Raw genomic sequence first — 57,671 nt, 5'->3', positions numbered from 1 at the left:
ATCGACCATCGTGCCCTCGCCGACATAGGCGCCGATGTTGACGAAACTCGGCATCAGGATCGCACCCTTGGCGATGAACGACCCGCGCCGCGCGACCGCGCCGGGCACCACGCGGAACCCGCCCGCGCGGAACTCGGCCTCGCCCCAGCCGGCGAATTTGGAGGGCACCTTGTCGAACGCCGGCGCGCCGGCCGCGCCGCTATCGACGAGGCTATTGTCGTTGAGCCGGAACGACAGCAGCACGGCCTTCTTGAGCCACTGGTTGACCACCCAGCCATCGCCCGACGGCTCCGCGACCCGCGCCTTGCCCGCATCGAGCAGCGCCAGCGCGCTTTCCACCGCATCGCGCACCGGCGCGCCTGTATCGAATCCAATGGTGTCACGCGCGTCCCACGCCGCCTCGATGGTCGCTTGCAGGTCGTCGCTCATTGGTCCTCCAGAATGTCGTGCAGCCAGTGCGTTATGTCGTGGGTGGTGAAGTCGATGAAGCCGCGGTCGGCGTCATGCCCCTGTTCGGAGCCGTTATCGACCCACACCGTGGTCATGCCGATCGCCTTGGCCGGCGCGAGGTTGCGCGCCATGTCGTCGGCGAACACCGATGCCGCCGGATCGAGATCGAACGCCGCGCACAGCCCCGCATAGGCCGATGCCTGCGGCTTGGGGATCAGGTCCATCGCGTGGATGTCGTGGATGGCTTCGAAGCTCTGCGACAGCCCGAGCCGTTCGAGCACGCGGCCCGCATACGGCCCGTCGCCGTTGGTGAACACGATCTTGCGCCCCGGTAGCCGCGCGATCGCGGCGGCGAGCGGCGCGTTCTCCTCCAGCACGTCCATCTCGACATCGTGGACGAAGTCGAGAAACTCGTGCGGATCGACATCATGCTCGGCCATCAGCCCGGCGAGCGTGGTGCCGTGGCCGAGGAAATAGCTCTTCTGCAACCGGAACGCCTCCGCCGTATCCACCGCGAAGCGGTTGGCGATATAGGCGGTCATCTTCGCGTCGATCTGGCGGAACAGGTCCGCGCTCGCCGGATACAGCGTGTTGTCGAGATCGAAGATCCAGTTGCTTATGTGTCGCAGCGCGGGGTGCATCGAAAAATCCAGAACGTCCGCCGTTTCCCAACAGCCAAAGGCCGAAAAGACCCGCCCGGGATCGTTTCGACGCGCTTGTGGCGCAAGGTTCGCCGGAAGGCCAGCGGGTTTATGCCGCCCGCGCGCCTTTACAACGGCGTCAGCACGATATCGCGGAACGCCACCGTCATCGCCACCTTGTCGTGCAATTGCAGGCAGATCTTGCCGGTCTGCGCGATGCTCGTGTCCGGCTCGACATAATCGACGGTCTTCACGCCGTTGAAGGTCAGCACGATATGCCGGCCCTTGGCGACGATCGCATAGCGGTTCCACCGGCCGTCGTTGAGGTGCCGCGCGATCTTGCTCTGGTCGAAATCGGCGAGCGTCACCTTGCGGCGGCCCTCGTCATACAGCGTGCCCCAATAGATATGCCCGGCATCGGCCTGATAGCCGATCACCTGCGTCGCCCCCGCATCGACGCGCGCGGTGCGGAACTGGATGCCCGTATTGGCATATTGCCCGCCGTCGATGCGGAAGCGCGCGGTCAGGCGGAAGTCGCCATAGTCGCGCGTCGTGCAAAGGAACGTCTTCTTGGTCAGCACCCGGTCGATCGTGCCGCCGGTGATGCTGCCGTTCTCGACACGGAAGCTGTCCGCCGTGCCCTGTTCCCAGCCCGCCAGCGTCCGCCCGTCGAACAGCCGGACCGGCGCGGGCGCGGCCCCGCCACACGCCAGCGCCGCCAGACACATCGCAAATCTCCGCATGTTCCTCTCCCGTTCAGGTCTATGAGCCTCTCGCGCGGCCCTAGCACTTTTGGTTTTAATTTCGAATGTCTTTCGATTGCCTTCGGATTTGTCTGTCGCTAATCATGACCCGAAGCCACCGCGCAGCGGTCCCTGCGAAAAGGAAATGGTCTTGAGAGGATTGCTCGATCTGGAGCTGTCGCGCCGAACGATGGTGCAATGCGCCGCCTGCGCGACGGCGGGAACCGCGCTCGGCGCCGCGTCGGTCGGCCGCGCGGCGGTCCCGGCATCCGCCACCCAGCCGGGTCGCGAGGCGATGCGCGAGTTTCCATATGGCGCGGTCACGCTCACCGGCGGCCCGCTCAAGGCGCAGTTCGATCGCATCCACGCGCATTATCTCGCGCTCGACAATGATCGCATCCTCAAGGTCTTCCGCGAGAATGCCGGCCTGCCCGCGCCGGGGCCGGATATGGGCGGCTGGTACGACAAGGACGGCTTCGTCCCCGGCCTCACGCTCGGCCAATATATCTCTGGCCTTGCCCGGCTCGGCGCCGCGACTGGCGACAAGGCGTGCCACGCGAAAGTCGCGGCGCTGGTCGATGGCTTCGGCAAGGCGTTCGTCGCCGCCAAGAACCCCTATGTCGGCCCCAAGGCGCAGGCGCAGTGGGCCGCATACGTCATGGACAAATATATCGTCGGCATGATCGACGCCTATCGCCTGAGCGGCGTCGAGCAGGCCAAGACGTTGCTGCCGATCATCGTCGCGAAATGCCTGCCCTATATCTCCCCGGTCTCGCGCGACCGGATCGGCAAGCTCGATCCGCCCTATGACGAAACCTATGTCCTGCCCGAGAACCTGTTCCTCGTCGCCGACATCACCGGTGACGACAAATACCGCCAGCTCGCCAAACATTACATGCTCGATCCCGAGTGGTTCGATCCGCTCGCGGCGGGGCAGGACGTGCTGCCCGGCAAGCACGCCTATAGCCACACGATCGCGCTCAGCTCGGGCGCGCAGGCCTATCTCCACCTCGGCGTCGACAAATACCGCAAGGCGCTGGTCAACGCCTACCGGTTCATGGAGCCGCAACGCTTCGCCAGCGGCGGCTGGGGGCCGGAGGAGCAGTTCGTCCCGCTCCACCAGGGCAAGCTCGCCGCCAGCCTGACCAGCTCGAAGGCGCATTTCGAAACGCCGTGCGGCAGCTTCGCCGATCTCAAGCTCGCGCGCTATCTGATCCGCTTCACCGGCGAGGCGCAATATGGCGACGGGCTGGAGCGCACGCTCTACAACACCATGCTCGCCGCGCGCATGCCCGATAGCGACGGCGGCTATCCCTATTATTCGGATTACGGCCCCGCCGGCGAAAAACGCTATTATCATCAGAAATGGCCATGCTGCTCGGGCACATTGGTGCAGGGCGTCGCGGATTATGGGCTCAATGCCTATTTCCACGACGACGCGACCGTGCTGGTCAACCTCTACACGCCCTCGGAACTACGCTGGGATCGCGCCGGCGGCATGGTCGAACTCGTGCAGGAAACCGCATACCCCGCCGCGGATACGGTTCGACTTACAGTGCGCAAGCCCGGCGACGGCCGCTTCGGCGTCAAGCTGCGCATCCCGGCATGGACCAGGGGCGCGACGCTCACGGTCAACGGCAAGCCCCAGTCGGTCACGCCCGGCACGCTCGCGGCGGTGACGCGCACCTGGAAGGCGGGCGACGTGATCGACCTCAGCATCCCGCAGCCGCTGCGTACGCTTCCGATCGACGACAAGAACCCCAATCTCGCCGCCGTCCTGCGCGGGCCGGTGATGTACGTCGGCATCAACCCCTGGGCGGGAATCGAGACCCAGCCGCTCGCGCTGCCGCAGGCGCTCGAAGCGATGCCCGAGAATCCGCAGGCGTATCGCACCAACGTCGGCGGGCGGAACCTCGTCTTCGTGCCCTATTACACCGTCGATACCGAGCGATCGGCGACCTATTTCAAGGTGGCGTGATGAGCGACGACCGTGTTTACGCGACCTATTGGATCGAAACCGCTTTTCCGCTCGAACAGGCGGCGGCGACGATGGCGGGCGAGCAATCGACCGGCACCTTCGTTCGCGTCCCCGGCGAGACCGATGCGCTGCGCGAGACGCACGCCGCCCGCGTCGAGGCGATCGAAGATCTGGGCGCCGTCGCCGCGCCGTCCTTGCCCGGTAGCGGCCTCCCGAAGTCGGGCGAGACCAGCCGCCGCGCGGCGCGCGTGGTGCTGTCGTGGCCGCTCGTCAATTTCGGCCCGTCGCTGCCCAATCTGCTCGCGACGGTGGCGGGCAATCTCTCCGAGCTGAAGGCGTTCTCCGGCCTCAAGCTGATCGATCTCACCCTCCCGCCGGCCTTCCTGGGTCGCTATCAGGGGCCGCAATTCGGCGTCGCCGGCACACGGCGGCTCGCCGGCGTTTACGACCGCCCGATCATCGGCACGATCATCAAGCCGAGCGTCGGCCTCTCGCCCGAGGCGACCGCCGATCAGGTCCGCGCGCTGGTCGAGGCCGGGGTCGATTTCATCAAGGACGACGAGCTTCAGGCCGACGGTCCGCATTGCCCGTTCGACGCGAGGATTTCAGCGGTGATGCGCGTCATCAACGATCACGCCGACCGCACCGGCAAGAAGGTGATGTACGCCGCCAACCTCACCGGCGACATCGACGAAATGCTCGCGCGCCACGACCATGTGCTCGCGCAAGGCGGCACCTGCATCATGGCGAGCATGAACTCGATCGGCCTGCCCGCGATGAAGGTGCTTCGCGCGCACAGCCAGTTGCCGATCCACGGCCATCGCAACGGCTGGGGGATGCTCGGGCGGTCTCCGGCGATCGGGATGAGCTTCATCGCCTATCAGAAACTGTGGCGGCTCGCCGGGATCGACCACACCCATGTCAACGGCATCGACAACAAATTCTGCGAACCGAATGACAGCGTCATCGCCTCGGCGCGCGAGTGCCTGACGCCGATGTTCGCCGCGCCCCATCCGGGCTGCGAGATCATGCCGGTGTTCTCCTCCGGCCAGTCCGCGCGCCAGGCCGCGCCGACCTATGCCGCGCTTGGCTCGGTCGATTGCATGTTCGCAGCCGGTGGCGGCATCATGGCGCACCCCGGCGGCCCGGCGGCGGGGGTACGCGCGCTGATGCAGGCATGGGAGGCGGCGGTCGCCGGCGTGCCGGTCGAACAGGCAGCGAAGGATTCGCCCGAACTCGCGGCCGCGCTCGGCGCGTTCGGCGGATGAGCTTCGCGTCCGTGCCGTTCGTGCTGAACGAATCCGAGGCCCGTGCCACGCTCGCCTCCCCGTCGTTCGTGCTGAACGAAGCCGCCCGTTCTCCGTTCGTGCTGAGCGAGGTCGAAGCACGTGCTGCATCCGTACCCACTCCGTTCGTGCTGAACGAAGCCGCCCGTTCTCCGTTCGTGCTGCGCGAAGTCGAAGCACGTGCTGCATCGGTACCCACTCCGTTCGTGCTGAACGAAGCCGCCCATTCTCCGTTCGTGCTGAGCGAAGTCGAAGCACGTGCCGCATCCACACCCACTCCGTTCGCCCCGAACGAAGTCGAGGGGCGACACAGGAGCGCAGGTGCCTCGACTTCGCTCGGCACGAACGGACCCGGTTGGGCCGCGTTAACGACACCCACCCCATGACCCTCCGCTACGCCTTCTACGGCGACGATTTCACCGGCTCGACCGACGTGCTCGAACAGCTCGCCGAAGGCGGCGTGCCGGCGGTGCTGTTCCTGCGCGCGCCCGACCCAGCGCTCCGCGCGCGCTTCCCCGACGCACAGGCGATCGGCCTCGCGGGCGACAGCCGCAGCCGCTCGCCCGAATGGATGGCCGAGCATCTCCCCGCCGCCTATCGCGCGCTGGGGGAGGGGGCGTTGGTCCATTACAAGACCTGTTCGACTTTCGACAGCAGCCCGCATACCGGCTCGATCGGCCGCGCGCTCGACCTCGGTGTCGCCGCATTCGGTGGCCCCGCCGCGATCGTCGTCGGCGCGCCGCACCTGCGCCGCTACGTCGCGTTCGGAAACCTGTTCGCGGCGGCCGGCGCGGAGGTGTACCGCATCGACCGCCACCCGACGATGGCGCGCCACCCCGTCACGCCGATGCACGAGGCCGACCTGATCCGCCACCTCGCCGCGCAGACGCAGGCGCGCATCGCCCTCATCCCGCTCGACCGGATCGAGGCGGGCGAGGCCGGCACGGCGTTCGACTCGGCCGATGCCGACGCGGTGCTGTTCGACGGCGTCTCGCTGCGCGATCTCGCCGCCACCGGCGACGTGCTGCTCACGCGCGGCGTGCGCTTCGCGGTCGGCAGCTCGGGGGTGACGCGCGCGCTGGTGCTCGCCTGGCAGGCGGCAGGGCTGATCGAACCGGCGCCGCCACCGCCGCGCGCGCCGCCGGTCGATCGGCTGCTCGTCGTCAGCGGCAGTTGTTCGCCCGTCACCGCCCGCCAGATCGCGCGCGGAATCGCCGACGGCTACGCGCCCGCGCGTGCCGGTGTCGCTGCATTGCTGCGCGGCGAGAGTGCCGAGGAGGAGCGTCTGGTCGCTGCCGCCGTCGCCGCGCTGGGGCAGGGTGGGCGCGGCGTGATCCACTCGGCGGAAGGCCCGCTCGGCGAAACCGCCCCCGCCGCCGGTGACATGCTCGGGACGGCGCTCGGCCGCGTCACCCGCGCGGTGATCGAGCGCACCGGCCTCACGCGCATCCTGTTCGCGGGCGGCGACACGTCGAGCCACGGTGTCGCCCAGCTCGGCATCGACGCGCTCACCTGGGCCGCGCCGATCGAACGCGGCGCCCCGCTGGTGCGCGCGCACGCCGCCGACCCGGCGATCGACGGCTTGGAGCTGGTTCTCAAGGGCGGGCAGATGGGCGGCGAGGGCTTCTTCGAAACCGTGCGGCGCGGCGGATAGCGCCGTGCGTCACTGATAATGCGCGACGTTGCCGAACCCGACGTTGGTCTTGGTCATCTTGGCGAGCTTGCGCAGATAGCTGCGGACATGCCGGTCGAACCGCGTATCGTCATACACGCCGCGCCAGATATAGTCGTCACGCGCCAGCAGCGCGCGCACCTCCTCGGCGAACGCGCTCTGCGCATCGACCGAGGCTTTGTCCTTCAGCGCGGCGCACACCATCTCTTCCGCCGCCGCCTTGTCGCAATCGTCGTGGAATTCATACCCGCCGCGCTCGGCCCGCACCTGCTCGGCGCGTGCGGAGGCGATCCGCCGCGCGAGCCACGTCCGCACCGCCGCGCCGTCCCATTCGGCCGTCACGCTCAGCGACCGCGCCGATATCCGCCGAATCGGCTGCTCTCGAACGATACCACCGCGCCGGCATTGTCGCCGAGCGGGATCGCCGCCACGCCATAGGCGCCGCGCGTCCCGTTCGATCCGATCATCGCGCCGATCTCGCCGTGGATGCCGGGACCGCCCGCGTCGCGCGCTTCACCGCGCGCCGCCGCCGCGCTTTCCACCGTGTTGCTGTCGAGGATCGCGTCGCGCTCGGCGTCGCTCAGCCGGATCGTGTCGCCTGGCGGCGGCGCGGGCGGCTCCGGCGCCTGGGCGATGCCCACAGCGGGCCAGCAGCAAACCCCCGCGACGAGGGCGAACGCAAACGGAATCGCGCCAGCGCGCGATGGCATCGAACGAGTCATGCCGCGCTTGTACCCCGGATCGCCCCGATCGCCAAAGCCGCCCGCGTCCGATTGTGGATCGCGGCGCGATATGCGAACAGCGGGCGCGAGGAGAGCGACATGATCGGCCTGATGATGCTTCTGGCGGCGGAAAGCGCCACCTTCATGAACGGGCAGGATCTGTACGCCTTGTGCAAGGGCGACGAGTCCGAGCGGTTGCAATGCCTGCGCTATGTCGAGGGCGCGGCGGACGGCATCGCCGTCACGCAATGGTCCAACCGGCGCAACGTGCGGCAGGTCTGCATCCCCACCAAGGCGACGATCAAGAAGCTCGCCGCCGTCACCGTCAAATATATGAACAAGCACCCGGAGGATCGCGATCGGCAGGGCAGCATCATCGTCCTGCGCGCGTTCAAGAAGGCCTATCCCTGCCGCAAGTGAGCCGGCTCAAACCTCCCGCACCGGCCCGATCGCGACCGTTCCCGCCAGCAGCAGCGCCGTCGCCGCCACCGCGATCCACAGCGCCGTCAGCCCCAGCGCGGGGTACACCGCCGCGCCGGCGACCGCGCCCGTCACCAGCCCGAGCCACAGCAGCAGATACGGCACCCACGCGAAGCGCGGCCCCCCGGCGAACGCGGCGGCGAGATGCTGCCCGAACTTGACGAGCGTGCCCGTCATATAGGTCACGCCGACGCTGACCTCGCCGTCGCGCTGGAACACCGCGTTGAGCGCCCCCATCGCGCTCGCCATCAGCAGCGGCGCCACCACCGGGCCGCTGTCGAGCGATGCCGCGACGATCAGCTCCAGCAGAACGAACCCCAGCACCGCCTGCTTGCGCCAGCGCCCGGCCAGGCGCCCCACGGTCGCACCCGCCATCACCCCGATCACGAACGCCGCGATCACCGCGCCCACGAACAGGCTGCCGCGCGGATCACCGGCGACGCCGACCGCGAGCCGCGTCGAATTGCCGCTCATGAACGACACGAACATCCCGCCCAGCTTCAGAAAGCCGAGCGCATCGACGAAGCCCGCCAGCGCGGCGAGCCCGATCGCGAGCAGGCGGTGGGGGTGTTCGTAGCGGCGCATCGCCGCGCCATAGCGCGGATGCCCGCGCCGCATCCACCCCGCGCGCGAACCGGCCCGGCCGTTCGGCCCCGCTTCGGCTTTCGCCCGCCGCCCGCGCTGTGGTACAAGCGCCCATCGTGGGTACCGTCTCGCGCCGGCGCTGCCGCGTCCAGCGCGCGCCCGTTCGAGACGCAAGAGGAGCAGGGCCTTGACCGTGACGACACAGACCGGAGTCGAACAGGCGGAGCTGGAACGGGCGCCCGGCGCGCCGGCGGGGCCGCTCTCCGCCGAGTTGCTCCACCGCATGCACGGCTATTGGCGCGCCGCCAATTACCTCTCGGTCGGCCAGATCTATCTGCGCGCCAATCCGCTGCTGGAGCGGCCGCTCACCCGCGCCGACATCAAGCCCCGGCTGCTCGGCCATTGGGGCACCACGCCGGGGCTCAACCTGCTCTACGTCCATCTCAACCGGCTGATCGTCGAGCAGGACGTGAACATGATCGCGATCATCGGCCCCGGCCACGGCGGGCCGGGGCTGGTCGCGCACACCTATCTCGAAGGTTCCTATACCGAACGCTATCCGGCGATCGAGCGCAGCCGGGGCGGGATGGAGCGGCTGTTCCGGCAATTCTCCTGGCCCGGCGGTGTCCCCAGCCATGTCGCGCCCGAAACCCCCGGTTCGATTCATGAGGGCGGCGAACTCGGCTATGCGCTCGCCCACGCCTATGGCGCCGCGTTCGACAATCCCGATCTGGTCGTCGCCTGCGTGATCGGCGACGGCGAGGCCGAGACCGGCGCGCTCGCCGCGAGCTGGCACAGCAACAAGTTCCTCAATCCCGCCAGCGACGGCGCGGTCCTGCCGATCCTGCATCTCAACGGCTTCAAGATCGCCAACCCGACCGTCCTCGCGCGCATCCCCGAGGACGAACTCGCCAGCCTGATGCGCGGCTACGGCCACGAACCGCTGTTCGTCGGCGGCGATGATCCGATGATCGTCCATCAGGAACTGGCGGCGACGCTCGATACCGCGCTCGCCCGCATCCGCGACATCCAGCGGCACGCGCGCTCCGGCGCGGCGGGCGATCGGCCGGCCTGGCCGGTGATCGTGCTGCGCACCCCCAAGGGCTGGACCGGGCCGAAGCGCGTCGATGGCAAGCCGGTCGAAGGAACGTGGCGCGCGCATCAGGTGCCGATCGCCGATTTCAACGATCCCGAGCATCTCGTCCAGCTTGAAACATGGCTGCGCAGCTACCGGCCCGACGAGCTGTTCGACGCCAATGGCAAGTTCCGCGAGGCGTTCGCCGGTCTCGCACCGACCGGCCACCGCCGGATGGGCTCGAACCCGCATGCGAACGGGGGTGAGCTGATGCGCCCGCTCGTCCTGCCCGATTTCCGCGCGCATGCCGTGGCGGTGGCGACGCCCGGTTGCGTCGAAGCGGCGGCCACCGCGACGCTTGGGCGGTATCTCAAGGACGCGATGGCGCTCAATCTCGCCGGCGCCAATCTGCGCCTGTTCGGCCCGGACGAGACCGCCTCGAACCGCCTGCAAGCGGTCTATGACGTCACCGGCAAGCGGTGGATGGCCGAAACGCTCCCCGACGATACCGATCTCAGCACCGATGGCCGCGTGATGGAGGTGCTCAGCGAGCATCTCTGCCAGGGCTGGCTGGAGGGCTATCTGCTCACCGGCCGCCACGGGCTGTTCTCCTGCTATGAGGCGTTCGTCCACATCGTCGATTCGATGGTCAATCAACATGCCAAATGGCTCAAGACCACGCGCGTGATCCCGTGGCGCAAGCCGATCGCGTCGCTCAACTATCTGCTCACCTCGCACGTGTGGCGGCAGGACCATAACGGGTCGTCGCACCAGGATCCCGGCTTCCTCGATCATGTCGCGAACAAGACCGCCGACGTCGCGCGCATCTATCTACCGCCCGATGCCAATTGCCTGCTGTCGGTGGCGGACCATTGCCTGCGCAGCCGCGGCTACATCAACGTCATCGTCGCCGGCAAACAGCCCGAGCTTCAGTGGCTCGATATCGAGGCGGCGGTGCGCCATTGCACCATCGGCGCGGGCGTCTGGGATTGGGCCAGCGACGAGGGCGATCCCGATGTGGTGCTCGCCTGCGCGGGGGACGTGCCGACGCTGGAGACTCTCGCCGCCGCCATGCTGCTGCGGGACTATGTGCCGGACATCCGCGTCCGCGTCGTCAACGTGGTCGATCTGATGGTGTTGCAGCCGCAGAAGGCGCATCCGCACGGGCTCGATGATCGCGCGTTCGATGCGATGTTCACCACCGACAAGCCGGTGATCTTCGCCTTCCACGGCTATGCGTCGCTCATCCACCGGCTCGCCTATGCGCGCGCCGGGCACCACAATTTCCACGTCCGCGGCTACAAAGGCGAGGGCACGACCACGACCCCCTTCGACATGGTGGTGATGAACGATCTCGATCGCTACCGGCTCGCGCTCGATGCGATCGAACGGGTGCCACGCCTCAAGGATCACGTGCCCGCCGCGACGGCGCGCTATTGGGCGATGATGGAGCGGCACAAGCTCCATGTCGCCGAACAGGGGGATGATCTGCCGGAGGTGCGCGACTGGCGATGGGCGCGCTGATCCTCGCGCTCAACGCCGGTTCGTCGTCGTTGAAATACGGCGCTTTCACGATCGACGGGAACCGTTGCGAAGCCGTCGCGGGCGGCACCGTGGCGGGGGCGGACCATGCCGAAGGCTTCGATGCGATCGCCGCCAAGCTCGACGGCGCGACGCCGGACGCGATCGGCCACCGCATCGTCCACGGCGGCCCCGACCTGTTCGATCCGGTCGTGGTCGATGCGGACGTGACTTCGCGGCTGGAGGCGGCGTGCGCGTTCGCGCCGCTGCACGGCCCGGCGGCGCTGTCGCTGATCGGCGCGGCGCGGCGGCGCTTCCCCGATATTCCGCAAGTCGCCTGTTTCGACACCGGCTTCCACCGCGATCTGCCGCCGGTCGCGGCGGTGCTGCCCGTGCCCGCGCGGCTTCGCGCCGAGGGCATCCGCCGGTATGGCTTCCACGGCCTGTCGTGCCGGTCGATCGTCCGGCAGCTCGGCGACGATCTTCCCGAACGCCTCGTAATCGCGCATCTCGGCAGCGGCGCCAGCGTGACCGCGGTTCGCGCCGGCCGTTCCGTCGATACCTCGATGGGGCTGACCCCGTCGGGCGGGGTCGTGATGGCGACGCGCAGCGGCGATATCGATCCCGGCGTCCTGCTGTTCCTGCTGCGCGAGCGGGGCATGACGGCGGCGACGCTCGAGGAACTGGTGGACAAGAAATCGGGTCTGCTCGGCGTTTCGGATCGCTCTGGCGACATGCGGACGCTCCGGGAGGCGCGGGAGGCGGCGCCCGAGGCGCGGCTCGCGATCGACATCTTCTGCCGGTCGGTCGCCAAGCAGATCGCCGCGATGATCGTCAGTCTCGGCGGAATCGACATGCTCGTCTTCAGCGGCGGCATCGGCGAGCATGATGCCGCCACGCGCGACGCGATCTGCGCGGACCTCGCCTGGGCGGGCGTGCCGCGCGCCGGCGAGGCCGGTGCCGTCGGCGTTCGCGTGTGCGCCCCCGACGAGGAGGAACAGATCGCGCGGGAGACGGCGGCGCTGGTCGGCCACGGCGCGACGGTGCGCGCCGACGCGTGAAGCCGCCCGCTTCGGTCGGCACGCGTCCGGCGAACGGGCCGCGCGCATCGCGCCAAGGTTGATCCAAGCAGGCCCATTTCCGTGCCCGATGCCATGCCGAATAGGGCGAGTAGCGGATCGTGATACCGTGGAATACCCGTATCGGCGCTAAAGTCGTGTCATAGTATCGTGGCCCATATCGACGAGCTTGGTCAGTGTGTTACTCTTGATGTGCGACTCGGGGGGATCGGTTCTGCGGGGTGTCATCTGCGTGGCGTTGGCGCTCTGCGGCTGTACGAGCGTGCAGGTGGCCGATCGGGGTGAAAGCCGGGTGTACCTCGGCGTGGTGCGTGTGACGGTGCCGGATCGAGCCGGAGACCTTGTGGCGTATTCCGTGAAGACGGCGGGGGCGGGCTGGCATCGCGGCCCCTGGCTCGGTTGGCGTTCTGACACTTGGGTCGAAGCGGATCCGGCCAAATGTCAGCTTCTCGTCGTGATCCGGTCGGGCGTGGAGGCGCGCAACGCGGCGGAGGTGCTGCGGGCGCTGGAGGGGCGGAACGCATGCGTGGCGGATTATACCGGAAGTTTGCGGCACTGACGGCGGTCGCCCTCGCGGGCGGCTGCGTGCAATCGACGCGTCACAGCAACACCTTGCTGTTCGGGACCAACACGCATTTCGGCATTCGCGCGGGCACCAGCCCGACCAGCGTGCCCGAGGTCAACATCGGCTATTCGCGGCAGGAGGCGGTGGTCATGCCGCTCGTCGCCAACGTCGCGGACGACGGCCACACCCAGAAACCGTGCGATCTGACCACGCCGGTGACGGTCGTCGGCGGGTCCGGCTTTGCGGTCCATCCCTGCTCGCTCGTGGCGATGAAGGGCGAGGCGCAGGACAGCTATTCGGTGCTCGCCAGCTTCGGCGCGACCTTCGATGCCGGGGCGCGCGTGGACGGATCGAGCGGGAAGGGCGGTCTCGCGCAATATTTCGCGACCGGCATGGCGGCGCAGATCCTCGCCTACACCGGCGGGGCCTCGGTCGTCGCGGTGGGAGACGCCGCCAAGGAGGCCGCCAGGAAGGGGCCGCCCGAGCCTGCCACCCTCGCGGCGTTGTTCGGCGGCGAGACCGCTTTCACAAAGGGCGTGGCGATGCGCGACGCCTATTCCGCCTTCCGCGACGGGCTGCTCGCCAAGATCACGCTTACCGACCCGCGCCAGCTCGGCGCCAAGATGAAGGCGTTCGAGGCGGCGGCGGGCGCGACGAGCGTGGGTGTCGCCGACGATTGCACCGCGGTCGATCCGTGCCGGAAGGCCGTGACCGAGAACGATCCCTATCGACCGTTCTACACCGCGAGGAAGGCGGCGTTCGACGCCGCTTTCGCCGCCTGGACCATCCCCTGAACCCCTGCGCAGGAGCCATGTGATGTCCCGAACCGTCATACTCGCTTATGCCGACAAGGCCGCCGCCGACGCGATGGCCGTCAATTACGCCAACGACTATACCGTCATGGTGATCGGCCCGACCGACCAGGTCGTGCTCGCGCGCGAAAGCGAGGACGGCGTCGTGTGGCGAAGCGGTGCGGAGGCCGATTTCTACGTGATGATAGCCACCAAGGATCCGATCGCCGGCCCCAAGGCGCCGGGCTGACGCGCGCGGCATCGGGCCTGTCCTACACGCCCGAAACCTGCCACACTGCCGGTCGCGCGCCGCTCGAATGCCTCTCCCGCCGGCCCAAAAGCCACGCGCCCCGACCGCGCTCGCTCTGCGCGACGTTAGCCATCTTTCACGCCCCGCTATCGGCGCCGAGTCCCTTGGTACAGTCGATGAACGCGAAGATGCCCGCCGCGATCAGCACCATCGCCGCCACGCCCTGCAACGGCAGATCGTAATTCCCCGTCGCCGCGACGACATAGCCGAACGCGACCGAGCAGACGAAGCCGCCGATATTGCCCGCGGTGTTCATCACGCCGCTCGCCGTGCCGCCGCACCGCCCGCCGATCGCCATGCACATCGCCCACGCCGCCGGCAGCATCAGGTCCATCACCATGAACGCCGCCCCCGCAAGGACGATGATGGTGAATTTCCCCGCCGCCAGGCTCATCGCCACCAGCAGCGCAGCGGTGATCGTCAGGCACACCGCCGCGATCAGGCTGTACGCCCGCCGGATGCCGATCCGCTCGGCGAGCCGATCGCACAAGATGCCGCCCGCGAGGTTGCCAACGATGCCGAGCAGGAACGGGATCGATCCGTACACGCCCATCTCGCCGACGGTGAAGCCCGCGCCCTTCACCATCCAAGTCGGGAACCAACCGAAGAAGAACCAGCTCCCGAACGCATAGAAGCCATAGGCCGCCGCGATCAGCCAGAGCTGCGGCAACGCCAGCAGCCGCCGCCACGGCGTCCCCGAATGCGCCGCGCCGGCATCGCCGCCGATCTTGGCGACTTCCTCCGCGGTGATGCCGGGCTGCGCCTCGGGGCGGTCGTGGAACCAGCGCCACCACGCGATCGCCCAGACGAAGCCGAGCGCGCCGAGGATCGCGAACACCGCCCGCCAACCGAACATCGCGTTGGCCGGCACCAGCAGCAACGGTGCCAGCCCGCCGCCGAGCCGGCTCGCGGCCCAGATCACGCCTTGTCCGCGCGCCCGCTCCCGCGCCGGCAACCAGCGATAGAGCACGCCCGACATGTTCGGATACGCGCCGGCCGCGCCAAGCCCGAACAGGAAACGCGCGCTGGCGAGCTGCCAGAAGTTGCGGCACAAGGCGGTCGCCGCCGTGAACACCGACCACCAGACCGTGATCCGCGACAATTCCTTACGATAACCGTGCCGATCGCCGAGCGCGCCCGAGGGCACTTCGAACACCGCATAGGCGATTACATAGGCGCTCAGCACCCAGCCCCATTGCGCGGGGCTGATGTTCAGATCCTTCTGCATCGTCGGCCCCGTCACCGCGATCGCGAGCCGGTCGATGAAGGTGATGACCGATAGCGTCGCGAGGAAGCCCAGTACGATGCGCCGTTTCTTCACTGCGCGAGGCCCGCGAGCAGATCCCTCGCGCGCGCCATGCCGAGTTCGGGGCTGGAGAGCACCGGCGCCGGCAGCGCTCCCTCGGGCAAGGCCGCGACGACCCGCGCCATCGAGGCTTGCGCGAGGATGATGACGTCCATGCCCCGCATCGCGTCGGTCAGCGCCTCGCCGACGATGCGGTCGTGAGTCGCGCCGTCTCCTGCCATCACCGCCGCGAAGGCGCCATCGCAGACGTGCTCGACGATCTCGACCGTCCGGCCCTGCTCTTGCGCCACCAGCCGCACCAGATCGGCGGTCGGCGTGAGCGTGGTCGTCAGCGTCGCGACCACGCCGATCCGGCTACCCATCGCGACGGCCTTCTCCGCCATCGGCCGATCGACGCGCAGCACGGGCTGATCGTACAGCTCAGCCGCCATGTCCACCGCCGGGCCGATCGACGAACAGGTGACGAGCGCCGCGTCGCACCCGGCGTTGAACGCCGAGCCGACCAGACCGATCACCTGCCGCTTGGTCGCCTTCTGGAGATAGCCGGCGGCGATCGTATTCTTGATCGTGCTTTCATCGACGAAGTGCAGGATGCGCACGTCGGGCATGATCCGCGCCGCGATCTCATTGAAAATCGGCGCGAGCACCGGCGAATTGTGGATGAGGCCAAGCGTCGGCACGGAATATCCTCTCAGGCGGGAGTCGTGAAATGATGGTCACCCGAGCCGATCTCGAAGCGGATCATGCGATCGCCGCGAGTCAGCGCGCGGACCTCGGGATGGTTGACGAGCAAGTGGCCGCTCTCGCGCCACTCGCGGTCGGGCAGTTCGACCTCGGCAACGGTGTTGGCGGGGATCGTGAGCCGGAATCGTGCGAGGCCGCTCGCATCGCCGCCAGTTTCGGTGACGATCAGCCCCATGCACGATTCGTAGCGCGCCGACACCCGACCGATCCGCGGATACCACAAAGGCCGGGCCGCGATTCGCGTGAAGCCGGGCGCGGCGGGTGCGATGCCGGCGAGGCGGCGGTAGAAGAAGCCGATCACCGCGCCGAAGGCGTAATGGTTGTAGCTGTTCATCGACAGATCGCCGGTGTCGCCGTTCCAGCGCTCCCACATCGTCGTCGCGCCCTTGGACGCCATATAGCCCCAACTCGGATACCCCGTCTGAAGCAGCAGGCCGGCGACCTCATCGTGCAGCCCGGCGTCGGCGAGCACATCGAGGATGTACGGGGTACCGAGAAAGCCGGTGGAAAGCTTCATTCCGCGTACGCGGATGTCGTCCGCGAGGCGGCGTGCCGCCAATGGACGAAGATCTGGGGGCACGAGATCCATGTAGAGCGCGAGCACCTGGCTTGTCTGACTGCCGTTGCCGGCCGTACCATCCTCCGCGACGAATTCGGCTAGGAAGGCGGCGCCGATCCTCGCGCGCAACTCGCGATAGCGTCGAAACGCGGTGGTCCGTCCGGTCGCCTGGGCCATATCCGCCATCTGTCGCGCTACCCAGGCCCAGAAAGCGGTCGCGCACAGGATGCGCGGCGTGGTCTCGTCATCGGGCTTGATCGCATCGACCGAGAGCCAGTCACCGAGATCGAGTCCGCGGCCGTCGCGCCAGACGTGATCGGGATTGCGGTCGGCGACATACGCCATCCAGCGTTCCATCGCCTTCCAATTCTCGTCGATCACGGCGGTATCGCCATAACGCTGCCACAGCAGCCAGGGCAGCACGATGCCCGCCTCGCTCCATCCCGCGGTCACCACGTCGGGGAAGGATTGCGGTTGCGGCACCACGATCGGATAGGCGCCGTCGGGCCGCTGCGCCGCGCGCGCTTCTTGCAGAAAGCGGCGGATGAACGGATCGACTTCCATGTTGAACGCGGCCGCATCGAGGAAGACGAGGATGTCGCCCATCCAGCCCATCCGCTCGTCACGCTGCGGGCAATCCGTCGGTACCGCGAAGAAGTTCGAACGCTGGCTCCACAGCCCGTTGTTCCAGATCGTCTGAAGCAGCGGCGCATCGTGGAAGGTCATCGTGCCCGTCTCGCGGCAGGCGCTGTGAACGACGATGCCAAGTATGTCTTGGGCGGTCGGTACGCCGGGGAAGCCCTCGACTTCGACATAGCGGAAGCCGTGGTACGTGAAATGTGGTTCGAACACTTCGGCTCGGCCGGTTCCGGCCAGCGTGAAACGGTCGGTCGCTCTGGCGAGCCGCAGGTTCGATAGATCGGCCGTCCCGTCGGGGTAGAGCAATTCGGCGAACTTCGCGGTGATCGTCGTTCCGCTCGAACCCGTCGCGGTGATGCGGACCCAGCCAGAGGTGTTCTGACCGAAATCGAACACGTATCGGCCGGGCGCCGGTACATCTACGCGGACCGCCGTGCGCGTTCCGGTCCGTTCCAGTGCTGGTGCGATCTGCGCGATCAGCCGCGTGCCGGGCGCTTCGCCGATCTTGGCGGACTGCCAGCCCGAGGCGTCGAAGCCGGGCGTGTCCCAGCCCGGCGTTTCCAGCCGCGCGTCATACGTCTCGCCGTCGTAGATTTCGGACGTGACGATCGCCGATGGCGCGATCCGCCAGTCGGGGCCGGTCGTCATCCAATCACTGTCGCCATCGGCATAATCGAGCCGCAAGGCCGCGCGAAGCCGGCGCGGCGCAGGGCCGAAGCCGTAGCGTTCGATGCGCCAGCCGAACGCGCTGGCATACCAGCCATCGCCAACCAGTGCCGCCAGCACGTTCTCGCCCGGCACGATACGATCGGTGACATCATGGACTTGATAGAGCACGTGATCGCGCGCCACGCTGATCTCTGGCGCGAGGATCGCATCCGAGACGGGGGCGCCATTGATTCGCGCATTATAGGCGCCGAGCGCGGTGGCGTAGAGCCGCGCGCTTGTAACTGGCCGATCCACACTGAAGCGCGTTCGCACCTGCATCGCCGGCTCGGGCGGACGTGGATCATTGTGGACGTTTGCACCGCTTCGCTGGGCAGACGCCCAATCGGTGGCATCGAAAGCGGCTTCGATCCAGCCCTCGGGCGGCGAGGGCCTCACGCGCCAGCCGCCGCCACTGACGATCCGGTCCACGCTGCCGTCCGCGCGCCACAGCCGAATCAACGCCGCGAACGCGCCACCATCGACCGGGAAGAAGCCGGTGGTATCGGCCTCGACCAGAGCACAGATGCTGTTGCCGCCCGGCTTCACCTCGCCGCGATACACTCCGAGCGTGCCCCAGAACGGCAGTTCGGTAGTCCAGTCGAAGGGCCAATCGAGCGGCGCTGCGGTGCCGTTGATCCACACGCCGCGCAGATGGTCCTTGCCCGCAAGCAGAACCTCCGCGCGGACAAGGTCGGCCGGTGCGTCGAAGTCGAGCCGGAAGGCGTGTGGCCGATCGTCGAGTGCCGTTTCGCTCCACACCCATGCCAGGGCCGCCTTGCGGTCGGCGGCGGCGACGTCATCCTCGACCTCAATCCAGTCGCCGCGCCAGTCGTTGGGCGAGAGGAGCCCGGTCTCGAGCCATGTCGGCTCCGACCGTGACGTCGCGTCGTTCGTGCAGACCTCCACGTCCCACCAAATGCGTCGCATGGGCGCGAGCGTTGGGCCGTCCCATACGATGTCGACGCTCGCGGCGGAGTCGACGCCGCCGCTGTCCCACAGCAGATCGCCCGTCGCCAGAGCCTCTCGCGTGGCCGCCGCGCGGATACGGTAGCGCGTCTGCACGACCCCGGACACGGTCGCCTCGACGCGCCAGGACAAGCGAGGGCGCGCCGCTTCGATACCAAGCGGGCGTGTGATGTATTCGGTACGGAGATCGACGACGCGCATCAGACGTCCTGATTCAGTAGGAGGAGAACAGCGCCTCGCGCGCCAGTTTGAGCGCACCGACCGCATCCTGTCGGTCTTGTGCGGCCTGCATCGCCTCGAAATCGAGCGTGTCGAGCGCGCGCTCGATCGCCTTGAGGAAGCCGATCGCCGATTGTGCCGCTGCCACCGAATCTTCGCGGAACGGGAATTGGTCGAGCTGCCACACGCCCTCCCAGCGGTTCTTGCGCAGCGTGTAGAAGAATTCGAACAGCTCGATCGGGTGGACCGAACCCGCGATCATATCGTCGTCCCAGCCGCGCAGATTGTCGTTGACGTCCATGCCGAACAACCGGCCATGGTCGATCGCGAGCTGCGCCGCATCGGCCGGGCTTTCGCCGCCGTACAGCGAATGGCCGAAATCGAGCAGGATGCCGACGTTGGGCACGCCCATCTTCTCGATGCCGAGCAAGGTGCGCGCGACGCTGTCGTAGCTCATGTGGTTGCGTGGCTCGCGCGGCTTGTACTCGATCACGAACTTGAGATCGGGGTTCTGCGTGGCGAGTTCGGCGACGCCTTCGACGCTCATCCGCCACAGCTTGCGGTGATCGACCTGGAACGGATAATCCCAGCCGTCCTGGCCCGGCCACAGCTTCACATAATCGGCGCCGAAATGCCGCACGATATCGGCGGCGTCGTTGCACATCTCGTTGGCCAGGCGGCGGACGCCCGGATCGGGATTGGTGAACGCCCCCTTGGCGAACTGGCGCGTGTAGATTTCTGGGGTGATGCCAATCACCGACAGGTTGTTGCGCTCCAGCGCGGTGCCGATCGCCTCCAGCGAGGTCTCGCCGCCTGGGAAGGGATAATTGATATCGACCACCGACAGATCGCCGACCTGGCCTGCCAGATCGATCATCTCGATCAGCGAACGTGGCGCGCCATAGCCGTCGGTCGCATACCGATCGACATAGGTCGCGAAATGCCAGATGCCTGCGCCGTAGCGTTGATTGCTCACTCGTTCGTCCTCTTCCCAATGGTGCCGGAAAGCAGGACGCGCGAAGGCGCCGCTCCGGCGGATTATGCTATGATGACTTCGACGCCCGCCCGTTCGATCACCGCGCGATCGGCATCCCGGATGCCTTCGTCGGTGATGAGGATGTCCACCAGCTCGATCCCGCCAAGCGCGGAGAAGGAGCGCGCGCCGATCTTGCTCGAATCGGCAACGAGGATGGTCTTCTCCGCCGCGTCGATCATCGCGCGCTTCACCGCGATGTCGGACAGCGCAGGGTAGGTGAGGCCGGCGTCGAGATCGAAGCCGGCGGTGGCGAGGAACAGTTTCTGGACGAACATGCCGCGGAACGATTCGGCGGCGCGCTCGCCGCTCAGCGACAAGGTCGGGGCTTTGAATTGGCCGCCGCTGACATGCACTTCGAACCCCGGCTCCGCGCCCAGCATCAGCGCGATGTTGAGCGCATTGGTGATGACTGTCATGTCGCGGTGGCCGAGGATGTTTGCGGCGACTTCCGTCGTGGTCGACCCAGAATCGAGGATGATCGTCTCGCCGTCGCCGATCATCGCGGCGGCGCGGCGACCGATGCGGCGCTTGGCGTCCATATTGTCGAGATGCTGGAGCGCCATCGCACGGACCTGCTGGCGCACCGACTTGAGATAGGCGCCACCATGTTCGCGTACGATGTGACCATCGCTTTCCAGCTTTTCGAGATCCTGCCGAACGGTGACTTCCGAAACCGAAAAGGCGTGCGCCAGTTCGCGGACACGGGCGCTGCCCTGTTCGCGGAGCCATTCCAGGATCTTGTGGCGCCGGGTTTCGCCGAGCGCGCGCGATTGCGAGGCTGCGCTGTTGGGCTGGGTGCTGTCGAGCGGGGTGCGGGAGCGTTGCATTGCACGACTATCCGCGTGGTCGCGCTCGTATAGCAAGTCCGGACCGACCGTTTTTGACATCATCACTCCGAAGGACCGGCAACACCACGCCGGCCATGCCTTGCGACCTGTTAGCTTCTCGTTTCGGTTTCTGTCAAATAGTCTTCTGTAAACTTTTAAAACGTAAAAAATCGAAAGCAAACGGCTTGCGGTTGCGCGAGGGCTGCGGTATTCAGCAGCGCAGGAGAGGGGCACAATGGCATCATCGGAACAGCTTCGGCCAGTTGGCGGCATGGGTGCGGGCACGACGGAGGCGCGCGTGGCGCATGTCCGCGAACGCGCCAACTGGATGCGCCGGCGGCTTCTCGGCATGATCGTCGATGCTGGCCAGGGGCATCCCGGTGGCGACCTCTCGGCGACCGACATCGTTGCCAGCCTCTATTTCGATATTCTTCGGATCGACCCCAGCAACGCTTCCGCGCCGGAGCGTGATCGTTTCGTGATGAGCAAGGGCCATTGTACGGGCGCGCTCTATGCTGCTCTGGCCGGGGCGGGCTTCTTCGCGGAGGCGGAACTCGATACGTATCTGAAGCCGCTGTCGCGCCTGAACGGCCATCCCAACCGCACGTACCTGCCGGGCGTGGAGACCAACACCGGGCCGCTTGGCCACGGTTTTCCGGTCGGTGTCGGCATAGCGGTGGCGGGGCAGATCGACGGATCGGAATACCGCGTCTTCGTGCTGACCGGCGATGGGGAGTTGCAAGAAGGCAGCATGTGGGAGGCGGCGATGTTCGCCGGCCACCGTGGCCTTGGCAAACTCACCGTGATCGTCGATCGGAACCGCTTGCAGCAGGGCGCGGGCACCGAGGATACCAATCAGCTCGAACCGCTCGGCGACAAATGGCGGGCGTTCGGGTGGGATGTGGTCGAGGTCGATGGGCACGATCCCGCCGCGTTGCTCGCCGCGTTCGATGATACCGCTGCGCCGCGCGACAGGCCGCGCTGCATCATCGCCAATACGATCAAGGGCAAAGGCGTTAGCTTCATGGAAAATCAGGCGGGCTGGCACCACGGCGTTCCCAACGCCGCGCAATATGCGCAGGCGCTGGCGGAACTGTCGGCATGAGCGCTTCCAGCTCTGCGCCCGGCCTGTTCGACTGCCGCGACGCCTATGTCCGCGCGGTGCGCGAGCTTGCCGAAGCCGATCCGCGCATCGTTGCGGTGGTCAACGACTCGGTCGGGTCGTCCAAGCTCGGCGCCTTCCGCGAACGCTTCCCCGATCGGCTCATCAACGTCGGCATCGCTGAGCAGAATATGGTGGGAGTCGGCGCCGGCCTCGCCAACGGCGGCAAGATTCCGTTCGTCAGCGGCGCAGGATGCTTCCTCACCGCGCGCGCGATGGAGCAGATCAAGGTCGACTGCGCGTACAGCCAGGCCAATGTGAAGCTCTGCGGCATCTCGAGTGGCGTCGCCTATGGCGAACTCGGCGCGACCCATCACAGTATCGAGGATGTCGCCTGGTTGCGCGCGATCGACAAGCTGACGGTGATCGTTCCCGCCGATCCATGGCAGACCGCCGAGGCGATCAAGGCCGCGGCGGCGTTCGACGGCCCGGTATATATCAAGGTCAGCCGCATGCCGGTGCCCGAGCTTGCGCGGGCAGATTCGACGTTCGCGATCGGACGGGCCGAGACGCTGCGTGAGGGCGGCGACCTCGCGATCATCGCCAACGGGACGCTCGTACATCACGCGCTGGCCGCCGCCGACGCGCTCGCAGCCGAGGGGATCGCGGTGCGCGTCGTCAACATCGCGACGGTCGCACCGATTGACGAGGCCGCGCTCGCTGCCGCCGCTGCCACGGGCGCGATCGTCACCGCCGAGGAGGGGCTGTCGCGGGGTGGTCTCGGCGGCGCGGTCGCGGAATATTGCGCGCGGCACGCGCCCGTACCGATGCGGATGGTCGGCTTTCCCGGTTTCGCGCCGACCGGGTCCGCCCCGTGGCTGATGGAGCATTTCGGCCTCAACGCAGCCGGCATTGCCGGCGCGGCGCGCGAATTGCTGGACGCCAAGGCAGGCCGATGACCCGCCGCGCCATCCTCGCGATCGACCAGGGCACCACCAATACCAAGGCGCTGCTCGTCGCGCCCGATGGGCCGGTACTGCTCTCTCGGTCGCGCGCGATGCGCGTCACCTATCCGCGCGCAGGCTGGGCTGAACAATCCGCCTCCGAAATCTGGGAAGCGGTTGTTGCGCTGATCGGCGAGGTTCACGCCGCCGCGCCGGACACCGAGGTGGCAGCGCTCGCCATCTCGAACCAACGCGAGACGGTCGTGCTATGGGAGGCGGCAACCGGCCGTCCGCTCGCCCCCGCGATCGTCTGGCAATGCCAGCGCTCGGCGGAGCGGCTCGCCACGCTGCGCGGAGCGGGTGCCGAAGCGGCCATTGTCGCGCGCAGCGGCCTCGGCCTCGATCCGCTGTTTCCAGCAGCGAAGATCGCGTGGCTGCTCGATTCGGTCCCAGACGCCCGCGTAAGAGCCGCGCGCGGCGAAATCCGGTGCGGCACGATCGATACGTGGCTGCTGTGGAACCTCACCGGCGGCGCGGTGCATGCGACCGATTTCAGCAACGCCTCGCGTACGCACCTTTTCAATCTCGATACGCTCGGCTGGGATGATGAACTCGCGCGGCTGTTCGACGTCCCGCTTGCGATCCTGCCCGCTATCCGCCCGTCGGACAGCCACTTCGGCGATGTCGCCCCCGGCGCGACCGCGCTGCCGGCGGGAACGCCGATCCACGCCATGCTGGGCGACAGCCATGCCGCCCTGTTCGGCCACGGGGTCGATACGCCCGGGCTCGGCAAGGCGACCATCGGCACCGGCAGCTCGCTGATGGTGCGTACGGCGGGGCGCGTTCATTCGCGCCACGGGCTGTCGAGCACGATCGCCTGGCGCCGCGGCGGCGTGACTCAGCACGCGCTCGAAGGCAACATCTCGGTCTCAGGGCATGCCGCCGCTTTCACCACCGCGCTGCTCGGCCTTGCCGACGAAGCGGCGCTGACCGAACTCGCGTTGAGCGTCGAGACCAGCGATGGCGTGGTGTTCGTGCCAGCGCTTGGCGGGCTAGGTGCGCCGCACTGGTGTACCAGCGCGCGCGGTACCATCTCGGGCATGTCGCTCTCGACGCGGCCAGCGCATATCGCGCGGGCGACGCTCGAGGCGATAGCGCTTCAGATCGGCGACGTGCTCGATGCGATCGACGCCGATCTCGGCACCAGGCTACCCGAACTGCTTGTCGATGGCGGCGCGGCGCGAAACCCGTTGCTGATCCAACTGCTCGCCGATCTGCTCGACCGCCCGATCATCCGCCCGCGCGTGGCGGAGGCGAGTGCGCTCGGCGCGGCGCGCATGGCGGCCGGGGCCCTCGGGTGGAGCGAGCCGCCCACGCGGCGCGACGCCGACACGTTCGCGCCCGCGATGCCAGCCGAGCGGCGCGACGCCGTCCGCCAGCAGTGGCGCAACGCGGTGGCGCGCGCGGTTCATCCGATCACCGACATGGCCGGGGCGGCGCTTCGCTCCGACCGGTCCGAGGCGATGCCAGCATCGCACAGGGAAGGATCCGTTTCCGAAGCGCAATAACAATCAAAAAGGGGATGAGGGACATGAAAGGCACTATCAGACGAACCGGCCGGGGCGTGCGCAAAGGTGCATTTCTCGCGAGTGCAGGCATGGTGACGGCGCTCGCCGCCGGCGCCGGACACGCGCAGGACACCGCCGCACCGGCAAGCGCGCTCCCGTCGACGCAGCAGGCCACGACGCCTGCGGAAAGAGCCGCGATCGACACGGAGACTGCGGAGACGATCATCGTCACCGGTTCGCGCATCAAGAGCCCGACGCTGACCTCGCCGTCGCCGCTGCAGGCGGTCACGTCGGAGGATATCCAGCGCACCGGCAAGCTCGACATCCAGGAAGTGCTCCAGCAGAACCCCGCGTTCGGCGTGCCCGGGCAATCGCGCAACACCTCTAATTATGGTGCGCTCAGCGCCGGCACCTCGACGATCAACCTGCGCAGCCTCGGCGCGAATCGCACGCTCGTGCTGATCGACGGGCGCCGCGTGGTGGCGGGTGTGCCCGGCACCGCGCAGGTCGACCTGTCGATGATCCCGAGTTCGTTCATCGAGCGTGTCGATGTCCTGACCGGCGGTGCCTCGGCGGTGTACGGGTCGGATGCGGTCGCCGGGGTGGTCAACTTCATCTACAAGAAGAAGTTCGAAGGCGTGCTGCTCAACGCGCAGACCGGCATCTCGGAGAAGGGCGACGACGACCAATATTCGGTCGATCTGACGATCGGGCACAATTTCGACGACAATCGCGGCAACATCCTGTTGTTCGGTGGCTGGCAGAAACAGGGCGGGGTCTCCTCCGCCGCGCGCAGCCGCAGCGTCACCGACCAGACCAGCGTCGGCGCGGCGACGCGCAGCAATGCGCTGACCAATGCCAATCTGACCGCCGCGCAGAACCTGTTCGTAGCGCGCGCCAACAAGTCGAGCGTCGTCCCGGACAGCACGTTCAACGCCGGCACCGGCAACTACATTGTTGACTCGACCGGCGTCGTGCGCCCCTACAACGCCGCCACCGACGGTTTTGACCGCACGCCGTACGACCAGATCTCCGTGCCGCTCGAGAAGCGGCAATTCGCCGGGCGCGGCAATTACCAGATCTCGGATAGCATCAACGTCTATCTCGAAGGCACCTATGCGAACACCAAGTCGCGCGGGCTGCTCGAGCCCTCGCCGCTGGTGCCGACCGGATCGCTCGGGCTGTTCCGGCAGGGCAACGGGCGGTACAATATCGAGCAACTCGTCACCAACCCCAACAACCCGCTGCAATCGCAGGTGGTGCGCAATCCGCTGGTGCCGGCGGGGCTGTACAACGTCGCGACCGACACCAACGGGGATGGCTTTCGCGATGTCGCGGTGTCGCGGCGGCTCACCGAGTTCGGCCAGCGCTTCGCGATCTTCGATCGGACCAACCTGCGCTTCGTCGGCGGGCTGAACGGCACGCTGGGCAGCAATTGGGACTGGGACGTCTCGTACAACTGGGGCCAGACCCGCGTCTCCAGCCAGTTGACCGGGCTCATCAACCAGGACCGCGCGGTCCAGGCGCTCAACGTCATCCAGGACGTGTATGACGTCAACGGCAACGGCAACACCAGCGAGGCGATCTGCGCCAGCGCCGAGGCGCGCGCGCAGGGCTGCGTGCCGTGGAACGTCTATGGCGCGGGCAAGGCCTCACCGGCGTCGATCGCCTATCTCAACGCCACATCGACGCATGATGCGGTGCAGACGCTCGAAGTCGCCGCCGCCAACCTGTCTGGCTCGCTGTTCGAACTGCCCGCCGGCAAGGTGCAGGTCGCGGTCGGCGCGGAGTATCGCCGGGAGTCGAGCGAGGAGACGTTCGATCCGCTCTCGATCGCGGCGCGCAACGCCTATGTCCAGCAGACCAACACGTCGGGCAGCTTCAACGTCAAGGAATTGTACGGCGAAATCGTCGTACCGCTGATCCACAACACGCCGTTCTTCGACAATCTCACCGTGCGCGGTGCGGTGCGGATGTCGGATTACTCCACGGTCGGCACCTTTTACGCCTATAATGGCGGGGTCGAGTGGTCGCCGGTGCCCGATATCCGTTTCCGCGGCGTCTATGCCAAGGCGGTGCGCGCGCCCAATATCGGCGAGCTGTATGCGGCGCCGGCGGTGAGCATCTCGTCGGTCAACGATCCGTGCCAAGGTGTCACGCTCACCAGCACGGGCACCACCAGCACGGTCTGCCGCGCCAACGCGGGTGTTCTCGCGAATATCAACGCCAACGGCAGCTTCATCCTCAACCAATCGGACCTTCAGGGCGTCGGCGGGCTCAACGTCAGCAACCCGAACATCCGCGAGGAGAAAGCGACGACCTATACGCTCGGCGCGGTGATCAATCCGGTCTCGATCCACGCGTTGCGCAACGTCACGCTGACGCTCGATTATTACAACATCAAGCTCGACGGAGCGATCGCGCGGACCAGCCGCGATTACATCCTCCAGCAATGCTACCAGAACAACGATCCGACGTTCTGCTCGCTGGTATCACGCCGCGCGATCGGCTCCGGCCCGTATAGCGCAGGGTCGATCCAGCAGGTAGATTCGGCGCTGGTCAACAGCGGCGGGCTGCTGACGCAGGGCCTCGATACGACCTTCTCATATCGGCAGAACATGGCCGATTGGGGCCTTGGCAATGCTGCGGCGACCTTCTCGGTCAGCTATACGCATCTGTTCAAGCAAGGCGGCACGCCGCTGACGGGCGCGGCCTATGATACCACGCTTGGCGAGATCAACACGCCGCAGGATCGGGGCGCCTTCTCGCTCAGCTATGACAGCGACGCGGTCGGCGTGACGTTCAACGGCCAGTATATCGGCGCGTCGTACCTCGACGATCAGTACCGGATGCTGTTCAAGCTCGCCGACGGATCGCTGCCCGACAAGAAGTATTTCCGGGTCGGCGCGGCCTTCTATCTGGATACGCAGGTGCGCTTCCATGTGAAGAAGCAATTCGAGTTTTACGTCGGCGTCAACAACCTGCTCGACACCCAGCCGCCGCGGGTCATCACCGGCCTGCCCGGCAGCGTGACCGGCACCGAGACGGCGGCTGGCACCTATGATCCGATCGGCCGACGCTTCTACAGCGGTGTGCGGCTGAAGTTCTGAGCGGCCGTTCGGTCTGACCTCACGGGCGGCGCGAGCGATCGCGCCGCCCTTTTTTCGTCCGCGCGGGAGATCGAAACATGGTTAACGTTGCCTACCCGAGCCACGGTCTGTGGGCGTGTGACTTTTGCGTCCATCGGCGGGCGGCAGGCGCTCCGCGCGGCAGCGAACGAGCCGTCGATATTGGCGCCGACAGTGTCAAAGAGCGAGACCGGAAATATGGCGGAGACCGCGTGTAGGACAGGGGCGGCATCGCTGGTTGAAGGCCGGAGGCGGGCGATCGTTGCCGGGCAGCTTTTCGGCCACTGCGGAAGGGCAGGTATGGATCTGCAACAGGGGGATAGCTGCACGCGCCGCCAGCGCCTTTGCCGGCCATTCTTGCAGAGTTCATCCGGCACGGACTAAGCAGGCGACGACGGACTATACGGACGAGACGATGACATTGCGTGCGATCCTTGGCCGGGGCGTGCTGGCCGGATGGGTTCTGGGCGTGGCCGGCTGCGCCACGCCGCCCGTGAAGCCACCGCCGGTTGTCGCAACGGTGCCGCCGCCACCCCCGCAGATGCCGCCGGGTGGCTATATCGGCATGAAGATTCCACACAAACTTGCGAACGGCACCTACGTCACGCCCAACATCGACAATACCGATCAGGCCGCAGTGTGGCATCTGCGCAATGCGCTGAATGTCGCCGCTCTCGGTTGCGATCAGGCGGGCGGCGGAATCGTCGAGCCTTATAATGCTTGGCTCACGACACATGCCGCCGTGCTCGACCATTACTTTCAGGCCTATCGTCACGAATGGCAGTCCACCGGCTGGTGGGACTGGGAGCGGGTTTACGACAACAACCAGACGCGGATCTACAATTTCTACAGCCAGCCGACGATGCGGGCGGCCTTTTGCGCGGTGGCGCGCCGGGAGATCGCGCAGGTCGGTCAGGTTGCGGATACCGATCTGCCAGCCTTCGCCCGGAAGGCTCTGGTGCGGCTCGACAAGCCGTTCGTCGATTTCTACGCGGCTTTCAATGCCTGGCGCGACTATTATGAGCCGGCGCCGCCACCGGTTGTAAGAACCATCGATACGCCCATTGCTGTCGCAACGCCGGCCCCGGTCGTGACGCTCGACGGCGCTCCCCCGGTTACGCTCGGCACCCTGTCGCTTTCGACTCCCCCGCCTGCAGATACACCGATCGCGATTGCCACCCCGTCACCTCCGGTGACCGGCTCCGGTAGCGCGCCGGTCGCCGGTGTCGTCGCGCCGGCGGCAACGGCCCCCTAAAGCAGATCGCACTTCAGCGAAGGCCACACCGCGGTCCCGCTGAACCGCCCCAGCGGCGTGCGGTGCCTGGGTTGTGAGGTAGCCGGACAGATCCATGTCGTCCGCGACGCCAAATGGGCAATACTGTCGAAACGGAATGACGGTGGCGCCGACCCCGTAGCCGACATTCAAGATGGCACGGGCATTCTCCCGAACCGGTCGCGGGTTCAGGTTATGTGGAACGGCCGGAACCGGGGCGCGGCTCAGCGCAGCCGCGCTTCGAGTTCGTCGAGTGTCTTGCCTTCGTTGCGTGGTGCCCAGATCATCCCGACCGCGCCGCTGATGACGAGGAAGCCGGTCAAGATCCACGCGAGCGTGTGGAAGCCGGTCGCGGTCAGCACGGGCACGAAGAACGACCAGAAGCCCAGCGAAATCCGCACCACCGCGAACATCACGCCCTGCGCGGTGCTGCGCAGTAGCGTCGGGAACAGTTCGGAACTCCAGAGCTGGAAGAAGGATTGCGCGCCGAAGCCCTGGCCGATCGCCATCATCAGCACGTGGATGATCGCGACCGGCAGCGTCAGCGGGAAGATCGCGAGGAGCGCCATGCCGACGATCTGGATGATCGCGGAGGCGGCGAACAGCTTGCGCTGGTTCACCTTGTCGGCCAGCGGCATGAAGATGAACGCGATCGAGAGCATGCCGGCGGTGAAGCTCAGCATCTGGATCATCACCGATGTCGCCTGGGTCTGCGCGCCGACGGTGCGCAGGATATAGGGGAAGAAGAACCCGTTGGTGCCCGCCCACAGGTTCCAGAACAGATACATGCCGGTGAGGAACGCCATGCCGCCGATGTAGCGCGGCTTGAGCAGATCGCGCAGGCCGGTGCGCTGCGCCGCGGTAACCGACTTTTCGGCGGCCTGCGCCTCCAGCCAATGCGACGATTCGTGCATGCTCGACCGCAGGAACGTCAGCGCCACCGCGAGAATGGCGAGATGCGCGAACACCAGCCGCGCGCCGAGCAGGCCGAGCGGGGCGACGAGCAGGAACAGCCCGAGGACCACGACCGGGCCGAGATACCATAGCACCTGTGCGACGCCGCTGTGCTTGCCGCGTTCGCGCTCGGGCGCGATCTCGGCGATCAGCGACCAGGACGCGGGGATGTCCGCGCCGACGGCGAGGCCGACCAGGAAGAAGCCGAGCACGATCATCCACGGGCTCACCGCGAACACCAGCCAGCACATGCCGAATGCGTAGAACAGCATGTCATATTGGTAGATCTTCTTGCGGCCGAAGGTGTCGCAGAGCCGACCGCCGATCATCGCACCAAGCCCCGCCGAGATCGCGTTGGGGCCGAGCGCCCCGATCACGCCGACGAAGCTCGCGCTCAGTTTGTACGCCTCCATCCACAGCGCCAGCGCGACCCCGCCCGCGACGATCGATCCGGCATCGATGTAATTGGCGAGCCCGGCGAGAATCGTGTTCTTCCAGTCGGTGCGTGTCGAACCGGGCTGGGTGGCGCTGTGCGGCAAAACATTCTCTCCCGATGCGTGACGCACGATCCTGACTCTTGGGCGGCAGGCGCTTGTGCTAGGCCGGCACCGTATCGCCGCGCTCCGGATGGAGCAAGAACTTTGGCTTCGAATATCGGCGATACGCTTTCGAATATAAGATTATATTGACGTCATAGATTTCGAATGCTTTCGTTTCCGCAAAGAGACGAGGAGGGTGGCTTGACCGTATCGCGACGCACGATCCTGACCGGCACGCTCGCGGCCGGTGCCGTCGCGGCGAGCCCGGCGCTGGCCGCGCCGGCCACCGAGGTCGAGCGCTGGGGCGTGTTCGAAACCGCGCTGTCTGGCCCGGCGCAGGGCAATCCGTTCGACGAGGTGCGCGTCGCGGCGGTGTTCGAATGCGGCGGGCGGCGCCTTCGCGTGCCGGGCTTCTACGACGGCGAGGGCACCTACCGTATCCGCTTCAGCCCCGATGCGGTGGGCGCTTGGCGCTGGCGATCGGAAAGCAACGTCGCGGCGCTCGACGGTCAGAGCGGCGCGTTTCGCTGCGTCCCCGCGGGCAAAGGCAATCAAGGCCCGGTGCGGGTGACCGCCGACGGCTTCCACTTCGCATATGCCGACGGCACGCCCTACCGGCAGATCGGCACGACCAGCTATAGCTGGGCGCTGCAATCGGACGCGAAATGCGCTGAGACGCTGGCGACGCTCGCCGCCGCGCCGTTCAACAAGATGCGGATGCTGGTGTTCCCGAACGTGCCCTCGGTCGCGACCGATCCGTTCGTGCGCACGGGCACCGGGCCGCGCGACTGGGACGCGAGCCGGTTCGATCTGGCGTATTTCCGTCGCTACGAGGATCGGCTGCGCAAGCTCGGCGCGCTTGGGATCGAGGCCGACGTGATCCTGTTCCATCCCTATGACTCGACACGCGGCTATTCGGACATGCGCCGCGCCGACGACGAGCGCTATCTGCGCTACGTCGCTGCGCGGTTCGGGGCGTTCCGGCATGTCTGGTGGTCGATGGCCAATGAATATGACGATGTGAAGAGCAAGAGCGACGCCGATTGGGACCATCTGTTCCAGGTGCTGCAGGCCGCCGATCCGCATGGCCGGCTGCGCTCGATCCACCAGATCAAACGCTATTACGATCATCGCAAACCCTGGATCACCCACGCGAGCGTGCAGAACGGCCACGCCGTGCTCGACGATGGCCGCGCCGAGCTTCACCGCGCGATGACGGGCAAGCCGGTGATCTTTGACGAGGTCTGCTACGAAGGCGATATCGCGAAGCGCTGGGGCAACCTCTCGGGGGAGGGGATGGTCGAGCGCTTCTGGTGGGGCACGATCGGCGGCACTTATGTCGGGCATAGCGAAACCTTCGCGAGCGGCCGCAACGCCGATTTCTCCTGGCTGGGGCAGGGCGGTACGCTACGCGGCACGAGCGCACCGCGGCTCGCCTTCCTGCGCGGTATCCTCGAAGACGGGCCGGTGCCGGGGATCGACCCGATCCAGACCTGGTGGGGCTATCGGCTCGGCGGACGCGAGCATGACTATTATCTGCGCTATTTCGGGGAGGAGGCGCCACGCGAATGGCCGGTCATTCTGCCGGGGAAAGGCGCGGAAGCCTTGCATAGCTATCGCGCTGACATCATCGATACCTGGAATATGACGATCACCCCGGCGGGCACCTTCACGATGGCGCAGATGAACGAATATGACGTCCACGATCCGGCGCGGCCGACGCTCGCGCTGCCCGGCAAACCGTGGATCGCGGTTCGGCTGACGCGCGCGTGAGCGACGCGCTGCTGACGGCGTTGCGGCAGGTGGTCGGCAGCGGCCATGTGCTGACGGGGGATGCCGAGACTCATCGTTTCCGCACTGGCTATCGGTTCGGCACCGGGCCGGCGCTGGCGGTGGTGCGGCCCGGATCACTGGTCGAACTGTGGCGGGTCGCGCAAGCGGTGGTCGACGCGGGCGCGATCCTGATCCCGCAGGCGAGCAACACCGGCCTCACCGGCGGATCGACGCCCGATGGCGATACCTATGATCGCCCGGTGGTGATCGTGTCGATGCGGCGGATCGCCGGGGTGCATGTGGTGCGGGGCGGCGAGCAGGTGGTGTGCCTGCCTGGCGCGACGCTCGACGTGCTCGAACGAACGCTGGTGCCGCTCGGGCGTGAGCCGCATTCGGTGATTGGATCGTCGTGCATCGGCGCGTCGGTGCTCGGCGGCGTGTGCAACACCTCGGGCGGCGCGCTGGTGCGGCGCGGGCCGGCGTTCACCGAACTGGCATTGTACGCTCGGGTCGATGGCGACGGGCGGCTCGAATTGGTCAACCATCTGGGCGTGGACCTCGGCGACACGCCTGAGACAATCCTCACGCGCCTCGAACGTGGCGATTTCGGGGAGATACAGGCGGGTGGCCGTGCCTCCGATCACGCCTATGCGCGGCATGTCCGCGAGGTCGATGCCGCCACGCCGGCGCGCTTCAACGCCGATCCGGGGCGGCTGTTCGAAGCATCGGGATCGGCGGGGCATGTCGTGGTGTTCGCGGTGCGGCTCGATACCTTCGCGAAGGAAGCCGCGACAGCGGTGTTCTACATCGGATCGAACGACCCCGCCGACCTGACGCGGCTCCGGCGCGAGATGCTGGCGAGCGATCTGCCGCTGCCGATCGCGGGCGAATATCTCCACCACGATGCCTTCGTGCTGACCGAGCGCTATGGGCGCGACACGTTCCTCGCGATCCGCCATCTCGGCACCGCGCGGCTGCCGGCGCTGTTCCGCTGGAAGGACCGGGTCGATGGCTGGTTCCGGCGCATCGGGCTGCGCGACGTCGCGGACAAGACGTTGCAGGCGGCGACGCGGCTCGGTCCCAGCCATTTGCCCAAGCGGCTGACCGACTATCGCGACCGGTTCGAACATCATCTGATGCTGCGCGTGAGCGGCGCCGATGCGGAGGCGACCGAGGTGCTGCTCGCGCGGGTGCTGGGGCAGGGGCAGGGCGCGTTCTTCCGCTGCACGCGTGAGGAGGGCGACGCCGCGTTCCTGCACCGCTTCGCGGCGGCGGGGGCGGCGGTGCGCTACCGCGCGGTGCATGCGCGCGAGGTCGCCGATATCGTCGCGCTCGATATCGCGCTGCGCCGGAACGACCCCGACTGGTTCGAGACGCTGCCGGCCGAGCTGGACTCGGCGATCGCGCACAAATTCTATTACGGGCATTTCTTCTGCCACGTCTTCCACCAGGATTACGTGATCCGCAAAGGCCATGATCCGCTGGAGATCGAGCATCGCATGTGGGCGCTGCTCGATGCGCGCGGCGCGGAATATCCGGCCGAACACAATGTCGGCCATCTGTACCCGGCCAAGCCCGCGCTCGCCGCCCATTACCGGGCGCTTGATCCGACCAACAGCTTCAATCCGGGGATCGGTCAGACCTCCAAGCGGGCGCACTGGGGGTAGACGTCAGTCCAGCGTGAAACTTTCTGCCGGTTGCAGCGCGACGAAGCGGGCGGGGTCGATGCCGCGCGCGGCCAGCCCGGCGGCGAGGCGAAGGGCGGGATCGTCGCGCGGCTCGTCGGTGAGCTTGAACGTGCCCCAGTGGATGCCGATCGCGGCGCGCGCGTCGAGATCGGCCATGATCTGGATCGCGTCGTCGGGATCGGTGTGCTGCGCGGCCATGAACCAGCGCGGATCATAGGCGCCGATCGGCAGCAGCGCGAGATCGGGCGCGCCGAAACGGGCGTAAATCGCGCGGAAGATCGCGCCGGTGCCGTAGCCGGTGTCGCCCGCGAAATAGACCTGCCGCCCGGCGACGCGGAGCATGAAGCCGCCCCACAGCGCCATCCGCCGATCCCGGACGCCGCGCGACGACCAGTGCAGCGCGGGCACGACATGCGCCTGTGCGCCGGGCGCGACCTCGGCATGTTCGCCCCAGTCGCGCGCTATTGTCCGCGCCGCTGGAATATGGCGTTTCACGATCACATCGTTGCCTAGCGGGGTCACGATCAACGGGTCGTGGCGGGCGTGGAGCGCGCGCAACGTGGCGATGTCGAGATGGTCGTAGTGGTTGTGCGACAGCAGGATCGCGTCGATCGGCGGGAGCGCGTCGAGCGTCACGCCGGGCGCGGTGACCCGCTTCGGCCCGGCGAAGGCCAGCGGGCTGGCGCGCGGCGACCAGACCGGATCGGTGAGGATGTTGAGCCCGGCGACCTGGATCAGCACCGTCGCATGGCCGACCATCGTCACGCGCAGCCCGGCGACGCGTGTTTCGGGAACGACGGGCGAGACTTCCAGCGCGCGGGGCCAAGGCGTGTTGGGCGCGGCGCGGCGCCAGCGCAGCACGTCGCCGAGCGAGCGGTCGGTTTCGGGTTCGTTCTCGACGTTGCGGAAGCGCAGCCCATCGAAATGATCGGTGACCGGGCCGGCGTGATAGGGATTGCGTTTCGGCATTCAGAGGCGACCTCGCCCGGATCGCGCCGTGCCGGGGGGCAGCAGCCGGAAATCCGCCGGATCGAGTGCGCGCCGCGCGAAGAACGCCGCCCGGACCGCGCCGTGAAAATAATTGACGCGGTTCATCCGCATGCCGATCGCGGCGCGGCCCGGCCCGCCGGGGGAGCGCTGCGGCGCGAAGGCGATCGGCGCCTCGGCCTGAACCACGCCGTCGACGAACGCGCGATAGACATGGCCGTCATAACTTTGCGCGACGTGATACCAGCGGCCGACGGGGAAGCGCCGCGCCGGCGCGATCAGCGTCTGCTTATAGCCGGGGCCGGTTACGAAGGCGTCCAGATACCAGCTTCGATCGACCACCCGGATTTCGAACAGCATCCGCGTCGTGCCGGTGCCCGGCGCGCCGCCCGCGCCGTCATCGGCTTCGAGGTGGAACCACCGCTGCTCGAACGCGCCGCCATCGGGGCGGAACAGCGCCTCGGCGGTGAAGGTGCGCGCGCCCACCAGGGGATGGCGGCCGATCAGCAGCGCGTCGTCCACGCCGTCGAACGCGGTCGCCGCACCCCACGGGCTGTCGATGAGGGTGGGGGCGCCGAGCACCTCGACCGGCAGCCCGCCGATCGAGCGCAGCGAATCGAACCGCCAGAGATCGCCGGTCGGCCTCCCCCAGGCGAGGCGCGGCATCGCGAGCGTGGCCAGCGGCAACGCGCCGCGCAAAAGATCTCGCCTGCGCATCAAGGCCCTCCTGTCCCCGGCTTGCTATCATCGGTGGCTCGCGCCGCGCAAATCCGGTAGCGACCCGCCCCATCATGACCGAGCCGAAAAACCCTGACGTGCGAAGCTTCTGGGCAGCCTTCGTGCCGCCGCCGCCCGCGATCGGCTGGGGCGAGCGGGTGCGCGGCGCGCTCGGCGCGGCGCTCGGCATCGTGCTGATCGGGTTCGTGTCGGCGTGGTGGATGGGGGCGGGCTCGTCCGGGCTGCCGTTCCTGATCGCGCCGATGGGCGCATCGGCGGTGTTGCTGTTCGCGGTGCCGGCCAGCCCGCTCGCGCAGCCCTGGCCGATCATCGGCGGCAACCTGATCGCCGCGCTGATCGGCGTGACGGCGGCGCGGACGATCGCCGATCCCGTCACGGCGTCCGCGCTCGCGCTGGGGCTCAGCATCGCCGCCATGTCGGCCTTGCGCTGCGTCCACCCGCCGAGCGGCGCGGTGGCGCTGACGGCGGTGCTCGGCGGCGGCCGCATCGCCGCCGCAGGCTATGGCTTCGTGCTCGAACCGGTGCTGCTCAACTCGCTGCTGCTGATGATCGTCGCGATCGCGTTCAACACCGCGACCGGCCATTCCTATCCGCACCGCGCCCATGCCACGGCGAAGCCCGCGCCCGACGCGCTCACGCCCGCCGATTTCGACGCGGTGCTCGCCGAATATGGCGAGACGCTCGACATCGACGCGGCGGACCTGAGAGCCTTGTACGAAGACCTCCGCCGCCGCGCCTGACGGCGGTTCAGGCGATTCCGGCGCCACCGGTCACGCCGAACACCTCGCCGGTGATGTAGCTGCCCTCCTGGCTGGCGAGCAGCACATAGACCGGCGCGATCTCGACCGGCTGACCGGGGCGGCCGTATTGGCTTTCGGAGCCGAACTTCTCGATCACTTCCTGCGGCTGCCCGCCGGACGGTTGCAGCGCGGTCCAGAACGGACCCGGCGCGACCGCGTTGGCGCGAATGCCTTTTTCGAGGAGCTGCTTCGAGAGCGCCTTGGTGTAGGCGACGATACCCGCCTTGGTGGTCGCGTAATCGAGCAGGATCGCCGAGGGCTCATACGCCTGGATCGAGGCGGTGGTGATGACCGAGGCGCCCGCCGGCAGATGCGGCACCGCGGCCTGGGTGATCCAGTGAAGCGCGTAGAGGTTGGTCTTGAGCGTCACGTCGAAATCTTCGGACGTGACCTTCGAGATATCCTCGCGGTTCTGCTGGTGGCCGGCGTTGATGACGAGGATGTCGATTCCGCCGAGCTTCTCGACCGCCTGCGCGACCAGATCGCGGCACCATGCCTCGTCCGTGATATCGCCGGGCAGCGCGACCGCGGTGCGGCCCTCGGCCTCGATCAGCGCGATCACCTCGGCCGCGTCGGGCTGTTCGGAGGGAAGATAGGAGATCGCGACGTCGGCGCCCTCGCGCGCGAAGGCGATCGCGGCGGCGCGGCCGATGCCGCTGTCGCCGCCGGTGATGAGCGCCTTGCGCCCCTTCAGCTTGCCCGAGCCGGTGTAGCTCGTCTCGCCGTGATCCGGCTTCGGCTCCAGCGCGCGTGCGAGGCCGGGCACCGGCTGCGGCTGGCGGGGGAAGGGCGGGCGCGGATATTGCTGTCGCGGATCTTGCATCGTCAGGCGGTCGCTCATGGGTAACTCCTTGAAGGATCAGCGCTTCAGCGATCGAGCGCAGCGGTGGTTCCCGATCGCGGACGCCCGCCGCCGGGCGTTCCCGAAAGCGCCGGCGATCAAAAAGCTGCTGACTCGCGCCACCATCTCGGCGTAGGTCCGGCAATCCGCGCTGCCGCGCGGAACGAGATGAGAGTGATGGACGAGCAGGACGAAAAGCAGGAACCGGCGGGCGTGAAAGGCGCGCAGACACTGATGCGCGCGCTCGATATCATGGACGAGGTGATCGCCGGGCCGATCCGCGCGACCGATCTCGCGCGCAAGCTGGGGATGAGCAAGACGACCGCGCACCGGCTGGTGCAGGCGCTGGCGTCACGCAACTATCTGCAGGTGACGCCGACCGGTTTCGCGCTCGGGCCGAAGCTGCTCCAGCTCGGCGCGCTGGCGACCGAGCAGATCAACTTCATGCACATCGCCCGCCCGTTCATGGAATTGCTGTCCGAGCGGACCGGCTTCTGCGTGTTCGCGGGCAAGCGCGAGGGCGATTGGTCGCGCCACCTCGACCGTGTGACCGGGCGGCAACGGCTGCGCGTCGCGACCTCCCCGGGCGACCGCCGCCCGATCGCGGAGACCGGGATCGGCAAGGCGCTGCTGCTCGACGAGCCGGACGAGCATTGGGCGCAGCTCTATCTTCAGGCGACCGGTGAGCCGGCGGGTTCGGCGCGCAGCACCCGCTTCATCGCGATGATGCGCGAGAACCGCGAACGCGGGCTGGTGCTCCATGACAGCGAACTCGGCGATGGGGTCCGCTCGATCGCCGCACCGGTGCGCGACGCGCGGGGCCAGATCTGCATCGCGATCAGCATCGCCAGCGCGGCGCATTATCTGACCGAGGACACGATCGACGATCTCGCCGCGCAGGTCGCGCGCGCCGCCAATCAGGTCAGCGCGGCGATCGGCTACAAGGGCGCGAAATAGCGGCGCCGTCCGGCGCCGAAGCGGGGACATCATGACGAAGCTCGGCGCCGATACCCTCTGGCCAATATGGGCGGATACCGCGAGCGAGCGTGCCTTCACGCTCGAGGATGCCGCCGCGGCGCCCGAGCGGGCGGTGGTGACGGCGGTCGCCGAGCCGGTGTTGCTCGGCTTCGCGCCCGCCGCGCCCAATGGCCGCGCGATGCTGGTGCTCGGCGGCGGGGGCTATGTCGCGCTGATGGCGGGGCGCGAGGGGGTGCAGGTCGCGCGCTGGCTGACCGGCCTCGGCTATCACGCGTTCGTGCTGATCCATCGCTTTCCCGACGCGACGACGGGGCCGTCGGCGCCGCTCGACGACGCGCGCGCGGCGATGCGGCGTATCCGCGCGAGCGGGGCGGCGCCGGCGGGGCTGGGGGTCGTCGGCCTGTCATCGGGCGGGCATCTCGCCGCGTGCCTGGCCGCCGAATATCCGGCCGAGTGGCGCGAGCCGCCCGCGCCGCATGGCGAAGCGACGACGCGGCCTGATGTGCTGGTGGTCGGCTACGGCCCGCTCTCGACCAATGCCAAGGGCCGCACGCTGCGGCCCGACAAGCCGCCGCTGCCGCCCGCCGAGAAGCAGGCGTTGTACGACCGGCTCCAGCCCGACGCGCAGCTCCTGCCCGCGCCGCCGCCGATGTTCATCGTCTATTCCGGCAACGACGCGGTCGTCCCGGTCGAGAATGCGCTGCGGCTGTATGGCGCGGCGCGCGCGGCGGGAGCCGTCGCCGACCTCCACGTCTTCGGCGACGCGCCGCACGGCTTCGCGCTGGATACGCCGGGGTTGCCAGTGTCGGCGTGGCCGGGCCTGTGCGAAGCGTGGTTGCGGCAGGTTGGGTTTTTGTAATCGATAAAAGCCGTTCGTCCCGAGCGAAGTCGAGGGACCGGCCCGTGCGCGGGTGTCTCGACTTCGCTCGACACGAACGGGCGAGGGCCGGAGCCTCAGCGCGCGCGGGGCGCCGCGACGGGATTGTTGCCCCACAGCCGGGCGTAGCGCCAGCCCGACAAAGCCTCGACGACCACCGCCGCCTCCGGCGAGGAGGGCGTGCGCGCGCCGCGGCGCAGATGCTCGATCTCGTCGAGCAGGATCTTGTGCGTCGCCGGGGTCAGCCGGAAGCGGAGCGAGACCAGCACGCCGAACGCCAGCATCGCCAGCGTGCCGGCGCCGAGCACCGCGACGATCGCCGCGATCGCCTGCGGGCTTTGCTGCGCCGATTTCGACACGAAACCGGCCGCCTGCATCACCTGCCCGACGAGGATGACGGCGAGCGCCTGGCTCATCTTGCGCACGAAGGTCATCACGCCCGCGAACGCGCCCTCGCGCCGTCGCCCGGTGACGATCTCGTCGACGTCGGCCATGTAATTGTAGGTCGCCCACGGAATATAGTTGAGCGCGCCGCGCCCCAGCCCGGCGAACACCACCGGCAGCCAGAACAGCGCGGCGGTGGCGGTGTAGCCGGCCGCGTACATCGCCAGGAAGATCACCACGCCGCTCGCGAAGCTCAGCGCGGCGAAGCGATAGGCGGCGGCGGGGGAGAGCCGCAGCGCGAAGTTGATCGCCAGCACCACCGCGACGAGCTGGACGATATAGGTGACGCCGACGAGACTGGCGACGATCGCGGTCGATCCCGCCAGCGCGAAGATCACGAAATAGGTGAAGGCGGCGTTGTAGATGTCCTGGCTGATATAGCCGCCGAGGTACATGCCGAGGTGAAGCCGGAACGCGCGGATGCGCAGCGTCGACCACAGGTTGCGGTACAGGGCGGCGAAGGCCGCGCCGAGCGTGGGGCGGTCGCCCGCGGCGTCGTCGAGCCCGGCGGCGCGCGGGCGTTCCCAGCTAAACAGGTACAGCAAGGTGGCGGCGGCCATGAACAGCGCGGAGAAGATGATGCCCATGTAAAGATAGGTGTCGGGGGAGTCGGGCCCGAGCCATGCGATCAGCCAGCCCGGCAGGAACGCGGCGGCGATCGCCGACACCTGGCCGATCAGGATGCGCGCGCCCGCGAACTTCGCCTTGGTGGCGTAATCGGTCGCCATTTCGGAGGCGAGCGTCTCATAGGGGATGATCTCCATCGCATAGACCATCTCGAACAGCACGTAGGTGACGAGATAATACCAGAAGCCCTGGCCCGCGACCCACATCACCGCGAAAGACGGCAGCAGCGGGATCGCGGCGAGGATGAAGAAGCGCCGCCGCCCGAACCGGCGCCCGAGCCACGACCGCCCGAGATTGTCCGAGAGATGCCCGATCAGCGGGCTGGTGAACGCATCGAGCACGCGCGCCACCCCGAAGATGATCGTCGCCTGCGCCGCCGAAAGCCCGCAGAAGCTGGTGTAGAAGATCAAGATCCAGGTGCTGACCACCGCCATCGACCCGGCGCCGAGGACGTCGTTGCCGCCATAGGTGAGATAGGTGTGCAGCCGCACGCGGCGGGGCGCGTGGCGGGTGGTGTCGGACACGGTCTCCACGGCGGCGCTCCCGGAAGTCAGATGTAGCTGCGCAGGAATTCGGCGAGCGCGCAGATCGCCAGGCTTTGTCCGTACGGCATCGAGGTGAGCGCGATGTCCTTGTAGAATTGCAAGGTGTCCCCCATCGCGGTGCCGAAGCTGACCTGCCTGAGTTCGCCCGTCTCGTCGATATGGGCGAGCACGCCGCGCACCGCCTTGATGCCGACCGCCTCATACGGGCGCGGGAGGTAGCCTTTGCGCACCGCCTTGAGGATGCCATAGGCGAACCCCGCCGTCGCCGACGCTTCGAGATAGCTTTCGGGATCGACGATCAGCGTGTGCCACAGCCCGGTTTCGGCGTCCTGCGTCTCGGCCAGCGTCTTCACCTGCGCGGCGAGCGTGTCGATGAGGAAGGTGCGCAGCGCGTCGCCGTGCGGCAGATCGAGGATCTCGATGATCTCCGGAATCGCGATCGTCACCCAGCAATTGCCGCGCGCCCAGAGCGCCTCGGCGAAATTGTGGCGCCCGTTGAAGTCCCAGCCGTGGAACCACAGCCCGGTCTTCTTGTCGAACAGATATTTGATGTGGACGAGGAACTGGCGCTTGGCTTCCTCGACATAGTGCGGGCGATGGAGCAGCAGCCCGATCTTGGCGAGCGGCAGCACCGACATCATCAGCGTGTCGTCCCACAGCTCGCCCGGATTCTCGTCGTTGTAGACGATGTGCTGGAAGCCGCCGTCCTCGGTCTTGGGCAGGCCATCGGGCGCCATCAGCCATTCCGCCCAGGTGTCGAGATAGGGGATGTAGCGCGGGTCGGGCGCGTGTTCGTGGAGGTAGGCGAGCGTGATGAACGGCGCCATCGTGTTGATGTTCTTGGTCGGCGTGCCCTCGGCGAAACGATCCTCGAACCATTGCTTGATGATGCCGAGCGCGCGCGCGTCGCCGGTCTGCTCGTAATAGCGCCACATGCCGAACAGGCCGACGCCGTGGGTCCATTCCCAGCCGGCCCAGCCCTTGGTGTCGATGATCCGCCCGTCCTCGAGATGGAGCAGGAACGCGCCGGTTTCATCGGTGATGGTGAGGAGATTGTCCATCAGCCGGCCGATCGCCGCCGTCACCTGGGTGCGCGGGATGTCGTGGGTGAGAGCGGCCAAGGGTATCTCCTGTTACTTGCGGGTCGGGGCGGGGCGCGCGGTGGCCGACAGGCCGTAATCGCGCGCCATGTGACGATAGAGGTCAAGAAAGCGGGGATCGGCATCGTAGCGGCCGCCATGATCCTCTGGCGGGGGCGGGGCCGCGCCGGATGCGCCGCCGGGCGCCTCCGCGCCGTTGGCGCCTTGCGACAGCAGGTTGGGCCTCGGCCCTTCGCCGGCGTTGACGCCGTTGCGCGTGAAGATCGCTTCCTGGTGCCGGGTCGGTTCCCAGATGAAACTGCCCCAGCCGGCGCGATGGCCGTGAACGAGATCGTTCAGATAGCGTTTGCGCGAGCTATATTCGATCGCGAAGAAGCCGTGATCGGGATAGCGCCGTTCGAACGCGTCGAAGGTGCGCGCCCAATCACCCTCGGCCGCCTGCTGGTAGCAGGAGAAGCCGGTGGCGTCGAAGCGCACGCCACGACGCAGCAAATTGTCCATCCACGCCTGCACGATCGGCCAGTGGCGCCCGAGATGGTTGTGCAGCGCGATCTTCGCGCCCGGCACGGCTTCGCGCGTGCCGGCGATGCCGGCCTTCAGCAAGGCGGCGAAACGATCATAGCCGCCCGCGCCGGCGACCTGCATGTGGGTGCGGTCGGTGACGGGATTGCCGGTTGGGATCGTCAGCGGCACGCGCCCGTCGGGCCAGAGCATTCCGAACGTGGTCTCGTTGCCGATGATGACGAGATCGGGCGCGGCGCCCGCCGCCGCCATCGCCGCCAGCGAATCGCGGCTATGCCGGTGCACCGCCTCGACCAGCTTCGGGAAGGGCAGCCCCGCCCATGCCGCCGGCTTGTCCTGATGCTGGGGATCGGCCCAGGTATCGGAATAGTGCAGCGTCAGCGAGAGGTGGAAGCCCGCCGCCTTGATCCGCCGCGAAAAGTCGATGATCTGGGCTAGGCCGCACCACGGACCACCCGGCTTGCCGCGCGAATAGCCGTTCGCGGGATCGACGAACAAGCGCAGCTTGATCGCGTTGAAGCCGGCATCGCGGAAGATGGCGAGCGGATCGCGCTCGACACCGCCTTCGTAATAGCGCGCGCCCGCCGCTTCGTCCTCGGGCACCCATGAAATGTCGGCGCCGATCAGATAGGGCCACGGGCGCGTGGCGGCGGGAGCGGCGCGCGTCGCCCCCGCGAGCAGCAGCCCGCCCACGCCGACCCCCAGCGCGCGCCGCGAGAGCGAGACGGCGCTCACTTCAGTTCGGCCGGAGTGCGCGGCGCGGCGACCATGCGGACGGGGAGGCCGCCCGCCACCGTGCGCAGCGTGACGAGCTTCACCGCCTCCAGCGCGTCACCGGGCGCGCCGTCGCTGGTGACGGCGAGCGCGATGACGTTGTGGCCGTGATGATCGAGGATACCCTCGGGGATCGGGAAGGTGCGCTGCGGACCGACATGCGCGATGAACTGGCCCATGTTCCAGCCGTTGACGAACAGCAAAGCCCGGTAGCGCGCGACCGATCGCGGTGTGGCCGGATCACCGAACGACACGGCGATCGTCGCATCCTGCCCCTTCGGCACCGCGAGGTCGAAGCCGGTGCGATACCAGGTGGTGCCGGCCTTCGCCGCTGCGGCGGGGAGCGTCGCCGCCGCCCACGTCCGGTCATCGAAGCCCGGCAGATGCCAGCCCTGTCGCTCGCCATATTGGCCGCCGCTGTTGGCCGGGCCGCGCGCCGGATCGGGCAGGTCTTCGCCGCCGCGCCGGCCCTGGATCCGCCAGGCGATCGGGATGCCGAAGCTGCGGCCGCCCGGCGCTTCGAGCGATGCGGAGATCAGGCCGCGCGCTTCCTTGTGGTAATCGTCGGCGTCGAGATCCCAATTATGGCCGTCGTTGCGGATCATGATCGACAGGACGTGCTCGCCCGGCGCCTGTGCGGTCGCGGGAAGCGTGAAGCGCGCGCCGCCGGTGGTGATCGGGCGGGGCAGGCCGCCGGGCAGTTCGTCCTGGCCGACGAAGACGCCGTCGAGCCAGACCTGTACCAACCCCGATCCGCCCGCGCCGTAGAACAATGCCAGCGTCTTCGCATCGGGCGCGCCGGTGAAGCGGCCACGATACCAGACGTCGCCGTCGTGGAAGCCGTAGGAATCCATTCCCATGTTGGGCTGGCCGTCCGGGCGCGCGGTGATGCTGGCGCTGGCTCGGGTGTCGACCGCTTGCCAGTCGGCGTCGTCGAAGCCCGGCGCGGTTTCGGGAACGCCGTCGGCGGTGCGCCAATGGGCGAGCGCTGGCAATGTCACGGCGGCCGGGCCGGCGAGCGGGCGGGTCGCGACGAGGCTCCCGGCGGGGGTCGCTTTCACCGGCACGGCGCCGTCGTTCCAGCGCACCGCGCGTACGGCTTTCGGTGCCCACAGCTCGAGCGGCGTGTCGGCGGCGGTGTCGCCGGTCAGTGCCAGCATGCCGCCCCGGCTCTCCGCCGTGCGGACGAGCCCCGGGCCGCGTACCAGCACGGGCCCCCCCGCGCTGTCTTCGCGCCAATATCGGACCGCCTCCATTTCGTCGGCGAGGATCAGTGTGAGCGGCGGGCGGCCGCCGCCGCTGATCCGCACGACCGCGCGGCCGGCATGCGTGTAGCCGAGCTTGAGATCGCCCGTCGCGGCATCGAACACGCTCGTCGCCGTGCCTTCCACCACCGCGACGGTGGGCGCGGAGGCATAGCGCAGCACGGTCTCGCCCGGCTCACCGGCGCGCCCGTAGAGCAGCAGCAGCGCGGCGTGGTCGATCGTCTGCGCGCTTTGCAGCTCGGAGGTCGAATAGACCAGCCGCTGCCCGGCGAGATCGACTCCGGCGACCAGCCATTTGGCATCGAAGCCGTCAAGCCGCAGCGGCAGGGTGTACCGGCCGTCGGGGAGATCGGCGGTGACGGTGAAACGGTCGTCGCTCCGCGCATTGGAGGGCTTGTGCGTCACCAGCAGGAAGCGCGCGTCGCTCTCGGGGTTCCGGTTGTGATAGACCTGGATGGCGGGGGAGGAGATCGCCACCGGCCGGGCCGGCACCATCCCGGCGAGATCGGGCACCGAGGCGATAAGGCCGCCGAGCTGCTTGAGTTCCCCGGCTTTCTCGCGGATGTCGCGCGGTTCGGAGATCGCCGCGCCGTAATCATAACTGGTGAACACCACCGGCGCGGGCAGCCAGCCCCAACTCGTACCGCCATAGCCCATGTAGAAGCTCTGGATGCCGATGCCGTTGGCGAGATTGGTGCCATAGAACACGCGCTGGAAGCGCTTGCCGCGCTGGATGGCGTTGCAATCATAGCCGCCGTTCGATCCCCAATAATCGAACCAGCCGCCGCCGAATTCGGCGAGGAAGCCGGGCGTGTCGGGCGATGCCGACGCGCCGCCCTTCGCGCCGCCGGGGCCGTAAAAGCCCCAGTCGGGCGCGGTGACATCGCGGGTCGGCTTGCCCTGCACGGTGCAGGTGCCTCCGGGATAACCGTCGAACGCATAGAGATCGTTGGGGCCGTGGACGACCTGCGCGACCGGCGAACCGTCGGGCACCCAATATCCGTTGCGGCCCTGATCGTTGTGGAAGATCGGCACGGTGATGCCGTCCGCGCGGGCATGCGCGTACAGATGGTCCATGTAGCGCCGCTGCGACGCGGTGGTCGCGGACAGTTCGTTCTCGATCTGGTGGAGGATGACGGTGCCGCGATGCCCCTTGCCGTCGCCGTTGATCTGGTGGCGGGCGATGATCGCGTCGATGCGGCTGGTCCATTCATCGACGGCGGCGAGATATTGCGGATCGTCGGTGCGGGCCTTGGCGCGCTGGTTGACGAGCCAGCCGGGGAAGCCGCCGCGCGACAATTCCGCGTTCACATAGGGGCCGGCGCGGGTGATGACGTAGAGGCCCGCTTCCTCCGCCATCGTCAGCAGCCGATCCATGTCGCGGATGCCGCTGAAATCGTACACGCCCTGCTTCGGGCTGTGATATCCCCAGTCGAAATAGACGGCGACGGTGTTGAAGCCGCTCGCCTTCATCTTCTGGAGGATGTCGCGCCACAGATCGGGGCTGGGCAGGCGGAAGGGGTGGAACTCGCTCGACCAGATCAGCGTGCGCTTGCCGTCGATCATCAGCGAGCGCGCATCGTAGGAGACGCGGCCGAACGTGCGGACCGGGGCGGCGAGATTGGCAGTCGGCCTCGCCACCTGCGCGGCGGCGGGCGACACGAGGCAGGCCGCCGCCAGCAGCGCGGCGAGCGTTCGACCGACCGCGTTGCGCGCGCTTCGGCGAAAATGCGTTTGCGATGCGCGCGCGCTCATTACCCCTCCTGTCGCCATATTATGAAATCATATTCCGTAATATGGGTAATGTACCGGTTGTGCGTGTCAAACGTCAAGCACGGAACAGCGGCGTCCGCGCGATCGACAGGCCGGGCGCGTCCGCAAAGACGAAGGGCGGGCGGCCGTCGGGCGTGGCGGTCTCGGCGGTGAAGCGGTCGATCCGCAGCCGTTCGGCGTGGCGCACCCACAAGGCCCAGCACGGCAGCACGCCGAACATGCTCGGCTCGGGATAGGCGCTGGCATGCTCCTCGGGCATGGCGCGCGCATCCTGCGCCGTGCCGCCGCCGCGATAGGACAGGTGGATGCGGCTGAGCGAGACATCCTCGATGCGGTGGCCGGGCAGGCCGGCGATCGCGGCGGGAAAGCGGTGGTCGATGCCGCGCGCGTCGATGTCGCTGATCGCCACGCCCCGGATCGCGCCGACGCCGGTGCCCTCGGGACCGCGCCGCCGGTCGCCGAGCCGCAGGAACAGCGGCGCGGTCGTCACGTCGCGCATCGTCAGCCGGCGGGCGACGACGTTCTCCATCACCCCGCCATCGACCGTTTCGAGTGCGAGGCCACGGCAATGTGTGAAGCTGCAATCCTCGATCCGGACGTTGCGATAGCCGCCGTTCGATTCTGTGCCGAGTTTGATCCGCCCGGTCACGCGGTCGCGGTCGGGCGCGAGCTGCTGGGCCGTGCGCCGGGTGCCGTCGAGCAACGATCCCATGTCATAGCCCGACACGACGCAGTCGCGGATCACGATGTCCTCCGCCGCGACCGCGCGACCGAGCGCGAAGCTGCTCTTCACGACGATGGCGTCGTCGTTGGGAGAATTGACGCGGCAGCGCTCGACGACCACGTCGCGCACGCAATCGAGATCGATGCCGTCGCGGTCGGTGTCGATCGTGAGGCCATCGATGCGCAGCCCGCGCGTGCCCGTCGCCAGAATCGCGAAATGCCCGCCTTTCAGGACCGAGAAGCCCGACAGGTGGATGTCGCGCCCGCCGCGAAACGCGATCGCCTTGTTGCCGAGGCCGATCATCCGCTCCCAGTCGGGTTCCAGCGCCGCGATCTCGCGCGCGCTCATCCCGCGCATCGAGAGCGGGCGCTCGCCGGTCTGCGCCTTCCAGCGCGCGCCGGGGCCGTCGCGGGTGAGGCCAGCGCCGTCGATGAGCCCGGGGCCGACGATCGCGACTTCGGAGACGTCCTCGCCCCAGATCAGGCTGTTGCGCCAGTGGCTGTGCCCGAAATCCTGATAGAGTTGCTCGATTCCGCCCTCGGGCACGTCGTAGCGGCCGGGATGGCGGGCAGGGTCGGCCGCCTCGATGACGGCGCCGGCGGCGAGCAGGAGCGTGACGCGGCTCCTCAGCCGGATCGAGAAGCACAGGTAACGGCCGCGCGGCACGACGACGGTGCCGCCGCCCGCCCGTGACGCGGCGAGGATGGCGGCGTTGATCGCCGCGCTGTCGATCGCGATGCCGTCGCCGCGCGCGCCGTGATCGCGCACGTCGAAGCGGCGGGCGAGGTGCCGCGCGAACGGCAGCGCGGCGACGGGCATCAGCGCCAGGCTGGCGACCATGCCCAAGGTGAGATCGCGGCGGTTCATCCGCATCGCGTCAACTCCCCGCCGGACGATCGGCGGCGCGCGGGGCGCTCGCGACGATCGCCACCTCGGACGGCGCTGGCGGGCGCGCGGGCGAGAAACGCGGCATGACGACGTGTGGCGCGAGCGCGGGGATGGTGGCGCGGATCCGTTCGGCGACCGCGCTGGCGAGCAGCCAGGCGCCGTAATCGTCGTGATGGGTCAGATCGGCGCCGTCGTTCGCGAAGGCGCGGGCCGCCACGGCCGGCCCGAGCGCCTCGTAGATCGCGCGGCTGTCCGCGTTGAGGTCGATCAGCGGCACGGCCTGCGCCTGCGCCAGGGCGCGCACCGCCTGCGGATAGCCGCCCAACGTTTCCTTGATCCGCCCCCGCGCGTCGAACGTGCGTCGCTCGGGCGAGGTCACCAGCACGGGGAAGGCGCCACGCCGCCGCGCCTCGGCGATGTAGGCGGCGAGATAGGCCGGGTAGGTCGTATCCGCCGCGACGTAGGTCTGCGGCCATTCCGCTTTCTGGTCGTTATGCCCGAACTGGATGAACAGCCAGTCGCCGGGCTTGATCCGCGACAGCACCTTGTCGAAGCGCAGATCGGTGAGGAAGCTCTTGAGCGTCGCGCCCGAGCGCGCATGGTTGGCGACCGCGACCGTATCGTCGAGCATCGCCGGCAGCATCTGCCCCCAACTCGCATAGGGTTCGGCGGCCTGGTCGGTCACGGTGGAATCGCCGACCAGATACAGCGTCGGCGCGGTCGCCGGGACGATATCGACCGAGGTTACGCGCGGATCGCCGAGGAACTCCAGCGTCAGCTTGTCGTCCCAGGTATATTCCGCCCGATCGCGCGCGTCGATGCGGACCGTGGCGCCGCCGGGCGCGCTCTGCGGCGGCGGGGGGAGCGCGGGGGTCCGCACGTCGACGAGGAAGCTGCGCGTGACGAACTGTCCGGCGCGCGTCGCGACGCCGCGCAGCATCAGCCGGCGCGCTTCCGCCTTGACGGTGGCCTCCGCCGCGACGCGGCGGTCGCCGAGCCGCACGGTGACGCGGTACAGCCCCTCCGGCACCGCCACCGAAAAGGCGAAATCGGCGGCGGACCCGCCGGGCTCGACCCCGTGCCCGCCCGCCCGATACGGCTGGCGGTCAGGCGCATTCGCCGACAGATCGAAATGCAGCGCGCCCGCCGGCGAGGCGGCGGCGAGCATCACGGCGAACGCGGCGTTGACGGGCATCGGGCATCCTCTCCGCCGGGTATCCAAGCGGCCACAGCGCCCGGCGGGCTTCCGTTTGGTCCCATAAAGCGCTGATAATTTCCATATTTAGGGAATATCTGCGCGTCAATGGAACTTTCCGGCTTTTCATACATCCGATTTTCAACCATATACATCAACTATGTTCCACAATGTAAAACATTGGGACAATAAAGTTGCTATCAAAGGGGAGGTTTGGCGTGGCGGGTACGTTCCAGAAGACATCGGCGTGGCTCCATTGCACGTCCGGCGCGGCACTGATGATCGCCGCCGGGCTCGCGCTTCCCGCCCACGCGCAGACATCCGCCGAGGATGGCGGTTCGCGCCCGGTCGCCACGCCACCGTCCGACGCGGAGGTGCAGGATATCGTCGTGACGGGGTTCCGTGCCTCGCTCGACAGCGCGCTCAACCTCAAACGCTCGCAGACCGCCGCGGTCGATTCGATCGTCGCCGAGGACATCGGCAAATTCCCGGATTCGAACCTCGCCGAATCGATGCAGCGCATCCCCGGTGTCGCGCTCGCGCGGGGCGACGGCGGCGAGGGCAAGAACATATCGGTGCGCGGCCTCGGCGCGCAATTCACGCGCGTCCGCATCAACGGGATGGAAGGCACCTCGCAGACCGGCAGCTCCGACATCTACGGCGCGGGCAACACGGGCCGCAGCTTCGACTTCAACGTCTTCCCGACCGAGATCTTCTCGTCGCTTTCGGTGCGCAAGACGCCGTCCGCCGATATCGAGGAAGGTTCGCTCGGCGCGACGGTCGATCTCGCCGCGCCACATCCGCTCGACCAGAAGGACGATTTCGTCGTCGCCGCGACCGGACGGGCGATCTACGGCGAAATCTCCAAGCGCGCCGATCCGCGCGTGTCCGCGCTCATATCGAAGAAATTCGGCGAGGGCCGGTTCGGCATCCTCGGCTCGGTCGCGTACAACCAGCGCCACCTGCGCGAAGTCGGCTATTCGGCGGTGGATATCCTGTCCGCCAACACCAACGGCGGTTTCTGCTCGCCGATCGGCGCGCCGATCAACACCGCCGGGCAGACACCGGCACAGCTCGCGCTGCGCGGTGTCACGGCGACCAACTGCAGCACCAACAATCCGCGCACCGGCAGCCTTTCGGCCTACAACGCGATCGTCAACGCGCGCCGGGCCGACGCCCCCAACACACCGGGCAGCGGCGCGTTCTTCCCGCGTATTCCGCGCTACCTCAACTCGACGCAGAGCCAGGAGCGGATCGCGGGCACGCTGACGCTCCAGTTCAAGGACGGCGACGATACCGACATTTCGCTCGACCTGCTCTATTCGCGCTTCCACGTCATTCGCGACGACAATTATCTCGGCGCGATCTCGTTCGGCCGATCGGCGTCGAACGATGGCCAGCCGATGACCTCGGTCACCGACCTGCAATTGTCGTCGCTCGGCTCGGTGCAATATGGCGCGTTCAACGGCGTCGATATCCGTTCGGAGGGGTTGCACGCCGATTTCACCTCGACGTTCAAACAGGCCAACCTCAACTTCATGCACCGCTTTACCGACCGGCTGAAGATCACCGGCAAGTTCGGCCTCAACCAGTCCGTGTTCGACGATCACCAGCGCGTGCAATATTTCATGGACGCGATCGATAAGGGCTTCACGCTCGATTACCGCAAGGGCGGCACCACCCCGTTGCTCGGCTTCGGCTTCGACGTGACCGACCCGGTCAATTTCAACTATGCGCCCGGACTCGCCGACGGCACGGTGCTCGGCGGCTTCTCGCTCCAGGGCAAGCCCGCGACCACGACGACCGACGGCTATCTCGCCGAGTTCGAGGCGGAATGGGAGATCAATGACGCGCTCACGCTGCGCGGCGGCGCGCAATATCGCCAATCGAAGCAGTCGGGCATCGACACCCGCTATTACACCGCCGACACGCTGGTGAAGCCGCTGCCCGCCGGCACGTCGCTTGCCAGCATCTCGTCTCGGATCACCGATTTCGGCGCCCTTTGGGGCAATGGCGCGCCGGCGAGTTGGGCGACGCTCGACTGGAAGAAACTCTACGACACCGCCAATCTCGGCGCATCGCGAAGCTGCACCATCGAATGCGGCAGCCCCAAGCCGATCGTCCGCGAGGAGGAGAAGAGCGCGTTCGCGATGGGCGTGTTCGATCTGACCGATACGATCGGCTTCGGCGTGCGCGGCGATGTCGGCGTGCGCTACATCAACACGCTGCAATTCTCGTCGGGCTATGTATCGACCGCGAGCGCCGCGTCGCCGACCGGCGTGACCGGCCTCTATGGCGCGGTGACGCGGAGCTATGACGACTGGCTGCCCTCGGCGAACATCGTGTTCGAGCCGATCCGGAACCTGCTGCTCCGCGTGTCCGGCGCCAAGGTGATGTCGCGCCCGGAACTGGGCGTGCTCACCCCGACGAGCGGCGTCAACCCGGTCACACGCACCGGCACGGTCAACAACCCGCTGCTCGAGCCGATCCGCGCGAACACCTTCGATGCCGCGCTCGAATGGTATTTCCGGCCCGGCTCGCTGCTGTCGGCGGCGTTCTTCTACAAGGACATCAAGACCTATATCCAGAGCGTGACCAGCCTGGTGCCGTACACCGATCTGGGGCTACCGGTGGCGTTGCTCGACGGCAGCAACACCCAGCCGACCGAGCTGTTCAGCGTGACGCGCCCGGTCAACACGCCGGGCGGCAAGCTCAAGGGCGTGGAGATCAACGCGCAAGTGCCGTTCAGCTTCCTGCCCGGTGTGCTGAGCAATTTCGGCGCGCTCGGCAATTACACCCACGTCACCTCGCGGATCAATTATTGCCTGACCAGCGTCGCCGGCGTCTGCACCGTCACCACCACCAACGATCTCGTCGGCCTGTCCAAGAACACCGCCTCGGGCACGCTCTATTACGAGGATCGCCGGTTCAGCATCCGCGGCACGATCAATTATCGCGGACCGTTCATCCGCGGCATCCCGGCATCGGCGGGCAGCGACCTGCAAGGCAATGCGCAGACCACGTATGTCGACGCCTCGGCCTCGTACAATATCACCGAGAATTTCAAGCTCATCATCGAAGCGCAGAACCTCACCGACGAGCAGAACCGGCTCTATACCGACAGCCAGCGCAAGGACACGTTGTACCAGACGCGGGTGGGCCGCACCTTCGCGGTGGGCGTCAACGCGCGTTTCTGATCGGGCTCGCGGTGGGCGCCGTCGCGGTTCGAACGGCGCTTATCGGCCCGGCCCGTCGATGATGCGGAATTCGCCGCTACAGTGGAGCATGCTCATCAGATAGAGCATGCCGTCGAAATAACGTTGCTCGCCGGTCGGCAGCGGCATGTCCCATAATGCCTTGAGGAACGCCTTTGAATTCGCGCCCGGCGTCGCGGCGAATCCACCGACTGCCGCCGCCGCGACCATGCCGGGCGAGTGGCGCGTCGAGAGCGGCGTGCCATCGAGCGTGTAACGATCGGCGAAGCGGTCGATCCCCTGCGCGGCGAGGAAGCCCTGTATCCGGTCGCTCAAGACGCGCTGGCGCGCATCCTTGCCCCACCAGGCGTAATCGACCGACCAGTTGCTGACGGTGCGCCAGCTATCATAGCCGAACGGATCGGGCTTGCCGTCGCGCGTCAGCATCGTCGATCCATCGAAATGGCTGCGATCGGGAGCGAGGCCGGTCTTCGGGTTGGTGACGGTGACGAAGAACGCGCGGCTGACATCGGCGGCGCGTGCCCAGAACGCGCGGTCCTCGGCGGGGCCCCAGCGCGCCCAGAGTTCGTAGAAGGCGGGCAGGTGGTAGGATGCGTCGGTGCCATCGACGTTGGTCTCGGCGACGAAGCGCACCATCATGTGCGCCTCATCGACCATCGGCCCGACCGTGACGGGGCGCGGCGTGCGATCGGGGCGGAAGGGCGGCCAGGGTGTGCCCGCTTTCGCCGCTTCGACGGCGGCCGCGCGATTGTTGGGGCTGGGCCACGGCCGGTCGGGCTGGACGAACGGCGCGTCACCGGGGTGGATGCGGAACGGCGGCGTGCCGGTCAGGACTGGATGGTGGCGCATGCCGCGCAGGATTTTGTCGGCTTCGGCCTGATAATCATAGATGCCCTTGCCATTGCCCCAACGCCGCGCGGCGAACAGCAGTGCCATCGCATAATATTCCTCGCCATCGGGCGCGGCGCCGGTCGAGCGCGGCGAGCCGTCGGTCGCCATCGACCAGGCGAAATAGCCGACCGAGGGGTTCTTGGGATCGGTGACGAGCATGTACGTCTTCGACCAGTTCCACAGCGCGTCGAACTCGCGCTTGTGGCCGAGCTGGACCGCGATCATCATGCCGTAGCTCATGCCCTCGGTGCGCGCGTCGTTGTTCGCCCAATCGGTGACATAAGCGAGCGGACCGTTGGCGTTGGCGCCGGTCTCGAAATAAACGCGCTGTTCCTGCCCGTCGCCGTGGAAGAATTGCTGGAACGCCGCCTCCATCTTCGCGCGCGCCGCACCGGGCTGGGTGCCGAGTTGCTCGGCGAACAGATCGCGGTAGCGGTGCGTCTTGAAAGCGCCCTGGCCGTCACCGGGGAAATGGGGCGCGGGCGCGGCGGTCTGCGCGGCCACTGGGCTGATCGCCAGCAGGGCAGCGGCAATCGCGGCGGTCAGGATCGTGCCGTGCGGGCGATTGATGGCCATTGTGCATCCCCTTCCGGAAACCGCCGACGTCGGGCCGGTCGGTACATTTTGATAGCGCAACCATAAAGCACTGAGGGCGAAGCGCAATCACGCTTCCACGAAGTAACTTGGCCGTTATGATATCGGTAACGCGCCGCCAATGGCCGAGTCATAGGAGAGACCTGATGCGCAAGACCGGATGGATGCTGTTGGCCTGTGCCGCGCTGGTCGGCAACGCGCCCGCGCAAGACCCCGATCCGGTCCCGCCCGCCAAGCTCGTCGCGATCCCGTTGTGGGCCAAGGGGCCGCCGGGCACCGACTCGCGCCCGGTCACGCCCGAAGTCGGGCGCGATTATTGGGTGCGTAATATCCGCACGCCGTCGCTGTTGGCGTTTCCGGCGCTGCCCGCGCACAACACCGGCGCGGCGATCGTCGTCATTCCCGGCGGCGGCCACAAGATCCTCGTCTGGACCAACGAGGGCACCAAGGCGGCGGTCGCGCTCAACCGGATGGGCATCTCGGCGTTCGTGCTCAAATACCGGCTCGCGCGCGAGCCCGGCTCGCCCTACTCGATCGAGGGGGATGCCGCCGATGACGCGCGCCGCGCGGTGCGCTGGGTGCGCGCGCATGCGGCGGACTATGGCATCGATCCGGCGCGGGTCGGGGTGATGGGATTTTCGGCGGGCGGCGAACTGGTCTCGCTGATCGCCGACAATCCCGAACCCGCCGGCCGGCCGAAGACCGATGCGATCGATTCGCTGTCGGCGCGGCCCGATTTCCAGGTGCTGGTGTTCCCAGGGCCGCTCGGCATCCCCGGCACGGCCGCCGCGAGCGCGCCGCCCGCGTTCATCACCGCCGGCAGCCTCGATCCGTGCTGCGCGGCGCCGTCGGTCGCGCTTTACGAGCAGTTGCGCAAGGCTGGGGTGGAGGCCGAACTGCACATGTATGCCGACAGCGGGCATGCGTTCAATCTCGACGAATCGAACCGGATCGGCATCCTGCACTGGCCCGACCGGCTCAACGACTGGCTGGCCGATAGCGGCTGGCTGTCGCCGCGCCCGCCGAAGCGGTGACGGTCAGCCGCGCCGGGTCGCGTCGAGCGCGGCGACCCGCGCGGTCACCTCGACGCGGGCGAGCAGCGCGTCGGTGGCGTCGGGCATGCGGCGGCGCCAGTTCGGGTGCTCGTCGATCGTGCCGGGGAGGTTGGGCTGTTCGACCGCACCGATCACGTCCTCGAGCGGCACGATCGCCAGCGCCGACGGGGTGGCGCCGATGAAGGCGAGCGCGGCGTCGACCGCCGGCGCCTCCGCCTCGACGGGCGGTTCGGGTCCGTCAACCGCACCGGCGGCGGTGAACGCGTCCCACAGCCGCGTGCGGTCGGCAGCGCGCGCGATGCGGTCGGCAGCTTCGTCCGGGAAGGGGGAGCTGCGCCCCAAGCTCCAGGTCCAGTCGATGTCGCGCCCGCGCCACCAGCCCGCGACGGTGGCGAGATCGTGCGTGCCGGTCATCGCGGCGGCGTCGCGCGCGTAGCCGGCGGGAGGCAGGAAGCCGCCCGCCGCGTCGCGTTCGAACCACAGCACGCGCATGCCGAGCATCCCGGCTGCGTCCATCGCGGGACGGAACCCCTCGGGCACGGTGCCGAGATCCTCGCCGATCACGATCGCCTGCGCGCGCTGCGATTCGAGCGCGAGCAGGCGGAGCATGTCGGTCATCGGCATGGTCAGATACGCGCCCTCTGTCGGTGAGGCACCCTCGGGCACCACCCACAGCCGCCGCAGCCCGAGCGCATGGTCGATGCGGATGCCGCCGGCATGGCCGATCGCGGCGCGCAGCGTCGCGATGTAGGGCGCGAACCCGGTGCGCCGCAGCGCATCCGGCGCGAACGCGGTGATCCCCCAGCTTTGCCCGTCGGGACCGAGCGGATCAGGCGGCGCGCCGATCGACAGGCCGGTGAGCAGATCGCCGGGGCGGCTCCACGCGTGGCTACCGCCCGCATCCATGCCGACCGCGAGATCGGCGATCAGCCCGATCGCCATCCCGGCACCGGTGGCGGCGCGTTGCGCGGCTTGCAGGCTGCGCGCGGCGAGCCATTGCAGGAACAGATAGAAGCCGATCTCGTCAGCGTGCTCGGCGGCGAAGCGATCCACCGCCGGGCTGGCGGGATCGTGATACGCGCTCGGCCAGTCCTGCCAGCCGCGCGCGCCGCTCAGAGCGAAGAAATGCGCGTGCAGCGCATCGAAACGCGCGTGGCGTTCGAGATCTTCGCCCCCGTTCAGCGCATAGGCGGCGACCTCGGCGCGAACAGCGTCGGAGCGCCCGTCATAGGCGGCGCGCAGCGCACGCAGCCGCTCCGGGATGGCATGCTGCCAGTCGATCAGATCGCCGCCCGCCGGGGCGATGGCGGCCGCGCCGGCCAGCGCGGGATCGGCATACAGCACGTTGAGGAACAGCCGGCTCGATGGCGCATAGGGGCTGAAGCGGCTGCTGTCGGCGGGGAACAGCGCGTGGACCGGGCTGATCGCGAGCGCATCCGCGCCACGCGCGGCGAAGGCGCGGGCGGCGCTGGCGAGCGTGCCGAAATCGCCGAACGCGCTGTCCGCACGGTCGCGCAGGGCGGCGATCTGCACCGACGGCCCCCAGATGCGCCGTGCCCCCACCGCATCCGCGACCGAGAAACAGCGCGCGGGTGCGACCGCGAGTTGAACCTCGCGGCTACCGACGTCGAGGCGGTGATAGCCGGGCGTCGCGATCGCGGGGATTTCCAGCCGGTCGCCGTTGAGGGTCAGCATGACGCGACGGCGCTCGCCGTTTTCCAGGATCAACTCGGCTGGCCCCGGCGCGGCGCAGGCGCGGGGCAGGGTGATCGCTCGTCCGGCATCAGCGATGACGAAGCCGCAATCGTCCCTATCGTCAGGGGCGGGGTCGCCGAGGGCGGCGAGAATCGCGGTCAGCGAGGCATCGGAGACTCGCTGCGCATGGCCCTGCGCGTCTTCCCAATCGATCTGCAAGCCGGCGCGTCGCGCGCGGTCGTGGAGTGTGCTCATGTTCGATCCACTCCTTTGGTCGGTCGATCGTGTCAAAGCCCGATCTCGCAGTTGGTTGCATCGATTCACCAATGCCTGTCCGGCACGCGGTGGAAACGGTTGGAAGCGCTGCCATAATTCTGTAACTGTCTCGCCCCGCACCCGATCGGAGCATGCTCATCCGTCAGATCGCCGCCCTGCCGTACCGTTCCGAAGGACATGCGATCGACGCGCCCGTCCGCATCCTGCTGGTCACGTCGCGCGAGACGCGGCGCTGGGTGATTCCCAAGGGCAACCAGCCGGCGGGGATGAGCGCGCATGTCGCCGCCGCGATGGAGGCCGAGGAGGAGGCGGGCGTGCGCGGGCTGATCTGCCCCGAACCGCTCGGTTCGTACCGCTATCGCAAGAGGCGCCGTAGCGGCGCGTCGCTGCTGATCGACGTCGATGTGTTTCCGCTCGCGGTGAGCAGCGAACTTTCCGCCTGGAAGGAACAGGGGCAACGCGAGCGGCGCTGGGTCAGCCTCGCCGAAGCGGCCGACATGGTCGATGAACCGGATTTGCGTGACCTGATCCGATCTTTCGGCCAAGCGGAATTCAAGGCGGCAGCGCAGCGCACCGGCATCCTCCATGCCGTCGCCGCGCGATCGAAGGTGAGTGGCATGTTTGCGTGGTTCCAAAGATTGCTTCCGAAGACGGGCAATTTCTTCGATCTGTTCGAAGCCCATGCCATGACCGTCGTCGCCGGCGCGAACGCGCTGTCGCGGCTGCTGCAGGACGGCGACCGCGACCACATCCGTGAGGTGATCGAACGCGAGCATGACGCCGACGAGATCATCCGCCAGGTGCTGACCACCGTTCGCGAAACCTTCCTCACGCCGTTCGATCGGGGGGCGATCACCAGCCTGATCGGCTCGCTCGACGATGCGATCGACGAGATGCAGGCGGCGGCGCAGGCGATCGACCTGTACGACATGACCATGTTCGAGCCGGAAATGAAGGATATGGCCGCGATCATCGTCGATGCCGCGCGGCTGACGG

General features: G+C 67.9%; 46 protein-coding genes (2 of these 46 running past the window's edge). 23 read left to right on the top strand and 23 right to left on the bottom strand.

Features of this window, described 5'->3' with window-relative positions; genetic code table 11:
* The 3 genes from dapD to BLS81_RS03715 form a co-directional block, all read right to left on the bottom strand.
* On the bottom strand, positions 1-429 hold the 5' portion of the coding sequence (dapD, locus tag BLS81_RS03725; protein WP_093220850.1) for a 2,3,4,5-tetrahydropyridine-2,6-dicarboxylate N-succinyltransferase. 396 nt of this gene lie to the left of the window's left edge; only the first 429 of its 825 coding nucleotides appear in the window; it begins with the start codon at positions 427-429; its stop codon lies beyond the left edge, outside the window.
* Positions 426-1,091 carry a pyrimidine 5'-nucleotidase gene (locus BLS81_RS03720; RefSeq protein WP_093220847.1) on the bottom strand — a complete coding sequence of 222 codons (666 nt, stop codon included), beginning with the start codon at positions 1,089-1,091 and terminating at the stop codon, positions 426-428. The genes dapD and BLS81_RS03720 overlap by 4 nt, the downstream gene beginning before the upstream one ends.
* Before the next feature lie 128 nt (positions 1,092-1,219).
* Entirely contained in the window at positions 1,220-1,834 is a 615-nt protein-coding gene (locus tag BLS81_RS03715; protein WP_093220844.1) for a 3-keto-disaccharide hydrolase, read from the bottom strand.
* A 151-nt stretch (positions 1,835-1,985) separates the two neighbouring features.
* Between BLS81_RS03715 and BLS81_RS03710 the strand changes: the two genes are divergently transcribed.
* The 4 genes from BLS81_RS03710 to BLS81_RS03700 are packed head-to-tail and all read left to right on the top strand — an operon-like array spanning position 1,986 to position 6,752.
* Entirely contained in the window at positions 1,986-3,812 is a 1,827-nt protein-coding gene (locus BLS81_RS03710) for a beta-L-arabinofuranosidase domain-containing protein (protein ID WP_176787016.1), read from the top strand.
* Positions 3,812-5,080, top strand: a complete 1,269-nt coding sequence (locus BLS81_RS03705; protein ID WP_176787015.1) for a ribulose-bisphosphate carboxylase large subunit family protein — start codon at positions 3,812-3,814, stop codon at positions 5,078-5,080. The genes BLS81_RS03710 and BLS81_RS03705 overlap by 1 nt, the downstream gene beginning before the upstream one ends.
* Entirely contained in the window at positions 5,077-5,484 is a 408-nt protein-coding gene (locus tag BLS81_RS20320; protein ID WP_143023295.1) for a hypothetical protein, read from the top strand. The genes BLS81_RS03705 and BLS81_RS20320 overlap by 4 nt, the downstream gene beginning before the upstream one ends.
* Positions 5,481-6,752 (top strand): four-carbon acid sugar kinase family protein, encoded by a 1,272-nt coding sequence (locus BLS81_RS03700; protein WP_093220836.1) that lies wholly within the window; start codon positions 5,481-5,483, stop codon positions 6,750-6,752. The genes BLS81_RS20320 and BLS81_RS03700 overlap by 4 nt, the downstream gene beginning before the upstream one ends.
* Before the next feature lie 9 nt (positions 6,753-6,761).
* On the opposite strand, the gene BLS81_RS03695 is transcribed toward BLS81_RS03700, so the two are convergent.
* The gene (locus BLS81_RS03695) at positions 6,762-7,112 is read right to left on the bottom strand and encodes a hypothetical protein (RefSeq protein ID WP_256326050.1); all 351 of its coding nucleotides are present in this window, start codon (positions 7,110-7,112) and stop codon (positions 6,762-6,764) included.
* A gap of 2 nt (positions 7,113-7,114) precedes the next feature.
* Positions 7,115-7,411 carry a hypothetical protein gene (locus BLS81_RS03690; protein WP_256326049.1) on the bottom strand — a complete coding sequence of 99 codons (297 nt, stop codon included), beginning with the start codon at positions 7,409-7,411 and terminating at the stop codon, positions 7,115-7,117.
* A 180-nt stretch (positions 7,412-7,591) separates the two neighbouring features.
* Between BLS81_RS03690 and BLS81_RS03685 the strand changes: the two genes are divergently transcribed.
* Positions 7,592-7,912 carry a Rap1a/Tai family immunity protein gene (locus tag BLS81_RS03685; protein ID WP_143023294.1) on the top strand — a complete coding sequence of 107 codons (321 nt, stop codon included), beginning with the start codon at positions 7,592-7,594 and terminating at the stop codon, positions 7,910-7,912.
* Positions 7,913-7,918: 6 nt separating this feature from the next.
* Here BLS81_RS03685 and BLS81_RS03680 read toward each other — a convergent pair whose 3' ends face one another.
* Entirely contained in the window at positions 7,919-8,557 is a 639-nt protein-coding gene (locus tag BLS81_RS03680; RefSeq protein WP_093221788.1) for a YoaK family protein, read from the bottom strand.
* A 193-nt stretch (positions 8,558-8,750) separates the two neighbouring features.
* Between BLS81_RS03680 and BLS81_RS03675 the strand changes: the two genes are divergently transcribed.
* The 5 genes from BLS81_RS03675 to BLS81_RS03655 all read left to right on the top strand — a co-directional run bounded on the left by BLS81_RS03675 (position 8,751) and on the right by BLS81_RS03655 (position 13,838).
* Positions 8,751-11,156 carry a phosphoketolase family protein gene (locus tag BLS81_RS03675; RefSeq protein WP_371128246.1) on the top strand — a complete coding sequence of 802 codons (2,406 nt, stop codon included), beginning with the start codon at positions 8,751-8,753 and terminating at the stop codon, positions 11,154-11,156.
* Positions 11,144-12,214 carry an acetate/propionate family kinase gene (locus tag BLS81_RS03670; RefSeq protein ID WP_093220828.1) on the top strand — a complete coding sequence of 357 codons (1,071 nt, stop codon included), beginning with the start codon at positions 11,144-11,146 and terminating at the stop codon, positions 12,212-12,214. Before BLS81_RS03675 ends, BLS81_RS03670 begins: the two co-directional genes overlap by 13 nt.
* A gap of 250 nt (positions 12,215-12,464) precedes the next feature.
* Positions 12,465-12,791 (top strand): hypothetical protein, encoded by a 327-nt coding sequence (locus BLS81_RS03665; protein WP_093220826.1) that lies wholly within the window; start codon positions 12,465-12,467, stop codon positions 12,789-12,791.
* Entirely contained in the window at positions 12,755-13,591 is an 837-nt protein-coding gene (locus BLS81_RS03660; protein ID WP_176787014.1) for a hypothetical protein, read from the top strand. Before BLS81_RS03665 ends, BLS81_RS03660 begins: the two co-directional genes overlap by 37 nt.
* A 22-nt stretch (positions 13,592-13,613) precedes the next feature.
* A complete protein-coding gene (locus tag BLS81_RS03655) occupies positions 13,614-13,838 on the top strand; it encodes a hypothetical protein (RefSeq protein WP_093220820.1) in 225 nt (74 codons plus the stop codon).
* Between the two features lie 136 nt (positions 13,839-13,974).
* Here BLS81_RS03655 and BLS81_RS03650 read toward each other — a convergent pair whose 3' ends face one another.
* From BLS81_RS03650 to BLS81_RS03630, 5 genes are all read right to left on the bottom strand, one after another.
* Positions 13,975-15,219 (bottom strand): MFS transporter, encoded by a 1,245-nt coding sequence (locus BLS81_RS03650; protein ID WP_093220818.1) that lies wholly within the window; start codon positions 15,217-15,219, stop codon positions 13,975-13,977.
* Complete coding sequence (locus BLS81_RS03645) at positions 15,216-15,884, bottom strand: aspartate/glutamate racemase family protein (protein WP_093220815.1); 669 nt, start codon at positions 15,882-15,884, stop codon at positions 15,216-15,218. Before BLS81_RS03645 ends, BLS81_RS03650 begins: the two co-directional genes overlap by 4 nt.
* A gap of 11 nt (positions 15,885-15,895) precedes the next feature.
* On the bottom strand, positions 15,896-19,021 hold the full coding sequence (locus BLS81_RS03640) for an alpha-L-rhamnosidase (RefSeq protein WP_176787013.1): 3,126 nt from the start codon (positions 19,019-19,021) through the stop codon (positions 15,896-15,898).
* A gap of 13 nt (positions 19,022-19,034) precedes the next feature.
* On the bottom strand, positions 19,035-20,015 hold the full coding sequence (locus BLS81_RS03635; RefSeq protein WP_093220811.1) for a sugar phosphate isomerase/epimerase family protein: 981 nt from the start codon (positions 20,013-20,015) through the stop codon (positions 19,035-19,037).
* Positions 20,016-20,077: 62 nt separating this feature from the next.
* Entirely contained in the window at positions 20,078-20,902 is an 825-nt protein-coding gene (locus BLS81_RS03630; RefSeq protein WP_093220809.1) for a DeoR/GlpR family DNA-binding transcription regulator, read from the bottom strand.
* Positions 20,903-21,137: 235 nt separating this feature from the next.
* Between BLS81_RS03630 and BLS81_RS03625 the strand changes: the two genes are divergently transcribed.
* From BLS81_RS03625 to BLS81_RS03605, 5 genes are all read left to right on the top strand, one after another.
* The gene (locus BLS81_RS03625) at positions 21,138-22,007 is read left to right on the top strand and encodes a transketolase (protein WP_093220807.1); all 870 of its coding nucleotides are present in this window, start codon (positions 21,138-21,140) and stop codon (positions 22,005-22,007) included.
* The gene (locus BLS81_RS03620; RefSeq protein ID WP_093220805.1) at positions 22,004-22,963 is read left to right on the top strand and encodes a transketolase family protein; all 960 of its coding nucleotides are present in this window, start codon (positions 22,004-22,006) and stop codon (positions 22,961-22,963) included. The genes BLS81_RS03625 and BLS81_RS03620 overlap by 4 nt, the downstream gene beginning before the upstream one ends.
* A complete protein-coding gene (locus BLS81_RS03615) occupies positions 22,960-24,516 on the top strand; it encodes an FGGY-family carbohydrate kinase (RefSeq protein WP_093220802.1) in 1,557 nt (518 codons plus the stop codon). Before BLS81_RS03620 ends, BLS81_RS03615 begins: the two co-directional genes overlap by 4 nt.
* Before the next feature lie 89 nt (positions 24,517-24,605).
* Complete coding sequence (locus tag BLS81_RS03610) at positions 24,606-27,626, top strand: TonB-dependent receptor plug domain-containing protein (RefSeq protein WP_176787012.1); 3,021 nt, start codon at positions 24,606-24,608, stop codon at positions 27,624-27,626.
* Between the two features lie 280 nt (positions 27,627-27,906).
* A complete protein-coding gene (locus tag BLS81_RS03605; RefSeq protein ID WP_143023292.1) occupies positions 27,907-28,899 on the top strand; it encodes a hypothetical protein in 993 nt (330 codons plus the stop codon).
* 242 nt (positions 28,900-29,141) lie between these two features.
* Here BLS81_RS03605 and BLS81_RS03600 read toward each other — a convergent pair whose 3' ends face one another.
* Positions 29,142-30,410 (bottom strand): MFS transporter, encoded by a 1,269-nt coding sequence (locus BLS81_RS03600; RefSeq protein WP_093220794.1) that lies wholly within the window; start codon positions 30,408-30,410, stop codon positions 29,142-29,144.
* A gap of 201 nt (positions 30,411-30,611) precedes the next feature.
* On the opposite strand from BLS81_RS03600, the gene BLS81_RS03595 reads away from it, so the two are divergent.
* Positions 30,612-32,183, top strand: a complete 1,572-nt coding sequence (locus BLS81_RS03595; protein ID WP_093221786.1) for a DUF5060 domain-containing protein — start codon at positions 30,612-30,614, stop codon at positions 32,181-32,183.
* Positions 32,180-33,850 carry a D-lactate dehydrogenase gene (dld, locus tag BLS81_RS03590; RefSeq protein WP_093221783.1) on the top strand — a complete coding sequence of 557 codons (1,671 nt, stop codon included), beginning with the start codon at positions 32,180-32,182 and terminating at the stop codon, positions 33,848-33,850. Before BLS81_RS03595 ends, dld begins: the two co-directional genes overlap by 4 nt.
* 3 nt (positions 33,851-33,853) lie before the next feature.
* Here the strand turns inward: dld and BLS81_RS03585 are convergent, their stop codons facing one another.
* Both BLS81_RS03585 and BLS81_RS03580 read right to left on the bottom strand, forming a co-directional pair.
* Positions 33,854-34,840, bottom strand: a complete 987-nt coding sequence (locus BLS81_RS03585; RefSeq protein WP_093220791.1) for an MBL fold metallo-hydrolase — start codon at positions 34,838-34,840, stop codon at positions 33,854-33,856.
* Positions 34,841-35,575 (bottom strand): LamG-like jellyroll fold domain-containing protein, encoded by a 735-nt coding sequence (locus tag BLS81_RS03580; RefSeq protein WP_093220789.1) that lies wholly within the window; start codon positions 35,573-35,575, stop codon positions 34,841-34,843.
* Positions 35,576-35,649: 74 nt separating this feature from the next.
* Between BLS81_RS03580 and BLS81_RS03575 the strand changes: the two genes are divergently transcribed.
* Positions 35,650-36,336, top strand: coding sequence for an HPP family protein (locus BLS81_RS03575; protein WP_093220786.1), 687 nt, complete (start codon positions 35,650-35,652; stop codon positions 36,334-36,336).
* Between the two features lie 7 nt (positions 36,337-36,343).
* Here BLS81_RS03575 and BLS81_RS03570 read toward each other — a convergent pair whose 3' ends face one another.
* Positions 36,344-37,237 (bottom strand): SDR family oxidoreductase, encoded by an 894-nt coding sequence (locus BLS81_RS03570; RefSeq protein ID WP_093220783.1) that lies wholly within the window; start codon positions 37,235-37,237, stop codon positions 36,344-36,346.
* A 177-nt stretch (positions 37,238-37,414) separates the two neighbouring features.
* Here BLS81_RS03570 and BLS81_RS03565 point away from each other — a divergent pair, with 177 nt between their 5' ends.
* Both BLS81_RS03565 and BLS81_RS03560 read left to right on the top strand, forming a co-directional pair.
* Complete coding sequence (locus tag BLS81_RS03565; RefSeq protein WP_093220781.1) at positions 37,415-38,194, top strand: IclR family transcriptional regulator; 780 nt, start codon at positions 37,415-37,417, stop codon at positions 38,192-38,194.
* Between the two features lie 31 nt (positions 38,195-38,225).
* Entirely contained in the window at positions 38,226-39,074 is an 849-nt protein-coding gene (locus tag BLS81_RS03560; RefSeq protein ID WP_093220778.1) for an alpha/beta hydrolase, read from the top strand.
* A 95-nt stretch (positions 39,075-39,169) separates the two neighbouring features.
* On the opposite strand, the gene BLS81_RS03555 is transcribed toward BLS81_RS03560, so the two are convergent.
* The 6 genes from BLS81_RS03555 to BLS81_RS03530 form a co-directional block, all read right to left on the bottom strand.
* Positions 39,170-40,687, bottom strand: coding sequence for an MFS transporter (locus BLS81_RS03555; RefSeq protein ID WP_256326078.1), 1,518 nt, complete (start codon positions 40,685-40,687; stop codon positions 39,170-39,172).
* Between the two features lie 26 nt (positions 40,688-40,713).
* A complete protein-coding gene (locus tag BLS81_RS03550) occupies positions 40,714-41,829 on the bottom strand; it encodes a beta-galactosidase BglB (RefSeq protein ID WP_093220776.1) in 1,116 nt (371 codons plus the stop codon).
* A 12-nt stretch (positions 41,830-41,841) separates the two neighbouring features.
* Complete coding sequence (locus BLS81_RS03545) at positions 41,842-43,065, bottom strand: glycosyl hydrolase 53 family protein (protein ID WP_093220774.1); 1,224 nt, start codon at positions 43,063-43,065, stop codon at positions 41,842-41,844.
* Positions 43,062-46,124 carry a beta-galactosidase gene (locus tag BLS81_RS03540; RefSeq protein ID WP_093220771.1) on the bottom strand — a complete coding sequence of 1,021 codons (3,063 nt, stop codon included), beginning with the start codon at positions 46,122-46,124 and terminating at the stop codon, positions 43,062-43,064. The genes BLS81_RS03545 and BLS81_RS03540 overlap by 4 nt, the downstream gene beginning before the upstream one ends.
* A gap of 73 nt (positions 46,125-46,197) precedes the next feature.
* Positions 46,198-47,733: a rhamnogalacturonidase gene (locus tag BLS81_RS03535; protein ID WP_093220768.1), complete on the bottom strand. Its 1,536-nt coding sequence runs from the start codon at positions 47,731-47,733 to the stop codon at positions 46,198-46,200.
* 10 nt (positions 47,734-47,743) lie between these two features.
* Positions 47,744-48,949, bottom strand: a complete 1,206-nt coding sequence (locus tag BLS81_RS03530) for a rhamnogalacturonan acetylesterase (protein WP_093220765.1) — start codon at positions 48,947-48,949, stop codon at positions 47,744-47,746.
* A 218-nt stretch (positions 48,950-49,167) separates the two neighbouring features.
* On the opposite strand from BLS81_RS03530, the gene BLS81_RS03525 reads away from it, so the two are divergent.
* On the top strand, positions 49,168-52,146 hold the full coding sequence (locus BLS81_RS03525; RefSeq protein WP_256326047.1) for a TonB-dependent receptor: 2,979 nt from the start codon (positions 49,168-49,170) through the stop codon (positions 52,144-52,146).
* Between the two features lie 39 nt (positions 52,147-52,185).
* Here the strand turns inward: BLS81_RS03525 and BLS81_RS20665 are convergent, their stop codons facing one another.
* Positions 52,186-53,631 (bottom strand): family 8 glycosyl hydrolase, encoded by a 1,446-nt coding sequence (locus BLS81_RS20665; protein ID WP_093220763.1) that lies wholly within the window; start codon positions 53,629-53,631, stop codon positions 52,186-52,188.
* Between the two features lie 164 nt (positions 53,632-53,795).
* Between BLS81_RS20665 and BLS81_RS03515 the strand changes: the two genes are divergently transcribed.
* Positions 53,796-54,683 carry an alpha/beta hydrolase gene (locus BLS81_RS03515; protein ID WP_093220760.1) on the top strand — a complete coding sequence of 296 codons (888 nt, stop codon included), beginning with the start codon at positions 53,796-53,798 and terminating at the stop codon, positions 54,681-54,683.
* A gap of 3 nt (positions 54,684-54,686) precedes the next feature.
* Here the strand turns inward: BLS81_RS03515 and malQ are convergent, their stop codons facing one another.
* Positions 54,687-56,654, bottom strand: a complete 1,968-nt coding sequence (gene malQ / locus BLS81_RS03510; protein WP_093220757.1) for a 4-alpha-glucanotransferase — start codon at positions 56,652-56,654, stop codon at positions 54,687-54,689.
* 158 nt (positions 56,655-56,812) lie between these two features.
* On the opposite strand from malQ, the gene BLS81_RS03505 reads away from it, so the two are divergent.
* Positions 56,813-57,671: the 5' portion of a DUF47 family protein gene (locus BLS81_RS03505; protein WP_256326077.1), read on the top strand. It continues 260 nt past the right edge of the window; only the first 859 of its 1,119 coding nucleotides appear in the window; the start codon lies at positions 56,813-56,815; its stop codon lies beyond the right edge, outside the window.

The sequence above is a fragment of the Sphingomonas sp. NFR15 genome, from assembly GCF_900103265.1.
GTDB classification, from domain to species: domain Bacteria; phylum Pseudomonadota; class Alphaproteobacteria; order Sphingomonadales; family Sphingomonadaceae; genus Sphingomonas; species Sphingomonas pollutisoli.
Note: the sequence above shows the minus strand (reverse complement) of the source record. Positions and strands in the feature narration are given on the sequence as shown.

Bases quoted from the DNA above. Each gene is read 5' to 3' on its own strand.
- BLS81_RS03720 (WP_093220847.1), bottom strand. From the start codon at position 1,091: ATGCACCCCGCGCTGCGACACATAAGCAACTGGATCTTCGATCTCGAC.
- BLS81_RS03565 (WP_093220781.1), top strand. From the start codon at position 37,415: ATGGACGAGCAGGACGAAAAGCAGGAACCGGCGGGCGTGAAAGGCGCG.
- BLS81_RS03570 (WP_093220783.1), bottom strand. From the start codon at position 37,237: ATGAGCGACCGCCTGACGATGCAAGATCCGCGACAGCAATATCCGCGC.
- BLS81_RS03715 (WP_093220844.1), bottom strand. From the start codon at position 1,834: ATGCGGAGATTTGCGATGTGTCTGGCGGCGCTGGCGTGTGGCGGGGCC.
- malQ (WP_093220757.1), bottom strand. From the start codon at position 56,654: ATGAGCACACTCCACGACCGCGCGCGACGCGCCGGCTTGCAGATCGAT.
- BLS81_RS03585 (WP_093220791.1), bottom strand. From the start codon at position 34,840: ATGCCGAAACGCAATCCCTATCACGCCGGCCCGGTCACCGATCATTTC.
- BLS81_RS20665 (WP_093220763.1), bottom strand. From the start codon at position 53,631: ATGGCCATCAATCGCCCGCACGGCACGATCCTGACCGCCGCGATTGCC.
- BLS81_RS03670 (WP_093220828.1), top strand. From the start codon at position 11,144: ATGGGCGCGCTGATCCTCGCGCTCAACGCCGGTTCGTCGTCGTTGAAA.
- BLS81_RS03615 (WP_093220802.1), top strand. From the start codon at position 22,960: ATGACCCGCCGCGCCATCCTCGCGATCGACCAGGGCACCACCAATACC.
- BLS81_RS03655 (WP_093220820.1), top strand. From the start codon at position 13,614: ATGTCCCGAACCGTCATACTCGCTTATGCCGACAAGGCCGCCGCCGAC.
- BLS81_RS03610 (WP_176787012.1), top strand. From the start codon at position 24,606: ATGGTGACGGCGCTCGCCGCCGGCGCCGGACACGCGCAGGACACCGCC.
- BLS81_RS03630 (WP_093220809.1), bottom strand. From the start codon at position 20,902: ATGCAACGCTCCCGCACCCCGCTCGACAGCACCCAGCCCAACAGCGCA.
- BLS81_RS03540 (WP_093220771.1), bottom strand. From the start codon at position 46,124: ATGAGCGCGCGCGCATCGCAAACGCATTTTCGCCGAAGCGCGCGCAAC.
- BLS81_RS03530 (WP_093220765.1), bottom strand. From the start codon at position 48,949: ATGCCCGTCAACGCCGCGTTCGCCGTGATGCTCGCCGCCGCCTCGCCG.
- BLS81_RS03705 (WP_176787015.1), top strand. From the start codon at position 3,812: ATGAGCGACGACCGTGTTTACGCGACCTATTGGATCGAAACCGCTTTT.
- BLS81_RS03580 (WP_093220789.1), bottom strand. From the start codon at position 35,575: ATGCGCAGGCGAGATCTTTTGCGCGGCGCGTTGCCGCTGGCCACGCTC.
- BLS81_RS03685 (WP_143023294.1), top strand. From the start codon at position 7,592: ATGATCGGCCTGATGATGCTTCTGGCGGCGGAAAGCGCCACCTTCATG.
- BLS81_RS03535 (WP_093220768.1), bottom strand. From the start codon at position 47,733: ATGAACCGCCGCGATCTCACCTTGGGCATGGTCGCCAGCCTGGCGCTG.
- BLS81_RS03560 (WP_093220778.1), top strand. From the start codon at position 38,226: ATGACGAAGCTCGGCGCCGATACCCTCTGGCCAATATGGGCGGATACC.
- BLS81_RS20320 (WP_143023295.1), top strand. From the start codon at position 5,077: ATGAGCTTCGCGTCCGTGCCGTTCGTGCTGAACGAATCCGAGGCCCGT.
- BLS81_RS03625 (WP_093220807.1), top strand. From the start codon at position 21,138: ATGGCATCATCGGAACAGCTTCGGCCAGTTGGCGGCATGGGTGCGGGC.
- BLS81_RS03700 (WP_093220836.1), top strand. From the start codon at position 5,481: ATGACCCTCCGCTACGCCTTCTACGGCGACGATTTCACCGGCTCGACC.
- BLS81_RS03660 (WP_176787014.1), top strand. From the start codon at position 12,755: ATGCGTGGCGGATTATACCGGAAGTTTGCGGCACTGACGGCGGTCGCC.
- BLS81_RS03680 (WP_093221788.1), bottom strand. From the start codon at position 8,557: ATGCGCCGCTACGAACACCCCCACCGCCTGCTCGCGATCGGGCTCGCC.
- BLS81_RS03515 (WP_093220760.1), top strand. From the start codon at position 53,796: ATGCGCAAGACCGGATGGATGCTGTTGGCCTGTGCCGCGCTGGTCGGC.
- BLS81_RS03620 (WP_093220805.1), top strand. From the start codon at position 22,004: ATGAGCGCTTCCAGCTCTGCGCCCGGCCTGTTCGACTGCCGCGACGCC.
- BLS81_RS03575 (WP_093220786.1), top strand. From the start codon at position 35,650: ATGACCGAGCCGAAAAACCCTGACGTGCGAAGCTTCTGGGCAGCCTTC.
- BLS81_RS03640 (WP_176787013.1), bottom strand. From the start codon at position 19,021: ATGCGCGTCGTCGATCTCCGTACCGAATACATCACACGCCCGCTTGGT.